We start from the raw sequence: 57671 nt of genomic DNA, 5'->3' as shown, positions 1-57671 counted from the left end.
AACGACTCGCAACGCCGTGGCCGTGTCGCCTTCATAGAGCCGCGTCAGTACGATTGGGAAGACGGCGGATGGCATCGCGGCTTCCAACAGCAAGACTTGCTTCAGATCGGTGCTGCTGATCGTAATCCCCGCGATGCCCAGCATCACAATGGGCATGAAGAGCTGACGAAAACCAACCGCCAAACCAATCACGGGTGCCGAGCCGGACCAATCGGCGGCTCGCAAAAAGTCCACCAAGATCGCTCCACTCAGCAACAACCCCAGCGGGATGGAACTGGCGGCCAGCAAGCCAACCGAACGCATCGCCGATTTCGGAATGTAGGTTTCGATGCCCAGCGAACGAATCGTCAACGCAACGACGACGGCAATCAGAGGCGCACTCGTCGCCACGGGGCGAATTCGTTCCCAGTTCTTTCGCCACAACGAAAGCGGTTGATTTGGCTTGACCTTCCCACTGCCAGTGACGATCGCCACACCGACGCTCCACAGCGACAAGTCGACTCCGACATTGTGCAGGATCATCTCGACTTCCGCGTTGGGATATGTGATTTGTGCCAAAGGCAACGGGATGTATCCATAGTTGCAAATCCCCGCACACAGCGCGAACGCACGTTGCTGCGGGTCCGTCTTTAGCCCCACAAATGGACCGATCGTCTTGGCAACGTACCAGGCGGCAACGAATCCGAAGGTGGTGATCGAAAACCCAAGCGTCGGCGGCAACCAAGCGTCACCGAGCGAGCTGAGCGTGGGGTCGCCCAAGATGCGATCCAAGAACAAACAAGGCAGCAACACCTTGGCTGTTAACTTCGCCAGCGACACGTCGGCTTGATGCGTCAGCCAGTGCTGCACACGACAGAGCGCACCAATGCCCATCACCAGGAACACACCCAGCACACTGCTGACGATGATCGCGAAGGCTTCGGCGGTCATTTTACCTGCTCCCGATCTGAACAAACGTTCGCGTCCCGATCGGCCAGCAACCCGTTTCGGCTTGTCACGGATCGATCGCATTTCGTATCTCTGATGCGATGGAAATCGTGTCGATCCAAGCGAAACATTATTGGACGTGCCTGTGGCCGGGGATGTCGGAATTGTGGTGGCGTGGACGACTCTCAGCCTTGCCATCGGCGATCGCTTTCGCCGTCGTCGTCAATTCATTGCTGATCGCGAAATTCATCTATCCCGGTTGGATTTCCGGAGCGCTGGTGATGCTGGCATGCTGGATCCTATTCGCCGCCTGGGTGGTGCTGACGATCCGCTCGATTCGCGAATTGCCTCTGTTGCTGACGCCACGCCAAGTCAGCGAGCAACCGGATCGTTTCGCGGAAGCTCAAGCCGCCTATTTAACGGGCAATTACGCCCAGGCAGAAGAGGCGTTGACAGCAGGATTGTCGATTGAACCTCGGGACCCGCCCGCTTTGTTGATGCTCGCCGCCGTGTTGCGTCACACCGGACGATTGAACGCCGCTGAAGTTCTGCTCAACGAGATCCCCAAATTGGATTCCGCGAAAGCGTGGATGCTGGAATGGGAAAGCGAACGAGCCCGATTGGAACGTGACCTGGACGAACGCGAAGCCGGCCAGGACGACGAGGCCGAATTAGAAACTGCGGACCAGGCCGAGCAAGCTGCCGAGTCTTTGCCTGTCGAACCCTCCACTGAATCCACGGTCGAACCCGCGAACCAAGAGAGCAGCGAACCAGCGGTGGAACGCTCAGAAATCGAACCAACAGCGAGTGACCAAGCGTTCCAAGAACTTGCCGAGCCCGATCGAAAAAACGATTGGTCCGACCACCGCGACGCCGCCTAGCCATCGCTCCTCCCTGCTCTCCACCACCCCGTGGCGAAGCTCGTCAAGAGCTTCGACTCCCTACCCACCATCACTATCCCCTCCTGCGCTCACTGATAAACTGGCACGAGTACTCTCCCGTCAGCCAGGACGTTGCTCATTCCAAGCTCCATTTCGCCGCTGACGTTTCTCATCACTCGTACATCCCGCTGCCCTCCAATGCTTGGTCACCTCGGTCCTTGCGAACCAACCACCAACGTTCTTCCATCGAGGCCATGCAGCTCAACTCGATCTCGATCCGGCGTGTCATGGATAGAAGTAATCGTGGTCGTGCTGATTGTGTTCGTCTTGCTGGCACTATCGATCCCTTTCGTTCGCAACATGCGAGAGCTCACGCGGCGCAGCAATTGCGAACAAAACCTGGTGCGATTGGCGATGGCGATTCAGGCCTACAGCACGGACAACGATCACCTGCCCAGCGGAACGGCAACGTTCAACGCGACGTTCCTTGAGTGGCCAGAGGCTGGATCAGAGTTAGCCGGCACACCGACCGCCGAAATTGAGATCTCCAGTGAACCAGATGGTTATCACCACAGTTGGTCGATCGCCGTGCTACCGCATCTCGACCAAATTGGACTGTTTCAAAGCGTTGATCAAGACGCCAGCATCTACGCCGAATCCAATCGGCTGATTCGCGAAACCACGGTGCCCGTGTTCCGATGTCCCGCTGACGATTCCACCTTGATGCACAGCAGCTATGCAGGGCTACATGATTCCACGGACACCCCAATCGGATCGCTGGACGACGGTCTGTTGTTCGCCAACAGTTGGGTTTCGAAAGATGGGGTGATCGACGGACTTTCAACGACCATCCTGCTAGGTGAGAAACGCTCGTCGCCCGACGGCTTGGGCTGGACAAGTGGAACCCGAGCCACGCTACGAAATGCCGGCGAAGCAATCAACGCCGACGAGACCATCAGCGGACTGGGTAGCCTGCACTTCGGCGGAGCCAACGTTGCCAAAGGAGACGGCAGCGTCACCTTCCTCTCACAAACCATCGACCAAACGATCTATCGAGCCATGGTCAAGCGAAACGACAAACAAACCATGCCTCCAACCGCCCCAAGCGAATGACAGGCACATCGGTCGCCATCAGTTTTCGCCCTCACAAACGCAACGAAAGCCGTCAAGACTTTCGAAACGACGCCTCACGAGATTCATTGATGAGCCGAACTCATATTCTGACGATTGCCTTGCTGGTGACCGGCGCCACCTTCGGGCATGCAAAGCCAGCAAAAGGCGACGGTCGTGCACTGATGCCAAAAAATTACTGAAGTCAGAACGATCATTCGCAAGTGGGACGAACAGCGGAAGCGGATGGTCGAAACTGTAGCACCCGTTGCAAATTTCGATGCGATTGCGACGTACGAAATGAGGCGACGTCGAGCGTTTCAAATGTTCCGGGTCATTGAGTACCTTGAGGCTTTCGATATTCACGAAGAGCGGGAATTGCTCAAAGTAGAACTAGGACGGGTGGACCTGCCTGATTCGGTGATCGATCAATTACGATCCAGGATGTCGACCCTTACTGAGGAAAGTCAGCGTAGCAGCGAACGGATCAAGCGCCTCAATGCCGACCAGCGGAACGGCGTCCAATTGCGAGTCAATTCGAAAGAACGACGGAGGCAATTCGAAAAGGTCAAAGAGCTGAATTGGAAACTGCCACTTGAACTCGAACCTCAGCTAAACGCTACTTGACCAGGCGAGCCAAGATGAAGACGCCCTTGCTGGCTGCTGACGAAAAATTGCGTGCAATCATGCGAGGTTCGCCACATCATTGAGCCGAGACTTCAGATCGGTCGACGAGGGCATGGGCCCCCAAGGCGTTCCCAACAACCGCAACGCAAGTCTTGGAGATTCTTGATCGCTAAACTAGCATGACGAAATTCTTGACGAATTTTGCTACGTTGATTTTGGACGAATTTCGGTACGTCGAGTTATTATTTGAACGGTCTCTGGTGGTTGGGAGCTTGTTTGAGTGCTCGTAACGCTTTCACTTGATCAGAGATCTCGCTCCCACTGACGGCCTTGTTCGTGTTCTTGGAAGTTGAGGTAGAGGAACTGGTCCTTGAGCTTCACGGCGTTGGCGTCGATCGCGGTTTCCACGGTGAAGATCTGGCGGTTCGCGAGCGACTGAATGATCGAGGCGACCAAGAATTGCTCGTGGGTGGAAAGTTCTCGTTCCGCCATCGATGTGACAAACCCCTTTTTAGGTTGTGGGGCAGGGAAACCGTTGAGCTCCACTGGATGCATCAACCGCAGCGACAAGATGGACCGGGCACCATCCATCACGTGACCTTCTGGGTCGCCGACCCACAAATCGATCGCGGCAAGCTCTCCGTTGCTTTGATGGTCCATCAAAACATTGCGTTCCATGTCGAAATGGCTCATCGCGACCGCGGTGCGGTTGTTCAGCGGAAGCAACGGTAAACGATCGATCCGCGTGGACCGACGCAGTTTCAAAAACTCTCGGTTCATGGGCGGACGATAGGTCGACGTGTTGACGACCATCCGCACCAAACTGCGAGCGACATGAAAACCATGTCGAGAAAGTAGCGACGCAACTCGAGCGTCAGTGACCGGAATTCCCAAACCGTGGCCGATGGGCGGCAAGCCACCGTATCCATTGCGGGCATCTCGAACGGGGCCGACGCACATGCGTTTGACACCCGCATCCGCAGCTTGCTTCATCGTTTCCGTGAGCAACGCGTCGCACATCGCCAGTCCGGCTTCGCCCGCGAAACAAATCGCTGCAACGAGGCTGGTGGGAACCGCGTCGACCTCCGGGACCGACTCCAAATCATGTTTCGAATCAGGCCCCAGCATCTCAGGTGAAGGCGATTGCCAATCGTCAGAAAATTGGTGGCACCATCCAACGACATCGCCACCATGCTCTGCCACCAGCAAACTGTCGGGACGAAAAAACGTTCGGGACAGAACGGCTCGTTCCAAAATCGAAACGCTGACCGGTGGTACTTGGCCGGTGGATTCCCAGTGACGCATCCAAACGTCAAACAATCCGGGGAGATCAGAATTTCGGAAGGGACGGATGGTCGCCATGGGCCGAGAGCAAACTTCATTGAAGGGGATGATGAAAACGTCATCCTAACGCGAAAACGTTTTCATGTGTCCCGTGCATCGGCGATCACGTGGCCGAGGCGAGTGACCCGCTACTGCTGCTGAAGCTGGCTCATCACCCGCCGTGCAATTTCCTGGACAGTATCCTCAGGAATGACTTGGTTTTCAGGAGTGACTTCCGAGCCGGACAATTGTGACTGAGCGGATCGCACCAATGCTTCAATCTCTTGGGCGGTTTCGATCGCAACCGCTCGCTGATTGTCAGAAAGTGGCACGCGTCCTTGCCCAAGATCCCAACCGCGAGCTCGTGCCCCGGCACGGAAACCTTCGGGAAATTCCCCCAGACCAATCATCGCATCAAAGAGTGGCAACAGCAGGTATTGCAGCCGCATCGCCGTCGAATGATCCCCCGCGACACAGGCTCGGTGAATGGCCCGGGTCAATTCCGGCAAAACGCCGCTGGTGGCATTGGTGCCTCCGTCCGCTCCGGCGAGCAACATGGGTGTCAACGCCGCGTCCCATCCGGTCAAGAACGAGAAGTCGTCTCGCATGGGACGGATCGCGGCCATCATTCGCATCAGGTTGGGGAGGTCGCCTGAACTGTCCTTGAGACCAATGATGCGTGGGAACTCTTTCGCCAGCCGGATGACCACGTCCACCTCGATCGGCGAGGCAAACATAGGAATGTTGTAGAGCGTCACGTCAACGCGAGATTCGCGAGCAATTTTCGCGAAGTAAGCGTGCACGCCCTCGCTGCTGATCGGGTAGTAGAACGGTGCGACGATGGCGACCGCTCGTACACCCATTTCACCGTAGGCGTTACAAGCCGTGATGGTCTCCTCCACGTTGGCTTCCGCGGCTCCGGCCAACACCGGAACGCGGCCAGCGGCTTGGTCGACGACGATTCGCACAATCTGGCGACGTTCTTCCGCCGTGAAGCGGACAAATTCGCCGGTGCTGCCGTTGGGATAGAGGCCATCGACGCCGCGTTCGATCAACCAATCGACGTAACCACGAAGAGTGTCTTCGTCGACGCGACCACGAGCATCAACCGGCGTGATATTGGGTGTCAAAATGCCGGTGATGCGTTGGTTCATGATCGTCTTTGTGGTCGGATCAACAGGAGACGGGCTAGTTTGGAGATCGAGGGGCCATCCCGAGCAGTTCGTGGAACCGGTCGGGCGGCTGATAGCCTACTCGGTGAGCGATCACTTTTCCGCGCGGATGAGCTAACAAAGTCGTCGGATAAGTCGTCACCGGGATCCTTGCGAGGACTTTGGCGTTTTTATCGGGTCGGAGGATGATCGGGACGAATCCCTCCGCCAGCCGAGACCGAATGCTGGCGTCGCAAAGCGTGTTTTGCTTCATCGCGTCGCAAAAACGGCAGTGTTCGGAGGTGATGAAGATGATCATCGGTCGCCCGGAGTCTTTGGCGGCCGCCCATCCGGATTCGAAATTGTTGTGCCACACCGGCGTCGACGTGGAGACCAATTCGGTCGCGCTGGGCGTGCTCACGGAAGGCGAACGAGCCAGCGGCATGTCGGCGTGCGAGCTCGACGTGCCGAAAAGGCTCGCCACGAGATTCCCCGCCAAGAACATGCTGAAAAGTGCATGAGCGACGACGGTGTCCCGAGTCCGCACCGAAATGAAAAGAGACCGGCGATCAGTGCCGATACCACCAACAAGACCGCTTCCCGCAGTCACAAACTGAGCCATGAGTTCCCCCTCGTAAGGCAAAGTATCGACCCTCACGGAGAAAAGACGGTTGCCGTGAGGACATTGTGGAAGCGAAAGCTAAGGGGGCCGGAAACGCTTCACAAGTGTTTAATACTACCGATTAGGTAATTTGCGTCGTTTTTTTGACGACACTTCACAAAAGGCTCATCCTTCTCCCCCCGAGCGTCCGAACCGACATCGCCGTGGGGGTGTGATGCGTCAATTCAGACGCAGGTTACGCGATTTGATGAACGGGCAAGCATCCAGATAGCGATGCCCGGACGATCACTTGGATCGCTGGTAAATGGCCGTCAGCAGCGATTCGGTGTCTTTGAATTTCTTGCCTGTTGCAAGCGTTTCGTCGATGAGTTTGCGAGCGTCGGCTTCGGTGTGGCCGAGTGTGACCAAGGCGTCGAAGGTGTCGGAAACGATCGGCGACTCGGCTTCCATCGCGTCGGCGACTTCTTTTCCAGCCACCATCAAAGCGAAGCGAGGCATTTTGCGACGGAGCTTGGCAATGATTTTTTCGCTGGTGGCGGGACCGATCCCGGGCAACGCGGACAACGTTTTCGCATCCTGCTCTTCGATCAATACCGCCAGCTCTTTCACCGGACGTACCATCGCCCGCAAAGCCTTCTTCACACCGACCCCGTCCACGCTGCAGAAAAGGTCAAAGAATTGCCGTTCGGGCAAGGTCGAAAAACCGATCAACCGCGGCGTCAAACGACCTCCCTGCGCGTTTCCCTCGATGTAATCCAACGTGTGCAGCCGGACTTCTTTGCCGATCTGATTTTGCAATTGGCGACGCGTGTAGTCACCCACGTAGACTTCGTAATCAAACGGGGCCGCTTGAATGATGACACTGATCTCGCCGACCTGGACGAGCGTGCCCGCGATCGAAACGATCATGAGGAGATGGATTCGGGGCTGGAGTGATACTTGAACAGCCGGTCCAACACGCCGTTGATGAACCGTGGACTGTTCTCGCCGCCGTAACGTTTGGCGAGTGTCAAAGCTTCTGAAATGGCAACCTGGCCCGGTGTGCCACCGTACAGAATTTCATACGCCCCCAAACGCAGCACGTTTCGATCCGTGACCGGCATCCGGTGCAACGCCCAATTGGTGGAAAGCTTGGTCAGCTTCGCGTCGATCTCGTCACGACGAGCCAGCGTTCCATCGAGAAGCTCCGCCGCGAAATCGGTGAGGATTTTGCGACCTTGCAACCGGGAACGGATGAACTTGCGTGATGTTTGGGCATCACGCCAATCATTCAAATCGGCTTCGTAGAGAAGCTGCAAAACTATTTCGCGTGCGCGTCGACGTGTGGACATGCGACGGATCATCCCGCAGAGACCTCGGAAGTGTCAACTGGGTCTCGCCACGACATTTTGGTTGATGGGAGTGGAGGCATGCTCGAGCCGGTTGCGCTCGGCGTTCGGTGGAACCGAACCTACGGGGATGCTCACCACCGGCGATACGCGAGCGGATTTGCCTTTGCGCAGAACGATCCCAAACGCTGTGAGGTGCAACCGCACGTAGGTCCGGTTCCACCGGACGTCCGCGCGCGTGAAATGGTCGCTCGAGCCGGATCCGTTCCTCGATCACCAGCCCCGGCCCACAGCGCATAACAAAAGCCAGCGGCCTCGGATGAGGCGTGCTGGCCGATGAATCTCTGTTGTTTTCCGGACGGGTTACGCCTGGAAAGAGCTTCCGCAACCGCAGCTTTTGACCGCGTTCGGGTTGTTGAACGTGAAGCCTTGCTTTTCCAAGCTGTCGTACCAATCCACCTCGGTGCCGTCCAGGTACAGCGAGCTCTTCTTGTCGACCACGACGCTGACGCCGTGACAGTCGTACTTCGAATCCGCCTTGGCGTCGAAGCTGTCGTCGAAGTTCAACGTGTAGTTGAAACCGCTGCAGCCACCACCAGCCACACCAATCCGCAACACCATCGAGTCGTCGAAGTTGTGTTCTTTACGGAAACGCATGACTTCTTGTGCCGCGCGTTCAGTCAATTTGATTGCCATCGTACGGATGATCCTCGTGAATGGATGGACAGTTGTTTCAGTTCAGTGTCACGTCCGCTGCCTCGGGCGTCAACGACGAACACAGGTTAGCGACGAAGCGAATCGAGCCGCGTCCTTCGTCAGTGTTCTGCCTGGTGGATGACCATGCGGACCAACGCTCCGCACCGCCACCAACGCTCGGCACAACAAACGGTTGAGCGGTAGCAGATTGGCAGTCGATCTGGGCTGTTTGGACGTTGTTCGAAAACGTTGCAAATTGCTTGCCAAGCCAAAAACCGGCCAAGCTGGCAGCGTTTCGTTCAACGAGAAAGGCTGTTGAGAGCCAATCTCACTAACTTGGGACACTCTCAGTTTAATCCGGTGCCAAGTCAGGCGACAACCTCTGTTCGCCGATTGGTAGTGTCCTGTTCGATTCTCACGCGAATTGTAGCGATTTTGTTGCAAAAAATCGGGGTGGCAGCGTCAAGTCTGCAGGGAATCATTTCGCATCACTAGAAAGATTCAGGCCGAATTGCCAGCAAATCCGCTGGCCGTTTGAAAAGAGCCGATGTCGCGTTGTCGCGACACTCCACTGATACAACGAGTGCGAAGCCGAGAAGCACCTCCGCGAATTGGTCCGCGAACTGCGACAGTTGTAGAATGCACCCCATCAGGCGGAGACTCGCTGAGCCCCATCGCAGCGATGTTAGTCGCTTGGTCTTTTCTCTTCTCCGCACCGTCAGGTGAACAAATGACCGTTCCACAAGCCAGCCAAGTTCGGCGCTGCGCTTCCACCCCGCGTCGTTCTTTTTTGAAACGCTCGACTCTCGCCGCTGCGTCGGTGATGTTGGTCTCGCCCGAGGCGTTGGGCGGTCCGGGCAAAACCGCGCCCAGTGATCAATTTCGGTTCGCTCAGATTGGCGTAGGCGGCCAGGGGGCTCGGGATGTTCGACGCATGATCCATGCGGGCGGTACCCCCGTCGCCTTGTGCGATGTCGACGTCCAACGCGCCGGCAAGACATTCTGCCAGCACCCCGATGTGGAGCGGTTCACTGATTATCGAATCATGCTGGATGAGTTTGGCGATGAATTCGATGCGGTGGTGATCAGCACGCCCGATCATTCCCACGCGGCAATTGGTTTGGAAGCCATTCGTCGCGGCAAGCATGTTTACATGCAATGCCCCATGGCGAGGACCTTTGACGAAGTCCAACGATTGAAGACGGCGGCGAAGAAATCAGGCGTTGTCTTGCAAGTTGGAAACCAAGGCCACAGCAGCCTCCACATGCGAGTATTTCTTGACTTAGTCGAATCAGGCACGCTCGGCAACATACAATCGGTGCATTGCTGGACAGATCGTCCTGAATGGCCGCAGGGAATGCAGTCCTATCCAGTTGGGACCACACCGCCCATTTCCCTCGATTGGGATCTCTGGCTGGGCCCCGTCGCGGACCGTCCTTTCGGCAAAGGTTTTCTGCCCGTGACTTGGCGCGGTTGGTCCGAATTCGGAACCGGGGCACTGGGCGACATGGGATGCCACCTGTTGGACCCCGCGTTCACCGCTCTGAAGCTGGGACTGCCTGAACGAGTGACGGCGGACTGCGAGCAAGCAACATCCATTGCCTATCCCGTGTGGTCGCAAATCGAAATGCAATTCGGTTCGACATCCGTTTGTCCCAACGGAGTGAAGCTGACGTGGTATGACGGCGGCAAACAACCAGAAACACCCACCATCATCGCGGATGAAGAACGTGGCGAGCCTGGTTTCTCGGCTGGCGGCAACGGCTGCATGATTGTCGGCGATCGATGCACCGTGGTTGGTTCAACGCTGGCGGATGAACCGGACCAAGTCCCCGAGATTGTCGCGGTAGCCAGCGATGACGAAGCGGAGCTACAAACGCTGCGTGACAAAACTCGTGAGCGTGCGAAGGCTCTCACGAACGCGGATGGTGACAAAACATTGTCTCATCAAGAGCAATGGATTCACGCCGCCCGAGACGGGAAGGCCAACGAGCTGCTGTCAGACTTGGAGATCGCCAGCACGATGACCCAATCCGCGTTGTTGGGCTGCATCGCAACACGCTACCCAGGCCAAACGCTGAACTGGGACGCCAGCGAAAATCGATTCCAAGGCCCGACGGAAGCCAACTCGTTCCTGAGTTTCGAACCCCGCGAAGGTTATTCGTTCGACGTGTCTTGAAGAAAGGGAGCGATCAAGTTTTTTTCTTCAGTCCCATCAGATACTCCACCATGTCGACCAACCCCTGTTGGTCGGTCGTGTGGTGGAGATTCTCGGGCATGATCGACTTTTCGCTTTTCTTAACGTCCACAATGTCCGCTTGATCAAATTCCAAGTCGATCGCTTCCGCGGTTCGAAGCACCAACTTGTCGTCGGTTTCGGTCACCAACACACCGTTGACCACTCGGCCATCTTCGGTCAGCGCAATCATGTTTTCGTAATTGTGACTGATCCCGGCGCTCGGTGCCAAAATCGCGGTGAACATGGCTTCACGAGACAGCTTGGAACCGATCTCGGACAAGTCCGGGCCGACCTGCTTGCCAAATCCATCGACGATGTGACAGTTCGAACAAGTCGCCACGCCGCGAAAAATTTTCATGCCTCGTTCGACGTCGCCGGACGCTCGGACGAGCTCATCCAACGGCGGCAACGGCTTGCTGTCCGCCGCGGCCGGTTGCGGCAATTGTTGGCGGGCACGCTTGGCGATGTCCTCGTTTGAGTTTCGTGCCAGCAAGCCGCCCGCCAACAAATGTGTGTCGGCTGGCAGGCGTCCTTCCTCGGCCAGTTTCAGCAATTCCTCACTACCACCCTTGGATTTCGCCAAACCCCGGACGGCGGAACCACGAAGTTCGTAATCCATCTCTTCGTCGGATGCCGTCTTACTCAGCAATCCGATCGCTCGGCCATTGGCCAGCGACCCAAGCAACGACATCACGCGTTTGCGTTGTGTGGGAGTGAAGGTGGAGTCCTTCGCCAAAACTTCAACGAACCGATTCCATCCGTCTTTGCGTTTCAGCAACAATCGCAAAGCCGACAACGAACGGTTGTTGTCGTCCTGCTGCAACATGGTTTTGATCAGCTCCGCATCTAGATCGCGAAAGTCAAACTGTTCGACCAGCTTCACGAAGTCGTCTTCGTCGACGCGGCTCTTGACGTAGTCATGAATCGCCGAGTATGTCTCGGGGAATTTTTCTGCATCGAAGCTGGGCATTCGCGAAACGGATCGCACCAAAGTCGTCGGCGAGGCTTTGCTAGATGAATTTCCATCCGGCAACAAACGCTGCAGCTCCGCATCGCGAACAGCATCCGGGTGATATTCCAACGATCGGAAGTAGCGAGCGGTTTCGGAGTCGTTCAGTTCGCCGCTGGCGAGCAAGTCCACCATTTTCGATGCCGCACCGTCGGTCCGCATTCGCCACACGAGATCTCGACCGGCGGGGGTGTTCCAATCGCCGTCCACCGCGGCGAGCCACGCGGCAAAGCATTCGTTGGAACGAACATCGGATCCAATCCCGAGAGCTTCCAGCATCCATCGATCCTCGCCGTCGTATTGCCGTGCGAGTTTCGCCCAAACGGACGGCATCGCGGAGGATTGATCGTATCGCAATGCGAGTGCGAGCTCCCGGCGGACGGCGGGCGACGGATCCGAAGCCACATTGCCACACAGTTCCGCAGGCGAAAAGCCGAGCTGCTTGCACAGGCGAATGGCGGTGCAGCGGATGTCAACATGGTCGTCTTGCAGTGCCAAGTCGACATAGTGCTTGCCGCGTCCATCGATCCTGCCCAGCAACCACAGAGCACGCGCTTTGATACATGGGTTCTCGTTCTCGTACACGTGCAACAAAGCCTGCTCGGCGTCCGCTCCCATCGCGTGCAGCTTTTGCCAAGCCATGTAGCGGACCGATCGGTTCGGGTTGGCCAGTGCCTGGGTTAGCCCGTTGACCGTTTTCAAATTCACATTCGGAATGTGGTACTTCACACCGGGCGGCGCCAGCCGAAACAAACGCCCGCGATCGCTGTCTTTTTGATGGTGTCCACCAACACCGGGGTCGTACCAATCCGTGACGAACAACGAACCGTCGGGAGCGACGCAGACATCCGCTGGCCGGAACCATTGATCGTTGACGCCGGTCAACAAAGGCTCAATCGTGGCGGAGTACCCCGCACCATCAGGTTGTGTCGGATAGGCGCGAACGATGTTCACTCCTGGTTCACAGTGGATCACCGTGTCCCAAAATCTTTCGGGCAACAGCCGGCCTTCGTAGACACAAATTCCGCTGGGTGAACCCGCACCGGTTTGCAGCATGTTTGGAACAACGCCGGGATCATTCAGGTGCCAATGCTGTAGCGGGATTTCGGCTTCTTTGTTGATCCGATCGGCACGCCATGAATCACCGGTTCGCTCGTCGCGGTAACCGTAGTTGCCTTGCTCCATCACAAAGTTGATGCGAGTTCCGCGATTTCCATCGTCGTCATTGTCGCTTTGCCAAAGAGCACCGAACGAGTCGACGGTGGTTTCCCAGTTGTTGCGAAAGTTGTGCGCCAGCACTTCGAAGTTGGAACCATCGAGATCACAACGAAACGGCATGCCTCCGTAGAGAGGTTGTCCATTGTCGATGACGGCTCGCCCGTGGATGTCGACGACGGTTTCGCCGTTGGCATCTTTGACCTGCAGTCCCGTGTTGCCGAAATTCCAGTAGAGCTTTCCGTCGTCACCGAACAAAAACGAGTGGGCCGAGTGATCGTGCTGCGGCTGGCCGACCTCGGTGAACAAGGCGACCTTGGAGTCTGGAATGTCATCGCCGTCGGTGTCGGTGAACTTCCAAATGGTTGGCGATGCGGAAACGATCACTTCATTGCCTAAGACACAAATGCCCATCGCCGAATCGATGTCGCGGCCTTGGTAGTAAGTGTGGACATGGTCCAGTTTGCCGTCGCCCGTGGTGTCTTCCAGGATCAAAATCCGATCGCCTTCAGGACGGGCTCCGTTGTTACGGCGATAGTTCATCACGTCGCAAACCCAGACGCGACCGCGATGGTCGATGTCCAAATTCGTCAGGCTGGAGAGAATCGGTTCGCTGGCCATCAACGTGACCTCCAAACCCTCGGCGGCTTCCAACCCTGCGACGGCTTGTTCCGGCGAACGTTGAAGGTCAGCTTGTTTGCCGTCGATCACATTGGGATTCGACGGAGCGGTTCCAGCGAAAATCGCGAAGCGAACGCTGCTGTTGTTGCCACCGTTTTGGTCGGTGCCGCTGTTGGTCAAAGCCCCCGTCACAGTGATTTTCTGTTTTCCCGGCGGAAGATCAAAAGCAATGACACTGGGGGCATGCGTTCCAATGGATGGTTCGGTTCGTGGCTGTCCATCGACACGAACGGGTCCACCGACGCAATTCGCATTCGCGTGCACCTCGCCCCAACCCGTGGTGGCTCGGGTCCAACCATGATCGACCAAGTCCAGTGTCCCGAAATCACCGTGAGCCATTGGTGACAACCAAGCCACATGGTCACACGAATAGTCGTTGCCGCCTTCACTGGCGACCAAGAAAACTCGCCGTCGAGAAGCAGCATCCAGTTTGCTCAAGTCAGCAGTCAGCTCGACTTGGTGCCCTGGCGTGTTGGTCGTCACCAGCGGACTGACTTGCAACAGCTTTGATTGGCCTGGTCCGTTCGAACTTTGATCACCTTGCGAAGGCGAAGCTGGCTTGGATGAGGCATCTTGTTTGAGCGGAATTTCGAATTTGTCTGCGATCGCCCCCAAATCGAACTTCTTGGGTGGCTCGTAATCTTGATCCGCCATCAACTGCTCGGCCGACAAGGGTGCAGGCGTGTTGGCCTCCGTCGTTGGGTCATCCCCAGCGGTCCAGCGAATGGCGTTGGTCACCAGACGTCTGATGGGCACGTGCGACCAATTCCAATGGTGGTGTCCGCCGGTGAAGCCAAAACTGCGACCGCCGAATTCCGGTTCATAGGCCCAAGCAACCGTTTGCGGCTCCCCCGCCGCGACGGACTTTCGAACATGAGGATTGCCACTGTGCGCCCCGTCGGGACGACGCATCGTTTCCTCCGGTGCGACGGATTGCAAAATCGGCGTCAGCTTGCCTCGTTCCGAGAAACGAAGGTGAAAGTACCACTCGTCGTTCGTGGCGAATGGTTCGACGCCGCTTGTGATCGGGTGATCCGGCAGATCGTCGAACTTGGCGATCCAGTGTGGGTTCACGCTGTAGTGAATTTCGAAGTGGCCGCCGAGCAACTCGACCATGTCATCACCCGATTCGCCAGGCGTCATCTCCGTGGCGTAGTGCAAGCAAACCAGTCCGCCGCCTCGTTTCAGGACACCTCGAATTTCGTCGCGATGATCAAAGGCAACGTGTCGCGTTTGCCCATCGCTGTACAAGACGATCGAGTCTGCGGATTCGACCTTGCTGGCATCGGACGGCCAACCGCGAACGACTTCGGTCTTGAGGTTGGGATTGGCTTCGAGCAGCGATTGCTCCAGCACTTTCAAACCGGCGTAGTGTTCGTGGGCACCGTAACCGTGGCTGGGTTTGCCGGCGATCAACAAAATGGATTTGGATCGCTCGGCGGCACGGCCTACCTTCACCGCATCGTCACCGATGACTCGGCTTGGAACCGTTGCAAACGTGCTGAGCAGCACACCAAACACGAACAACGAAAACGGAGATTGAGCCCGTTTGGCTAGAAAATTCATTGGAACGCCAGAATTGCGTTGGAAGGCGGGAGGGGCGTCCGACCTCGCCTATCAACGATGAACCTAGGTGGAACAAATTCGTCGACGGCACGGGTAAGACACCTTGTCGGGGTCGCAGCGGTGCTGATTGTAACCCAAAGCCCTCGGCAGGTCAGGATTCAACTAACGCGTTCTCCATCCCCATTCCGGCGTCGCCGATCAGCTGTAAAAGCACAGATACGCGGTCGGTTCCAACACGCGGACCTGGAATTTTTGGTTCGCTTCGATTCGGAACTCGGTGCCCGCCGGATAGGCACGGAACCCAGGTTCGCCGGGAAGTTTCGCTTCCAACTTGCCCGAGACGATCTTCATCAGCTCGTTTTCAGTGGTGCCAAATTCGTATTCACCGGTTTGCATCACGCCCGACGTCGCTCGGCCCTCGTGATTTTCAAACGCGATTGAGGTGACGTTTCCGTCGAAGTATTCATTGACTGGCATGGCGAAACCCAATGGTTGAGAGGTGTGAAACGAATGACGATCCGGGCCGGAAATGATTCAAGGGCAACCTGGCGGACAGTTACTTGGTGGATAGTCACCTGGCGGACAGCAACTCGGCCGAGGGCAAACTTTGTCAGCGTTGGCCCCCACCATCAATCGCGAACGCGAAACGTGGCGAGAAGATAGTTCAGTCCGAACGAATCCGCGAGCCACCTGCGATCGTCCGCAAGCAAGCTTTGACGCGGTCGGCGACATCGTCAGCCAACAAAGCTCGGTGATCCACGACCAACAATCGGTCGCTCAGGATTGCCGCGTTATCCAACGGCACCGGTTTGGAACTGCGCCGGTCGCTCGTCCGATGCATCGACCGAAAGCCTTCGCCGCAGGGAAGTTGGATCTGCTTGAATGCTGCCAAGACCCGAGAACGCGTTTCCGCGTCCCGAGCCAACACCGGAAATTTGTAGGGTGCCCGAATTACTGCAGGATTGTCATCCCAAATCGCCATGCATCCCACCGATTCCCAATCCAATTGACTGAGCTTCAACGCGTTTTCGCATCGAATCGCGTTCCAGCGAGAAACCAGGGGCAACTGAGGCAACAACGCGGCACATTGAAGCGGAGACATGGGAAAGGTGTCGCTTGGTCGATCCACGATTCCTCGCAGTTGATGGAATCGCTTCTCCGACTGCGTCACCAACGCTCCTCCGTTGCCGCAGGTCACAGGCTTGCTACCGCCGAAGCTGTAGGTCGTCCAATCCGCTCGCTCACCGACGGGATGAAAGACGTCCTTTCCCGCGGCGTCGGTTTCAATGGTTCCGGCACCGAACGCTTGGCAAGCATCTTCGATCAGCATCCAGTCCCGATCAGAGCACAAATTAGCCAACGCCGTCGAATCAGCCAGTTGTCCATGCAGATGCGAAACCAGCAACACGCTGCCGGGGGGCGACTGAATTGACTCGATCGACGAAAGGCTTGGGGTCACACCCGTGACCGAGCAACTTTGACGGCTGATCGAGACCGATTCAGTGTCACACAGCACCGGACGGCCGCCCAGCAATTCGATCGTCCGAAAGTTTCCCGGGTAGTCGTAAGCCGACAGGATGACATCAGTTGCCTGTCGGGAAGGCTTGTGGGATCCCACTCCCAATGCACGAAGTGCCAATTCAATCGCCGACGTTCCCGAAGAGCACAATCGAGCCCGTCTGCGTGCGTTGGTGGCTTCGGCGACGTTTGAAGTTCCGCCACGACGATCCGTCCCAACCATCTCGCAAGCCGCCTCCATCATTTTGGCTGTGCATTGCTGGTGGACGCCCGTTTCATGCACCCCCGGTTGATTCCGTGCCGCCTCGGCCAACGTTTTGGCGGTCGTTTCAGGGTAGGTGCCCCACTGTCCGTCCTGCAGAATCCGCGCGACGGAATCCGAGATCGCGTGGGTCAGTTCAGGGATTCGCGGCGGCCAAGCCGGCCAGCCATCGGGAGCATCCTCGAATCGTTCGTTGGCGGGGACGGTCAAAGGATTCTCGGTGCTACGCAAATCGGGGTGGCGAGGCAAGATAGGGCTGGGCTTGTGGCGATTTTTTTGCTTCCATATCATGCCGCATTGCGAACGACGCAGACAACCACCAGCCAGGACGCCTGGGGCTGCTTCGTGCGAATGTCATCATCCCCGGAACCCCTGCCTTGTTGCCTTCTTTCGATCTGTTCTTCAACGATCTATCGCGGCAGGCAAACTTGCTCGCACTTCAATTGCTGGCACAAGACGCTGCTCCGCCGGAGGCTGACTCTTTTCTGCGGCGATTCCTGGAAAACCCGTTGCTTTTGCCGATTGGTGTCGTGGCGATTTTCTACGTCACCTACTTCGGTCCCGAACGTCGACGCCGAGCGGAAGAAGCCAAAATGATGGCGTCGCTGGGCAAGAACGACCGGGTGGTCACGGTCGGTGGAATTCACGGAACGATCGTGAACGCGTCGCCGGACAGTGACACCGTGACATTGAAGATCGATGAAAACGGTTCGACACGAATCAAAGTCAATCGGTCAGCCATCGTCAAAATCGTCGGCGAACCGAAGAACAAACCCGACAACGATTCGTCGGCCTGACCTGTTTCCAAACCATCCTCCCACAGCGACTGGTTTTGGTCGCAGCGGACACAACGCACCCGTACTTAGAAACCACGATGGATCTTTCGACTCTCCCGGATTTTTGCCAAGCGATTTCGGCACAGTGGCTAGCACAAACGGACGCCGCCGTCGCCAACGAAGTCTCCCAAGGCATCAGCAGCGGTCAAATCGTGACGCTGTTGAGCGCCGCGGCCGTATTGATTTTGCCGTTTCTTGTCGGAAACTTCTTGGCCAAATCTCTGAAGATGCCAACTTACGGCACTCGCTTCGGCTTCATCTTGCTGGCAATTGTCGCCAGTGCGGTGACGTTGGCTCAGAAGCTGCCCAGCCTCGGTATCGATTTGTCCGGCGGGACGATTTTGGTCTATGAGCTGGATCCGGAAAAGCTGGAACTGATCGACGAAAACGGTGGCACCCGAATCACCAGCGAAGATTTGGTTGCTCCATTGACCCGTCGGATCAACCCCGCCGGCACGCAAGAAATCGTGATTCGTCCCTACGGCGAACAACAAATCGAAATCATCATCCCTGAGAAAGACCCCGATCAGGTCAATCGCATCAAAGGCTTGGTCGAAGAAGCCGGTCAATTGCGTTTCGCAATTCTCGCCAACCAATTCGATCACCAATCGTTGATCAACAAAGCGATCGAGCAATCGGAATCGAATCAGCCTGGCGTGGCAACCAAAGACACTGTCGGGACGGCCGAAGATTCGTTGTACGGCATCTGGGCGAGCATCGGATTTGAAGCGACCGAGACCGACGGCGTGCGTCCTTTGTTGGTCCCCGTCACCGGTTCGCTGGCACGCAATCCTCGCACCGGCCAAATCCTGAACATTCCACCGGAAGCCCGTGGCGGTGACGAAACGGTTGCCATCGCAAAGTGGTTGGAAACTCAACCGTTTGACCACATCGAAGTGCTGATGGTGGTCAATCCAAAGCTGGACATCCTCGGCGAAGACTTAGCTTACGCGGCCAGCACGTTCGACGAGCAGGGTGCTCCCGCGGTTGCGTTCACCCTGACCGACATGGGTTCGGGACGTTTCCGAGCGTTGACGACGAACAACAAGCCCGACGGTTCGCGAACTCGTCAGTTGGGCATTCTTTTGGATGACGAACTATTGTCGGCTCCTTCGATCTTGGAGCCGATGAACAAGAACGGTCGCATCACGGGCAACTTCACTCGTGAACAAGTCGACTCGCTGGTTCAAATTTTGAAAGCGGGTCAATTGCCCGCCACCGTGACCAAACAACCCATCGCGGAAAACGAAGTCGGTGCAACCCTGGGGGCGGACACGCGAACCAAGGGTCTGTACTCGATCGCTGTTTCGCTCGGCTTGGTGCTGGTTTTCATCCTGTTCTATTACCGCTTTGCTGGCGTCGTCGCTTGCATCGCGTTGATCATGAACATGGCGATGATTCTTGCGACCATGGTGTTCATCAACCAACCGATGACACTGCCCGGTTTGGCCGGTTTGGTTCTGACCGTCGGTATGTCGGTGGACGCGAATGTGCTGATCTTCGAACGCATCCGCGAGGAAATCACCAAAGGGGCCAAGGCTCGCATGGCGATTCGCAACGGTTTCGCCCGAGCAACCACAACGATCATCGATGCCAACCTGACCACGCTGATCACAGCCATCGTTTTGTACGCGATCGGTACCGACCAAATTCGCGGTTTCGCGGTCACGTTGATCTTGGGGATCCTGTACTCGATGTTCACCGCGATCTACGTTTCGCGAACGATCTTTGACTTGGCCGAACGCCGTGGCTTCCTCTCGCTGGGCATGTCGGACGGCGTGAACAGCATTCGTTCGGCATTCGCCGGTGGCGGTCAGTTCAACTTCATCAGCAAAGGCAAGCTGACACTCACCATCTCCGCATTCCTGGTTGTCGGTGGTTTGGCCGCGTTGTTCGCTCGCGGACAAGGCATCCTGGACATCGACTTCGCCGGCGGTTCTTCGGTCCAGTTCCGAGTCGACCAACCGACCGAACCGGATGAAGTTCGCCGTATCGTTGGCGATGCTTTGGCGTCGTCCGGTCAAGAGACGGTTCAGTTCACCGTCAACGGCGTTTCGATGGAAGGCACGGAAGAAGGCACCGTCTTCAAAGTCGACTCCTCCGTCGATCGCGTGGATGAACTGAAGCAAGTCATCCAAGACGGGTTCGCAGCCGCCGATTCGGTTGGCCTGGTGACCTACAGTGTCGACATCACTCCAGCGAACCTGGACGGCGCAACTTCGGAAGAGGATGCTCCCGCGGCGGAAGCCACCAGCTCATCGGATCCTGCTCCGTCGGCAACGTCGACCAGCCAACTCCAACGCCTCGACAGCGGCATGCTGTTGGTCGCCGCCCAGGCCGATGGCGAAGAAGAAGCCGAGAGCGACGAAGCACCGGAAGAAGCTTCCGCAGACGAAACGCCCGAAACACGTGCGGTTCAACTTCCCGCCTTTGCGATGAGCACCTCGGACATCTCTTTGGGAATCAAAGGTGGTGACGGAGATGCGGTCAAAAACGAAGAAGGCTTGATTGATTCAATCATGGCGGCCGCGGAAGCCGCAGGCGTTGCAATCAACGAAGACGGAATCGTCGTGAAACCAATCGGTGAAGACGTCGACGCTTGGTCACCCGGTTCCACTTTGGCCTTCCCACAATGGCGAGTTCAACTGCCGCTTGCTGGCGACAACGCCATCAAAGTCATGGCCGAAATGGAAAAGCAACTCGATAGCGATCCGGTTTGGATCAGCAGCAGTGCCGTGGGAGCCCGCGTTGCCGGCGATATGATCAGCCGAGCTTTCGGGGCTCTCTTCGCATCGCTACTTTGCATCATCGGTTACATCTGGTTCCGATTCCAACGTGTGATCTACGGCTTCGCCGCTGTGGTCGCTTTGCTTCACGACGTGGCAATCACGCTGGGAGCCATCGCAATCAGCTACTGGGTGGCCGATGCACTTGGGTTCTTGCTGATCGATCCGTTCAAGATTTCGCTGACCGTTGTCGCGGCCTTGCTGACGATCATTGGTTACTCATTGAACGACACGATTGTGGTGTTCGACCGAATTCGCGAAACCAAGGGCAAAGCCCCTCGTTTGACCGGCGAAATGATCAACACCAGCATAAACCAAACGTTGAGCCGCACGTTGCTGACATCGTTGACGACATTGATCGTGGTGGTGCTGCTTTACGCCTTCGGTGGCGAAGGCATCCACGCGTTCGCCTTTGCTCTGGTGATCGGCGTGATCGTCGGTACCTACAGCAGCGTGTTCGTTGCCAGCCCCGTGTTGTTGTGGCTGGTTGAACGAGCTGAGAAGAACGCAGCGAACGCCTGATACGGATCGCCGGCCGACACCGGCAATCAACCTCCGAATCATCAACCACTGATGAACGCACGCTCACTTGGATTTCCGAGTGAGCGTTTTTTATTGGCGTGCCAGTTTAATGTCAGTCCTGGTGTCCGCGTAAACAACTGCGTTGGTGAAGATCGCCCTTTCGTTCACACCGACACAAATCGATGGATTATGATCCAGACCCCACCCACACGGAGCCCACCCCATGATCCGCCCCACCAGTATCACCGCCCACCGTTTCGCAATCTCGATCGCAGTTGCCTGCACGCTGGCCGCATTGGTCCAGCCTCGCGTCGAGGCGAGACAACCCAATATCTTGCTCATCTTCGTCGATGACTTGGGTTGGAAAGACGTCGGTTGCTACGGCAACGACTTTGTTGAAACACCGCACATTGATCAGCTCGCGGCGGAAGGCCTACGGATCACCAACTTCTACGCGTCGGGTGCCGTGTGCTCGCCCACTCGATGTGCGTTGCAATCGGGACAGAACCAAGCACGCATTGGAATCACGGCGCATATCCCGGGACATTGGCGACCGTTTGAACGAGTCATCACGCCACAGACAACCATGGCTTTGCCATTGGACACCGTTACCATTGCTGAGTCCTTGAAAGCATCTGGGTACGCGACCGGCTACGTGGGCAAGTGGCACCTTGGCAACGGACCTGAGTTTCAACCTAACCGGCAAGGCTATGACTTCAGTGCCGTGATCGGCGGGCCTCATCTGCCGGGTCGTTATCGCGTTCAGGGACAAGTGCCGCGGCAGCCCAAAACGGGGCAGTACCGCACGGACTTTGAAGCGGACCTGTGCGTGGATTTCATGCGAGACCATCAGGATGAGCCATTCTTTTTGATGCTATCGCCGTTTGCCGTGCACATACCTTTGGGAGCCATGCACGAGAAAGTCGAGAAGTATCGCGACAAGGCAATGGCGACCGGCAAAGACCTACCGCATCCGGTCTATGCCGCCATGATCGAACACACGGACGACATGGTGGGACGATTGATGGCAACCTTGGATGAGTTGAAGCTGGCCGAGGACACGCTCGTCGTTTTCACATCGGACAATGGCGGCCTCTACAAACGGTACGACTACCGCGAATCGGCCGATGATTTGGTCAGCTCGCAAAATCCTCTTCGCGGCGAGAAAGGTTCGCTGCACGAAGGCGGCATTCGCGTGCCATTGATTTTGCGTCACCCGGGGAAGATCAACGCTGGCACGGTTTCCGAAGAGCCGACCATCACGCATGACTTCTACCCGACCTTTGTTGAGTTGGCGGAGGGCGAACTTCCGAGGAACCAATCCATTGATGGAGTGAGCCTGGTACCGTTGATGACAAATTCGTCGTCGAAACTGACGCGTGACGCATTGCATTGGCACTACCCACACTACCACCATGACCGTCCCGCCAGCGCCATCCGCGAACGGGAATGGAAGCTGATCGAGTACCTGGATGGCACCGGTGACGTGGAGCTGTATCACCTGCCGTCCGACATCAGCGAGTCGGAGAATCTCGCGGATGAAAAGAAAGGACGCACTGCGGATCTGAAACGAAAGCTGAACAATTGGCGGCAAACCGTGTCGGCTCGCATGCCAATCGCGAATCCGAGCTACGACGCGGATCGTGCACCGGAATGGTGGAGCATGAAGACGGGCAAACCCATCCCAAGCGATCAACGCAAACGTTTTCCGCCGACCGAAAAAGATTGATCACAATCGCGTTCGATCGCCCACTTCTCCTAGCGGATCGTCGCAAGCCAATCGGTGCCGCATGAAGGTCATCTGCGCGACAAACGCCCAAACCCCCTTAGCGGATCGGCGCAAGCCGACCGGTGCCACGCAACGATTCCTCGCGATTTTCCCTGGCATGCGTTTTTCCCTGGCATGCATCCTGAGCCAGGATGAACCAACGCGAGGCCCGGCGAACCTACCGCTGTCCCCATGCCGCCAAGACTTCGTCCGCGATGGACTGCATCGTTCGATCGGTCGTGTCGATCCGCAGATCCGATGCGTCGCGATACAACGACTCTCGCTGCGCCATCACTTGGCTGACTTCGTCCAACACAGATTGATCCGTCAAAGCCGGTCGACGATCGGAGGTGGTGCTATCACCCGCCAATCTTCGCACCAACGTTTCCGGCTTCGCATCAAGCCAAACGCACCAGCCCGTCGCCGCGATCTTCTCTCGATTCGATGGACGAAGGATGGACCCCCCACCCAGTGCAACCACATGCGGAGTTCGCTGAGACACCTCAACCAAGGCAAGTTCCTCACGGTCGCGAAACCCGACTTCGGTTTCCTCCGCGAAAATCTGTTTGATGCTCTTTCCCGCGGTCGATTCGATGACGTCATCCAGATCCACCGATGGGATCCCAATCGACTGCGCTAAAAGTTTCGCAAGCGTACTTTTGCCGCACCCTCGGTAGCCGGTCAAATAGAGGTGCTGAGATGTCATTGCGTTGCTGCTCATGGGGCTGAACGCTACCAGCCGACGGTTGCATTGAAAAGTGCCATCGGCCCCCAGGCGTGCTGCCCGCATAAACGATTGATCCAGAAGACTGCGAGACAAACATGAACCGAACTCCACGAGCCGCCTTGTCCATCGCATTGGTATTCGCGTTCATGCTGCCCGCAATCGGCCAATCCGACGGTGAACCAAACACTTCGCAATCCCGACCACCATCCGCGGTTCAACCCGAAGACATCCCCAAAGCTCTCGAAGGTGAGTTTGACACGCGGAATATCGCGGCGGCGACCGCTTGGGCAGACCAACTGAATCTGGCGGACTGGTTAGGGCCCTTGGCTCCCTTGGCACTGTCGCCGTTTTTCGGCGTGGCTTGTTTGTCAGGATTGTCGCTCTGGGGACCGGACTGGATCACCGACAATGCATTGCTGGGTGCTGCCGGGCCGCTTCGCAGCGTGCCGATGTTTGTCGTCTTCACCGCGCTGGCGATTTTGACCAGTGTCCCACGACTGTCAAAAGTCAGCAAACCGTTCGCCCAAGCGATGGATCAACTGGAGGCCTACTCGGTCATCGTCATCCTGCTGGTCATCAAAATCACAGCGTCCATGACGGCGGAATCCGTTGGCACGGCCGAGACTCAAATCGCCCAAGACGCCATGCCGGTGATGACCGCGGGTGTGTTCAGCTTCACCGCCAACACACTGCTGTTGATCGCGATGGTGGTGAACATGGTGGTGATCAACAGCGTCAAATTCTTCTTCGAGTTCCTGGTGTGGCTGACACCATTTCCAACCGTCGACGCCATCTTCGAGGTCTGCAACAAATCATTGTGCGCGGCGTTAATGGCGGTGTATGCATTCAGCCCAACTTTGGCGACCGTGCTGAACTTGATGATCCTGTTCGTTGCAGCATTGATCTTCCGCTGGGTCGCTCGGCGAATCAAGTTTTACCGGACGATGTTGCTCGATCCAGTGTTGGCTCGAGTCTGGCCGGGCTACGGAACGCCCGACCCGCGTGGTTTGCTGGTCTTTGCACAGGACGAAGTCGGACCATTCCCCGCCAAGAGCTGTCTGCGTTTGCGCCGGCACGACGACGGATGGCTGCTCACGCCGGCCGTGTCCTGGTCACCGTTGGCGTGGGGGTCCGGACGAGACGGACACATGCTGCGATGCGGTTCGTCGCCACGCTTGGTGCGGGGCTGGCTAACGCATTCCATTCACGCGGAAGACGCCGCCGAGTCGGACACGTCGACGGTCACCGTCTTCAAGATCAGCCGTCGTCATGACATGCACTTGGCGATCATCCTGGAGCAATGCGACTTGCTGGAACACCAGTCAACCGATGAGGCCGAATCAAAGACGCGACAGCAACAATCCGCCGTCGAGTTTGCTTGAACGCGACCGGCGGCGAACCGGGTTTCTTCCGTAAAAAACGGTCTGAATCGTGACGAAACGGCTGCGGTCCTCTTTGGATTGCGGCAAGGTTGGACTACAGTGGAAATCCAATAACTTCTCTTGATCGACCGCATGGATTTTGGAGCTGCTTGATTCTCGATGGCCACTCAACGATTGACCAAACAGAACGCAGCGATGATCTCAGCGGCGGTCGCGATCCGTGAAGACCGCAACGCAGACGCCCTGTTGTTGTTGCTCGATGGCAGCACCGATTGGAAACGGATCTCCGAGCTAACCGACGCCAACGAGAACGTGGTCATCGTCGCCGTCGACACGATCGAGGACTTGGATGGTGCCGCGGAAGCCGGCTTGAAACCGCTGGCTTTGAATAAAGAAAAGGCGCCCCTGCTGGAGCGTTTGCAAGAAGCTCTGCTGGAAGCCGCCGCAGATGAATTGATTCGCACCAACGGCGAGGTCGTCGCGGTCTACAGTGGTTTCCAACAAGGCCGACTGGATTCGATCAGCCACTTGCAATTGGACGAGCGGATGCGGCGGTTCACCGTTCGCGATCTGCAAACGTTGGAAAGCAGCGTCCCACTGAAGACGATCAAAGCCGTGGTGGATTTGGCTTCTCAGATCGGTCGCGAAGGCCGCGAGGGAAAAGCGGTCGGCACCATGTTCGTTGTCGGCGACCACCGAAAAGTGTTGGAGCATGCCAACGACAGCGGTGCGGATCCCTTCCGAGGTTACAACAAAAAGCACCGCAACATTCTCGACCCCAAAGTCCAAGAAGACGCGAAAGAGATCGCTCAACTGGATGGTGCCTTTGTCGTCACCGCTGAGGGAATCATCGAACGCAGCCGGCAAATGCTGGAGGTCTCGCACGAAGACCTGAAGATGACCAAGGGCCTCGGTTCGCGTCACTGGGCCGCCGCCGCGATCACGCGAAAAACCAAAGCGGTCTCGGTCGTGGTCAGCCAATCAACTGGAACCGTTCGGCTGTATCAAAACGGCTTTTTGATTTTGCAGATCGTCCCGATGGACAAAGCGGTCAAGTGGCAGGAATTCGCCTTCGAGCCTCCACCGCAATCGGCCGACGAAAACTAAGCCACGCTTATCGAGTTCGCGTATCGATCATTCGCGTACCGATCGACTGACCGAGTCGCCGCTCAGGCGATCAGAGAGCCAGACCCTGGAACCCGCCGGTGGTGGCCACAAACGAAGCCAGCATGCACAGCCAAACCAGGTCGAGAAAGTGCCAATACTGGGCAGCGAAATCGACCGGCCAATGACGCTCGTGGTCATAACGCCCCAGCATCGAACGCACGGAAACAATCGCCAATGCGATGACTCCGCCAGCGACATGCAGTGCATGCAAAAAGGCAAGCACCACGACCATTCCCGCCACGCCCTTTCCGGTGCCGGCCTGCATAGCAGGACCGCCCAGCATTCCCAGCATCGCCGTGTACTGGATGGCCATAAACGCCACCGCGGCGATTGCACTGATTCCCAAAAGCGATGCCGTCCAAACACGCTTGGAACGCCGCACCGTCCGCGTCGCCCAGTGCACCAACCCGCTGATCACCAGCAAACAAATCGTGCTGGTCAAAAAGCTATTCGGAAGCGGTACCGTCGATTGTACATCGCCGCGACGGCCGCTGGCGTAGATGAAGTACAGCAGCAAACTGCTGAGAAAAAACACCAGCAACGTGCCAAGGAACAACCAACCGCCCTGTTGGAATCGACGGTCGTTTGGCAATACGTTCGCAGGCATCGGTGCTTTGGTCGACGATGAAAGGGCTTGGTAACGGGAGCAAAACCGAAATCAAGCGACCAGCTTAACCGGTCGCTGCCTTTTCCCAAATGACCGCGTCTGCCTTGATGGCAATGTTGAGCCTTCAACGCCAGCCCGTTGATCACCGCCGCGAGACCGGCACCGCGTTACGCGGCGCGGCGCTGCACGATGTCATCTTGCAGTGCGACAATGGCCGCGTCGAGCGATCCCATCGAGGCAACCAATTGCTGAATCCCGCGTGCGAATTCAGGTCGAGGGTCAAAGCCCATGTCGTCCAATAGCTCCTGGACCTCTTCCACGCTCATGCGCAGAATCAATTCTTCGGCTGTCAATTCGTTGGCGGGTGGACGCTTGGGTTGCGGCGACATGCGTGGACCTGGTGTTAAAACAAGACTCGGGAGACCGTCGAATCTTGCATCGTCAAACGATCCGTCTCGCCTTGACGGAAAAACCTGCGTAACCGGCACAAATCTCCATCGTGCGATCCTCCGACCTCAGAACCGCCAACCTCGAAATCACCCACCTCGATATCAATAGTGCGGTGGTTTCTCGTCTTCCAAGCTTGGCCCCTGCTCATCCACTTTGCTCTTCAGGTCCTTCAATTGACCAACCATCCGACTCATTTCTCGATCGCGACGTTGGGCATCGATTGACATTTGCGTGACGATCTCATTCAGTTGATCGCATGTTCGTTGCGTATGAGCGAGTTGAATTTCCAACTCGGTGATTCGATCTTCAACACTCATCGTCACGCCCCAACTTCTTTGGCTTGCGAACCATATGGTCGCGTGCTGATCACACCTTCGCTGGGGCTACTCGCCGTGCCATAGAGACGACGCGGGATCCGTCCGGCCAAATACGCGTGACGTCCCGCCTCCACCGCCAACCGCATCGCGTGGGCCATCCGAACGGGTTCGCGAGCGTGAGCGATCGCGGTGTTCAGCAGCACGCCATCCGCCCCCAATTCCATCGCCACCGAAACATCGCTGGCCGTGCCCACGCCCGCATCGATGATCACGGGATAGTCCTCGTCGCCTTCCTTCAGGTATTCCAAAATGATCTGCAGATTGGACGGGTTCAAGATTCCCGCGCCACTGCCGATGGGACTGCCCGCGGGCATCACCGCCGCGGCGCCGACTTTCTTCAAACGTTGAGCCGTGACGGGACAATCGCTGGTGTAGCAAAGCACCGAAAAACCATCCGCCGCCAACGTCTCGCACGCCGCCACGGTTTCGGCCGGATCGGGCAACAGAGTCTTGCTGTCGCCAAGGACCTCCAACTTCACCCAATCCGCACCCGGATTGCCCAGCGTCCGCAAAATTTCGCGTCCCAGTTTGGCGGCTCGGACCGCATCGGCGGCGGTGTAGCAGCCCGCCGTGTTGGGCAGCAGGATGTAGCGATCGGAATCGATGAAATCCAGAATGTTCTGACCGGTGCGGTCATACAAACGCTCGCGACGAACCGCGACCGTAACGCACTCCGCCCCGGAGATCTCCAGCGACGCACGCATCTGTTCCATCGTGTCGTATCGCCCGGTCCCCACCAACAATCGGCTGGAAAGGGTGTGCGATCCGATTTTCAACGGAGAATCCGAAAGTGCGTCGGTGCTCATGGAAGTCGTTCGAGAGATGAATGGACATGAATCATGTCCACCCAACGTACCTTGCCAACTTCGATCGCTGTAGGTCCGAAAAGAAAAGAGATCCGCGGGCAACAGCGGACACGATCGCGTTGGATCAGCCGCCGCCGACCAGCGTCACCACCTCCACTCGATCGCCATCACCTACGACAACCGAGGGATACTCCTCCCGCGGCACGACGTCTTCGTTGACCTCGACCGCGAGGTAGTTTTTGGGGACTTCGACGGTTTGCAACAACTCATCGATCGGCATGGGGCGATCGATCTGAGTCGGCCGCCCGTTGACAGTGATGTCAATCATCAAGCTCAATCGTTTTCGTCGTCGAAGGCGGCGTCAAAGGCACGATTGCTCGGCGAGAAGTCCAACTTCTTGGTGAATTCGCAAGCTTCTCGAGCCCCGAACGTACGCTCCATGCCGCTGTCTTCCCATTCGATCGACAGTGGACCTTGGTATTCAATTTCGTTCAACGCACGAATGATTTCTTCGAAATTGACACCACCGCGACCTGGGCTGCGGAAATCCCAACCACGACGCGAATCGCCAAAGTTCAAGTGGCTGGCGTTGATGCCCGTCCGACCATCCAAGGTCACAATCGCGTCTTTGATGTGCACGTGATAGATGCGGTCGGGGAACATCCGAATGAACTGGACCGGATCGATGCCCTGCCAAATCAGGTGGCTGGGGTCGAAGTTGAATCCGAACTCAGGACGGTTGTCCAAGGCTTCCAACGCTCGCTGCGCGGTGTAGATATCGAACGCGATTTCCGTTGGGTGCACTTCCAACGCGAAACGCACACCGCATTCGCCGAAGACATCCAAGATTGGATTGAAACGTTCAGCCAACAGATCAAAACCAGCGTCGATCATCGACGGCGGAACCGGTGGGAACGAATACAGCAAATGCCAAATGCTGCTGCCGGTGAATCCGTTGACCACTTCCACGCCAAACTTCTGTGCGGCTCGAGCGGTGTTCTTCAGCTCTTCGATGGCCCGTTCGTTGACGCCCTCGGGTTTGCCGTCGCCCCAAACGTACTCCGGTAAAATCGCTTTATGTCGTTCGTCAATGTTGTCCAAGACGGCTTGGCCGACCAAGTGAGCACTGATCGCGTGGCACTGCAAATTGTGCTTCGCGAGCAACGCATGTTTTTTCTCGCAGTAGTCGTCTTCGGCCAAGGCTTTGTCGACTTCGAAGTGATCGCCCCAGCAGGCCAGTTCGATCCCGTCATATCCGAAGTCGGCGGTCATGGCAGCCATCTCTTCGATTGGCAAATCCGCCCATTGACCAGTGAAAATCGTGACGGGACGTGGCATGGAGAGCTCCAGCTTGGCGAGAATCGGAAATCAAGAAAAAGTCGCGCAAGATGAGAGAAAACGCCCTCATCGCGGCCGAGCGGCATTATCACCGAACACTCTTTCCTGAGCAATTCCCCAAAGCAAGCGAGCTAAAACGCAAACTCAACCCGTGCGGGTCCGACTTTTCGCGGGAGATCAGAGACTGAATGGGTGTGGAGCTGAATGATTGCGGGCATTTGACGCGGACGTGATTGGGGTGACACCGGTCGGCTCGCGCCGATCCGCTCAACGGTGATAGGCAATTCGCTTGCCGTCACGCCCATACCTGCCCGTAACGCCAGCCGGGGACTCAAACGCCATCTCACATTCAACTTCTAAACGCGGCGTTCTTCGGACGACAGAATCGCACTCAGAAACAAACCTTTCGATGATTGCGAACGAACCGGCCGATCCAGATGGCTGCGGACCGCACGCATCACGTCCCGCCGGGAAATTTGTCCGCGAAGCCGACCTTCGGCGTCCAGCACAGGCAATCGACGACACGCCGCATCCAGAAACGTTTGCGCGATGGTCAACAAATCAGTCTCCTCCGAGATCGTTGGCGGATTGCGATCCACCAAATCACCCACGGGGATGCTGGGCAGGTTCTCGTACGCCATTCCCACCACAAACTTCATGCATGACTTCTCCGAGAACACACCAATGAAGTGCCCATCTTCGTCCACCACCGGGGCACCAGAAATCCTTTGCCGAAGCAGCACGTCGAGCGCTTCCAACGCATCCATGTCAGGCGGCAACGTGATCAAGTTCCGAACCATCATTTCGCGAGCGGTCACATGGGGCATCGCGTCGGGGTGAGTGGTCGGTAGCGTCGCAGTTCCAATGGTCTTGGTCATGACGAGTCCTCTCGAAGATGAGTTGATGGGCACAGAGTAGGTCTTCACCTGAAATCACTTTGAGGCGGCCGCTAAGACTCCGTCAAGAAAATTCCACCGTGCAAATCACTACCACTGGCTCCATCTCCGTCAATTGACACGCGTCCCTCCGCGAACAAGTTCCCGTTGGGGTCGCAATTCACGGTAAAATCAGTCACAAAGACGTTTCACAAGCATGAACCGCATGCCGACCGATTTCGCTTGTGAAAGTTGTCACGCAGTGCACCCGGAGAGTGGAATGTTAGGACGTTGGGTCGAGTTTGAGTTTGATTGTTTGCCATTGCGCACCGTGACTCGGTTGGACGTTCCCATCGATGCGTCACCCAAATACGAAGCCTTTGTGTTGCGGGTCAAAGCCGCGCTGGCCAAGCACGGAACGCACAACACCTACTACCTTCACCGCGCCCGTTGCATCTTTCATCTGACCAACAACCCGGATCGCGGCCGCGTCGAGTTTCACATCGAAGGCGTCGTGATGACGGGCGAAAAAGACCTGAAGACCAAAGCCGTGGACCTCGAAATCACGCTCGGCGAAGAAACCTGCGACTGGCTGAATGAGCCTTCCGTTGAGTTTCTGGCTGAAACCGTCAAGCACGCGGTGGCGGTCGAATTTGACCGCTACATCCAAGCCGGCGACCTCTCCCAAACGGAGAAGCGGCTGGAAAAAATTCAGAAACAAATCGAGGAAGGCGACGGCTTTCAAGCCATGTATTTGTGACTTTCCCGGTTGTCGCAACCTCTTGGCGGTCAACGGATTCTCTTGACACCACCCCCGCGAAATTCCTAGTTACAGGCTCGCCCTTCGTTTCGCCCACGAGGGACACCTGTATCAATTGGATTGGAATTGCCGATTTGGCTTCACTGACCGTTTGAATCAGTCGATCCAACGAACTGGAACCATTTCGACAACACCATTCCGCCACCGACGGAAGGACGCGACGATGACCAAACGATCAGCACGAACCCGAAACGCCGCGCGAACCCTGGTCGCCCACGCCGCGATCGGATTCTGTGTGACCGCCAGCATCGCTTCGACCGGTTGCCGCAGCGGACGCCCCAGCCTGAACCTGTTCAGCATGCGAGGCGAACCCTCGGCCGAAATGCTGGCTGGCACCGGCCCCACCGCAACCTACCCCAAACCACCTTCGGCCAACGCGACGCCAAATGCGATCGCTTCCGTTGCCGGCGGCACCGCCCCAGCCAAGCCATCGACGCCCGGCACCTCGCCAGCCAACATGTACGCGGGAACCAGCAACCCTGGACTGCCGACCGTCAACAGCACGCCCGGCGTCCCCAGCACTCCGACCGCTCCGGCGTCCAACCCCTACGCGTCTTTGGCAGCCCAAAACAACACGACGGCCAGCAGCAACTCTTCGCTGCCACCGGCTTCGTACGCATTGCCTGGCAGCGGCACTCCATCCACGCCAGTGAGCTACGCCGCTGCGTCGGCTAATGGCTACGGAGTCCCCGCTCAACCAGCCGCGAACACTCAACCAACGCCTCGCCCAACCGCGATGCCACCGATCAGCGTGCCATCGACTTCAGCCCCTGCTGGACCAGAAGCCTTGGCTGGAAAGAGCAGCAGCCAACCCAGCACCAACGGCTTCACCTTGCCCGATTCCGACATCGGCTCGGTCGCCAGTGCTCCTGCCAACAAGAGCACCGGCTCGGCATTCACTTTGCCCGGCGACTTCGCGGCACCCAGCGGCAACACGACCGCCAGCAACAGCGTGACGGACAAACCGAGCGACAACACGGCCAGCTCAGCGATTGGTCTTCCCGAAGGCATCGCCGGCTCCATCAGCTCCGCAAAAGACGCGGTGGCATCGGCCGCCTCCAAAGCGACACAAACCACTGCCGACGCGGCCGCAAAGGCAGCCAGCACCATCGGCGGTGCCGCGAGCTATCAAACCGCCAGCGGAGCCACCAACACCGGAACGGTCAAACCAACCGGTTACTCTCCTGGAAGCACGGGCTCCAGCTCCGGCTACCCCAGCAGCTCCATGATGCGTTGATCAAACGCCAGCGTCACGAGCAGACGCTGGCGAAGCCATCAACCGACCACAACACACGCCCGCCAGTTAACGCGGGCGTTTTTTGTGTTCACCCAAACTTCTTCGCACGATCAATCAATCCACTTCCTCAACAAACGATGGCACTGGATTTATCACAGCGGCAATCGCCGCCTCCGTGATCTCCGTGCCCTCGCACTCAATCACCTGCAAGTACGGCAGCCCGCTCAAGTTCTCGATCCCCGAATCCGTCACGGCCGTGCGACTCAACCCGACGCCGGTCAACAACCTCAGCTCAGCAAGCCTGACCAGATCCTCGTCGCGAACGGCAGTCCCCGCGAGCTGCACCTGCATCACATTCGGCAGCCTCACCAAGTGCTCCAGCAAGCCCGGCTCGAAGTTGTCCGGTGAAAACTCCACGGCAAAAATGGGCTGCACTTCCGCGGCTCGTAGAAGCTTGACGCCTTTTGTGTTCGCTCGAATCTTTTCCGCTCGATCAATCAATCCATTTCCTCAGCAAACGATGGCACTGGATTAATCACAGCGGCAATCGCCGCCTCCGTGATCTCCGTGCCCTCGCACTCAATCACCTGCAAGTACGGCAGCCCGCTCAAGTTCTCGATCCCCGAATCCGTCACCGCCGTGTGACTCAACCCGACGCCGGTCAACAACCTCAGCTCTGCAAGCCTGACCAGATCCTCGTCGCGAACGGCGGTCCCCGCGAGCTGCACCTGCATCACATTCGGCAGCCTCACCAAGTGCTCCAGCAAGCCCGGCTCGAAGTTGTCCGGTGAAAACTCCACGGCAAAAATGGGCTGCACTTCCGCGGCTCGTAGAAGCTTGACGCCGGCCCGGCGCAGCTCAAACAAAGCCCGCCGACTATCCACCGCGACTCCCGCCATTTCGGCGGCCCCATCAAAGCCAGCCAGCCCATCGTTGACCACGGGCACCCCGGCGAAAAACTCATCTCGCGAGATGGGACGAGCCTTCCCGTTGCCACCCAAAACGTAAAACGCATCGTCCAACAACGGGCGAGGATCCGACAAATGCAGCTTGTCGCCGGGCTGGCCGACTTGCTCGAAGTAGATCCGAATGGTTCGTCGCTCTTTGGGAAACGGCACGCGCAAATCTCCCCACCCATCGACCTGCAACACGCCACTTCGTGTCGTGACCAAGCCCTGCGGAATCGAGCCGGAATAGAGCACGCCCGAAAACCCATGATCTAGCCAACCGACAAAGAACCCGGCCGGAGCAAAACACGCGAATGAAAAAACGAGCCACTCCCAACCAAACTCCGGCCGCCATGACTTCGTCGTCCACATGACCCAAGTCCCAATCACGGCGACGCTCAGATTCCATGGGAGCACACTTTCGTTCCAGTCCACCAACAAGGGAGAAATGGTGAACGCGATGCCCAGGTGCATGAAGCAACATGCCGGTGCAACCAAACGCGGCCAACCAATCGCAATCACACCCACGGTCAACTCAACGATGGCCACGACCAACGCGACCCACCAGTAGTTTTCATCCGCATCAAAACCGCTGCGGGCGACCAACCAATGCGACGCATACCCGAACCAATCCGGTGACAGCAATTTGTGCAGCCCAGCCCAAACCCAAGTTGACACCAGCGACCAGCGCGCGATCCGGTGCCCAGCATCCCACACGCAAGCAGCCATCAACACCGCGATCGAAAAGAACTGCGGCTGCAACCGAAACTGGTCGATCACAGCCGCCACCACCAAGACGCCAAAGTGAACGGCAACGCCAACGCGAGGCCGCCAAACCGTCAGCACCAACGTCGCGATCAACGCCCAACCAAACGGCAACTGAGGGACATCCAACGTCGGCAGATGCGGCGGCATGTCACGAACCTGCCACAAAGGCCACGTGATCGAGATCGTGACACACTGGCAGAGGACGCCAAACAGCAACAACGCGTACCGCAGCCAGCCTAATTGCATTGGCCCGCGGAACCCCACGCCTTTCCGAACCCAACCGACCATGCCCAGAAAGACAGCATCCCGCCGAACGCCGCTTGACCTTGAAACGACGACACCCTGTGCCACCAACGGACGGCTTGCTGATCCAGCCAAAAGAAAACCACTCACCAGTCGAGGGAAAACGTTGCTCCAGGAGTCAACTCTAGCTTGTCGCCGGTCAACTCTAGCTTCTCGCTGGCTAACTCTAGCATTTCCCTGGCAAGCCCTCGCATCTCCCGAACATCAGCCCGATCGCCAGACGCTGCCGATCGAATTGATTCTGGTTTCGAGCGTCCCGGGCTCAGGCCAACGCCTGGTCAATCGGATTGTCGCTCAGATAGTGGCCGCACAAAGAAATGGCCATCGCATCGGCGACGTCGGCGGGCTCGGGAACCGACTGAAGATTCAACTGCATCTTCACCGCGAGCTGAATCTGGCTCTTTGGTGCCCGGCCGTTTCCGGTCATCACCTTCTTCACCCGAGTCGGTTCGTAGTGCTCGACGCGAACGCCGGCGGTGGCGGCGGCCAAACAAATCACACCGCGAGCATGCCCCATCAGAATCGCCGTCCGTGGCCGTTCGTAGTGCGAGAACAATTGCTCGAGCGCCATCAGCTCAATCGGATGACTGCTGAAAACCTCCGACAGCCCATCATGGATTTCCCGCAAACGCACGGGCAGTTCATCGCGACCGCGCGAACGGATCACCCCCGCCTCACGCAACAGCAACCGCGGGCCTTCTCTCGAGATGACCGCGTAACCCGTGGTGTTGATCCCCGGGTCGATCCCGAGAATACATTTCGCCGCAGCAGGACGCTGCGTTACGACTTGCGTTCCCAAGAGGTACCCTCTTTCTTGTCGAGCAACGCGACGCCCAAATCAGCCAAACGATCCCGGATGGCATCGCCAGTCGCGTAATCCTTCCGCTCGCGGGCCTCCTTTCGCAGATCAATCAACAAATGCACGACTGAATCGAGCAATTCAGCATCCGCTTCATCGCCGCCGGACGTGGCGGGCGGCTTCGCAAACAAACCCAACACGCGAGACAACTCAGCGATCACGGTAGCGGCTTGGACCAAAGACTTCACTTCGGCGGAAGCAGCGTCCGCACCCGGCCCCAATTTGCTGGCGTCCATGTGACGGTTCAACGCTCGCAACGCATCAAACAGCACGCTGATCGCCGAACCACTGTTGAAATCGTCATCCATCGCCGCCAAGAACTTTTCGCGGATGGCGTGAATCTCGTTCAGCAACGCATCGCTGCCTGGATCAAAGTCGCCGTCACTGCGTTTGGTCGGCGCGTCCAAGTCATAAAACGATCCGCCGGTAATCTCTTCGAATCGAGCAAAGAAACGGTAGAAAGCTTCGAGCGACGTCCCGGCCTCGGCCAGGGTTTCTTCGTTGTAGATGATCGTGCTGCGGTAATGCGTTCGCAACAGGAAGAATCGAATTCGTTCGCCAGTCTGCGAACGAATCAAATCCGCCAATCCACCGGCACCCTTGCTGCGGCTGATCTTGCCGGACGCCTGCTCTTCAACGCTGGCTTCCTTCGCCGACTCTTCGCGGTCGCTCTTGCCTCCGACCTTGCCCTTTTCACCGGCACGCATCAAACCGTTGTGCATCCAGTACTTCACCATCGGAGCCCCGTGGCAGCACGTACTTTGTGCGCGTTCGTTTTCGTGGTGTGGGAACATCAAGTCCAATCCACCACCGTGGATGTCAAAGGTCTCACCCAGAATTTCATGACTCATCGCGGAACATTCGATGTGCCAACCGGGACGACCATCTCCCCAAGGACTTTGCCATGACGGTTCGCCCGGACGCGCCGACTTCCACAACGCGAAGTCGCCAGGGTTTCGCTTCTTGGCCGCCGCACCGCCGCCTTCGCCCTGCTGGTCTTCCACCGAACGATTCGACAACTGCCCGTATCCCGGATCCTTGGTCACGTCGAAGAAAACGTCGCCATCGATCGCATAAGCGAAGCCTTTGGACTCCAACGAACCAATGAAGGCGATGATCTGCGGCATGTGGTCGGTCGCACGCGGCAGGTGATCGATTTGGTTCACGCCGAGCTCACGCAGGTTGGCCAAATAATCGGCGGTCATCTCCACCGCGATTTGGCTCATCGGAATCCCGCGTTCGACAGATTTGTTGATCAGCTTGTCATCGACGTCGGTGATGTTGACCACCCAAGTCACCTCAAAACCGCTGTAGGTCAGGTAACGTTTGATGGTGTCGAAAATGACCGGCCCGACCATGTGACCGATGTGCGATTCGGCATAAACCGTTGGCCCGCACAAATACATCCCCACGCGAGGTGCACGCAAAGGCAAAAACGGCTCTTTGGTCTTGCTCAACGTGTTGTAAACACGGATGGCGGGCGAGTTCGATGAATTGGGAGCGACCGAAGAGGTCGGATCAGCGGCGGTCATGCTCATCTGCGTGCGTGCAATTTGAATGAAGCGAAGGCGAGGCGTCCTCGCGAACTGGAATAGCCGGGAAGTATAGGGAATCAGAGTGACCTGGATCGAGCCCGCTTTGCGTAAGACAGAAAAGTCGAGCGACTGTGAACGCGGGACGGCGGACTTGCGTCGCGGATAGGTCGATGACTCGGGGATGTGGCAGACTTCGCTGGCTTAGGGGGATGGCGAGCACGGGCCAGAAACCGCCTGAGCGAGAACAGGAAGGCAGGGCAGAATAGAGAAGACAGGTCCTGAGAAGCTTTCGAAATCGATTCGCTTTCATCAGAGCGTGAGGTAAGGCACCTGGAGCAGCGTCAGGCATGGCCTGACCTACGGGGAATTTGATTTCCGCTGACACCCTTCCTGCAATCGTTTTGCATTGGCAAAATATTCATCAGCTAGGATTCGCGACGAACTGCACGCTAAAATAGTGCGTAGCAAACACACTTCACGCGGAATCGTGGATGCCGAAACGAAAGTCGCAATCACTTGATTGCCCCTCGACTTCCAAGCATCACTCCCGCGAACACCGCCCCTCTGCCCCGATGGAAAGTTGCCAAGATGACCCAATCGTTCCTGCACTTCACCCTGGCCTTGTCACTTTTCGCTTTCGCGGGGTGCCAGCCTTCCGCTCCGCCGGAAACGACCGCCGATTCACACGGCGAGCATGACCACGATCATGATGGCCATGACCACGACGGTCATAATCATGACGGCCACGATCATTCGCACGACGGACACGATCATGATGGGCACGATCACCACGGGCATGACCACGAAACGATCGATGCCGCCGCTGCTGGATTGGACGCTGACGCGCTCGTGCATTTGGATTCGGAACCGGCTCCCGAAACGTTTGCCGAAGCGGTCGATCGCCTGACGCAGATGAAAACCTCCATCGCGAAGGGGTTTGGCGACGACGACGTCGACTCGATTCACGGCGAGCTTCACGACATCGGCAATCTCTTGGAGCAAACCGAATCGTGCGTGAAGAAGAGCGACATGGCCGAAGAACAGAAAAAACAAGCTCTCGCCGCCATCGACACACTGTTCGAAGCCTTCGGAACGGTCGATGCAAAACTGCACGGAGATGAAGGTGCGGACTACAGCGACGTCAGCGGCGACATCGATGACGCCATTCAAATCCTCGGAGACATCCAATGAAATTCCGCTTCCCAGCCTTCTTGATGCTGTTCAGCGTCGCGATCACGAACGGATGCAACACGGACACGGAAACCGCCGACGTCAACGCGGCCTCGGACCCGACGGTTTTGCTTGAATCCGCTCCGGAGACAGCTCTTTCGTTAACAGAGGTCAAAGAACTCTACGACGCCGAGGAATCCACCCCACCCGAAGAATTGACGCTGGTGGGCAAAGTTGACGCGGGCGAATTCGAAGCGTTCGAACCTGGCTCCGCTACGTTCATGCTCAGTGAATTGCCCGACGAAGCCCACACGGGCGGTGATCCGGAGCACGCGGACAACTGCCCCTTCTGCAAACGTCGCGCGGCCAACGCACCAAAAGCGGTGGTTCAAATCATCGACAATGCCGGCTCCGTTCGCGAAACGCGAGCGGACCAATTGGCGGGACTTGCCAAAGGAGACGTGGTCACGGTCTCCGGAAAAGCAACCTACGACGCGGACGTGAACACGATCACGATCCAGTCACAAAAAATTCACGTCCGATAGGCATCGATTCCCACCTGAATTCGCTTGGTTTTGCAATCAAACTTTGCGATTTCCGGGAATCCGCGAATTTTGAACAGGGTATCTTCCCATGGACCCACCTGATTCTGTTATAGTCCCCCTCGTGGTGGGATAGCTCACGCACTCGGCGTGAGAAACACCACGAAGTTACACGAACGGAAGAAGAAGAATGGCAGAAGGTACAATCAAGCGGCTCACCGACAAAGGTTTCGGTTTTATCGACACTGGGGGGCCAAAAGACTTGTTCTTCCACTGCTCGAACGTTGAAGGCGTCAGCTACGACGAGTTGCAAGAAGGTCAAAAAGTCACTTACACCGAAGGCCGCGGCCCCAAAGGCCCTTGTGCTGAAAACGTGACCCCCGCCTGAATTGACGCATCGTCGATTTGAAGATCATTGGCACCGCCATCTATCCCAGATGGCGGTTTTTTTATGCGCGGCGAGAACTTTCGCTGCCGCGATCCTCACTGCGACAAATCCAACGTGCTTCCGCCAGCGGACGGCGTCCTTCCTACTTGCCCGTATCCCTGTGCAGCTCGTCGCGAGCCGTCACTTTGCTGCAATTGCTCGGCGACCTCTTCCCGCGTTTCGGTGAGCATCTTTTCGCTGGCCTGTTCCAGCTCCATCAATTCGCGATGCATTTCATCGCATTGCTCGCTGCGTTGGCGATACTCATCGCTGACGGTGTAACCTTCGCCAGCTTCCGCACGCTGACGCTTCAGTTCGTTTGCCGACTGAACCAACTGCTCCACCGCGACTTGCTTCTGCCCCAGCACACTCATCAGTTCGTTCATGTGCCCTTGCGAGATGGCAGCCTCCTGTCGCTGGGTCAACTCCAACAACAACTGCAACAACTCAAACCGTCGATCGATCGCCGCTTCCATGATTCGCTCCAACTCCTACAGGATGTTCGTGGGCTCGGATGAACGCACCCGATGACGCCACGCAATGACCGCGTGATCACCGCCCGATCACGGCTTAATCACGGCGTAGCCTGGCTGGTCAGTTTAGCCCCTTGGTCCAAACGCTCCACCATCCAAGCCAAGTATCGCTCCCAACCGGCTCGATCGTAACGTGTCACCTTGTCGAATTCATCGTCCCACTGGGCACCAATTCGGCTGAGCACCAGGTTGGCTTGCCGAATCAACAAATCCGCTTCGCGTTCGCGTCCAATCTTTCGCATCATTTGCGATTGCCCCAGAAACGCTTCCAACGATGCGGGTTCATTCATGTAACGCAGCGACATGTCGCGATACGCCTCGGCCGCTTCGGCATAACGATCCATGTCCCGCAGCGTGTCGGCCTGACCGATCAATGAATTCCGAAGCAGAGCACGCTGCTTGTCGCTCAAGTCGTTGTCGCGTTGTTCGTTTTGCAAAAAATTCGCCAGCATCGCGAATTGATCCAACGCCGCCTTCCGTTCCAAGTTCGCTTTTTGCCCCAGACCTCGACGAGCCGTGTCCTGCAACCCGTCCGATTCCAGCTCCACCTCCGGCAACTCAGCCGATAACAAATGACCGCGGGCCAGCGAGTACGCTGCCATCTGGGTGCGAGGCAGAGGCCAGTAACGCTTGACGGCTTCATCCAATCGACGCATGGCAGCCTGCAAGGTTGGGCGTGTCGCACGAAGCGCCTCCACACGTTCGCTCCACTCCAGTTCACGCGCCTTCAATGTGTCCGACAAACTCTCGGCGAACAACATCTCACCGAGCGTCAGCAACGAATCTCGCCACGCCGGACTTTGCGGCGTCAACTGACCGTCCGTCAAATTCGCTTCCAACCACTCCCGAGCACTTTCGCGATCGCCCAAATCAGCCGCCGCCTGAGCCGCCAACAATCGCGCGTCATATCGCATCGGGTCACGGTCGTATTCGATGATGCAAGTTTGCAACGAATCGATCGCGGCTTTTGCATTCCCGTCGGCCAACAACGCTCGTCCGTGAGCCACCAACGCTCGCGGAATTCGGCCGCGGTCTTCGTAACGCAAATAATCTTCGAGCAACGCCGCACTTCGCGAAAAATGTCGGCCCTTTTGATAGGACTCAATCGCCAACCACAAAGTTGGCACGTATTCGTCCGTGTCAAATTGTTCTTTGGCCGCGTCCGAAAAAGCGTCCCCGGCCCCGCGGAATCGCTCCCGAGCCGCCACCGATGCCTCTCGCGAAAGCTCGCCGCCCGGTCCCTTACCAGCTTCCAGCGTCGCCTCGCCCCAATCGCGGTAAGCAATCCCAGCCTGACTGTGCGAACTCGCCACGCCGAGCACCGGAGATGTCACGGTCGCGGTCTTCACCGCCGGCTCAAACTCACCCGCACCACGCAGCTCGGCAATGGCGTCGATGATTCGCTGCTTGACCTCCAACCGAGTCGTCTCGGGGAAATCCAAGTATTGGCTTTGCCCAATTTCTCGCACCAGATAGCTGGCCGTCTGAACGACATCGTCTCCCATCGCACGGCTGGCCAGCAGTTCAATTTCCGACACACCGCCTTCCAATCCGCGGGAATCAAACGGCCGTTGTTGACGAGCCTGCGTCAGACGAGCCAACGCCAAATCGGGATCATCCAGCAGCAGATACGACTGAGCGACCAACAAACGTGCGCTGCCGGCGACTTTCGGTTCGGCCTCTCGTTGCAATTGGTCCAACACGCGAATCGTTTCAAGCAGCTCGTTTTGTTGATCCTGCGGTAGCTTGCGCCCACTGACCACGGGAATGCCCGCGATGACCTGCGCCGTAATTTCCCGAGGCAAACTTTCGATGATCCGTCCGACATGTGCCACGCCGCGTTGCAAACTGAGCTGGTCTTGCAACTGCATCGCCCATGGCATTTGCAACTGAAGCTCGTCGCTGATTTCATCTTCCACGCGAGCAATCACCGGCAACGCATCGTCGTATCGCTTCAATTGATTCAACAATTCAATTCGCAAGATCTCCGCTTCACTGCGACCGCGATTGTCCAAGCTCGCTTCGTTCAAATGTTCGACGATCGTTCGCAACGCCTCATCGGGCTTGGCCGAAATGGAAGACGCCAACGATCGAGCCAACAAGGGCAGCAGCTTGGACCGAAGCGTCAAATCGATCTCGACCGCGCGTCTCAAATGCTTCACGGCTCGTTCGTGCCGACCGATGCTATGCAAGGCCTCGCCCAACATCCGGTGGCCCTCCGCATCGCGACCGTCGGGAAAACCTAAGTCGTTGGAACGCTCCAGGTACGGCAATGCCGTTTCCATCTGCTCATGGCGGTCGCGTGGTGAGATGGCCTGGTGAGCCCTCGCGAATGATCCCGCTCCGATGAGGAATTGCTGCATCGGGTACAGCTCCATTTCCTCTTCGTTTTCTTCGTCCAACGTCGCTTTCGCGGCCAAATCACCAGCCACCACGATGTTGCCCGCCACATATTGAGCCGAGGCCAAATTCATCGTCTGGCGAGCGTCGATCTCACGCCCACCCGCGACGATGGAAAACATGTAGGCAAATCCCACCATCGTGAACATCGTCACGAACCCCAGGGAAGCCACGGTCGCCTTGGACCGTCCGCCCGGTTTCGCGTCGTTCTTGGGTTCGTCTGGTTCAGCCACTATGCACCTCGGTCGAGAGCCATCGCCGATACCAAATTTCACCGCCGCGGAACAACCGCAAACCAGTCACGCCCAAACGCAATTGACGCCGATTCAGCGAATTTCGAGCCTTCGCCCACGGAGACGCTGCGAACGGGGATCGAGCTCAATCCGTTTCGCGACCGAGTTGTTCTTGCGTTTCTGTGAGGCTCAACCGCGCGGGATCGCAGGGTGAGTTTTCCTCGCACTTCACGCATTCCAGCGGGTGCCCCAGCATCGATCGCCTCCCCGAGTCCGTGGTGACCCACGATCGATTCATCCACGGCGGGTCATGCCGAACATGCTGATGATGCCCGCAGGCTAGCTGCGCGACAAAGTGCCCTTCCTCATCCAAATGGAAACCCGTGATCGCTTGACGCATTCCCGCACTTCACTTTCCCAGCACCGCATCTCGCAAGTCCGCCCGCCACTCGTTTTGGACTGGATCGTACATCCCAAACCCAGAGTAAAACTCCCAATAAGCAATGCCCATTCGGCGCTGAATCGCTTCCTCAGCCACAAAACGTGTCCACGTCGCTCGCGACTCTGAATCGGCCGTTTGATAGGCACCAAACTCGCCCAGGTAAATCGGGATTTCATTTTCAACGCTCCATCGAAGCGCCCGATCCAAATCGTTCCGCACCGCTTTCTTCTGTTCTTCGGTTCCGCTCCACGTGGTCCCCAGCCAAGCCTTTGACTCAGCCCCCAACCAATTGGCACCTTGGTGAGTGAACTGGAAGGGCGAGTAGTAGTGAAACGTAGCCACCAGTTTCTTGCGATCTTCCGCCGTCAAATCACTCGGCAATTTCAAGAACTGCAGCGCGGCGATGTTGTTGAAGTTCGCCGGCCCGACCACGATCGTCCGATCAGGATGCTTTTCGCGAATCACCGGCAGCGTTTTCGCCAGCAGATCATTCCACTTACCAGCGTCCAAGTTGTCGTGTGGCTCGTTCAGCACCTCGAAAACCAATTCATCAGGCATGCCGGCGAACTCGTCCGCAATCTGCTTCCACAACGCGAGAAAGCGTTCCTCCTGCTGCTCGGGTGACTGATACAACGCCTCGTAGTGATGAATGTTGATCATCACTTTCAACTCGCGTTTGAGTCCTTCGTCCACCACCCAACGCACGCGCCGCATGAACTCCGGATCGATGGTGTAAGGTCGTCGGGTCTTCGCGTGAGTCGACCAACGGACGGGCACACGAATCGAATCAAATCCCGCTTTTTGAATCAGATCCAAATGCTTGGCTTCCAACCTTGGCCCCCATTCGCCTTCGTTGGGAGCCTCCAACGTGTTGCCGATGTTGACGCCGCGACCAAAGAACGGCTCTTGCTGCTGAAAGAAATCGGACTTGTTCAACTGCTCCAACAACGCCGATTCATTGACCGCGCGGATCCGGCTCAACACAATGCTGGTCGCCTGCTTCGGCTTCTCGATCACCACCGACAGCGACTCGATTCGAGATTGATCAAACGGGATGTCGGTTTGACCGTGCCAAGAACCAAACGCCGTGCGAACAACGCCGGACGACTTCGCCGGAACCGTTGCCGCCGCGGCACTGCTTCCGTCTCGGCCGCGCGAGTTTGGATTGCGGACCGTCAACACGACTTTGACGGGGTGATCACCTGGATTGAACACCTCAGCTTCCATCGCGTCGAAACCGTCCAACGAGATGGGTCCCTGGCTCAGCCGAAACTGCGCGTTGGGATAACCGCCGCTGGCAGCAACGCTCAGCGTCCAAGCTCCCTGATCCAAGGATTCCAAATTCGCACTGTCCGTCGTGACTTGCACCTCGGACGCTGCCCCTTTGCCCACCAAGACACGCTGGCCATCAACGGCGTGCAAAACGCTCGGCGACCAAAACAAACCCAACACCAACGCGGCCAGTGCTGACGAAAACGACGACCGCACAAACGACAAACGGCCAGTTACCGACGGAGAAGGACAAAACATGCTGCGTTCACATTGTGGGGAGTGAAGAGACGTCCAAACCAAGCCGTCTCTCACCAAATGATATTCGATGCCACGCCGAAAATCACATCGCCCAGTCGCTGGGTTCTCACCTGCATTCTCACATCACGTCAGCCACTGCCAAGATATTGGCCGGCACAATTCGAATTGAAAAAGCGGTTCGCCAAACGCGACGAGAAAACCCAAACCGCGAGACCACTCGTCTTCACTCGCCGCCCATCGCTCGCGACAAAGCGATTTCAGCATCAATCCTCTCGACGACCGCATTCATGTTCTCTTTGAAAGTGACGTTGCCATGTGCGTACAACTCGGCAACTTGCGACTCCTTCGTTTTCTGGAGTTCAAATTGCCGACGCAAAATTTTGACGCGGTCTTCGGATGCACCTGCGAGTTCCAATTCGGCATCCAACAAGGCTAGCTTTGCATCGAGCACATCCACCGACGAAAGCTCCCCCGTCGCAAACTGCGATTCGGTGTGGTCAACATACTTTGCAAGCACGTCCCGCTTCTCAACCAAGAGTTCTCGAACGCGAGCCCCCGAATCCTCGGCGGAATTCTGCGCCGAAGTCCTCGTTGAAACGAGCAGCACTGCGACGGCCAACAAGGCAATTGCCAAACACGACTTTGGTGAAACCATCACAATCATCTTCCGTCTACGAGGATCGTCCACGAGTACATGGTTCGTCGTTCCCGGTCACCATACGAACACGAGCAGCGAACCACCGATTGTAACGCCATTCGGTTTGGCTATTCGATCAACTTCTCCCAGTCGGACTCGGAATAGGGTCCGGCGATCTGGAACTCATCACTGATCTGAGAATGAATCACCGGCGCGGAAACAATCTCCCCATCCACCACCAGAGCGACTTGGCTACCCGGATTGGTTGTGGCGGCCCGAAGCATCGCTGCCCCCGCAGCATCCACGCTCACGTTGAGCGCGACGGTGCCATTCCGGTCAGTACTGACGGTCACCTCACGCACATTGGACGCCGTGATGATCGGCGGAACAATCAACTGAAGCGGCGTGCCACTCGAATCCGCAATTGCCTTGGTGTTGTCCCCCGGTTCTTCCGCAACCGCGTGAAGATCAAAAGCAACCCCCGGCTTCAGCGTCAACGGATTGCGAATCTCAGCACAGCCCGCCGTGACGAGAAGCAACAAACCGAACAAGAAGACAGAACATCGCATTTTAGGGACCTCACCAAAGACACGAAGGCGGCAGCGCAATTGAACAAATTGCAGTTCGCCTGAGCAGAACACTCCAACAAGCTGACCGCAAGTCTTTCTCAGAACATCGCAGATCAATTTCAAATGGTTCAAAAAGACCGGCATTTCCATGTCGGTCAAACCGCGAACCGATACGTGATCGATTGGCAAAACCGGAAGGTCAACCACAACTGCAATTGACACGAAAACGGACTACGGGCACCAATCCGGGATTGCCGCTCGACACCGCGGTGGTTGTGGTGCTGAGATCTTTGGGAATAAGTGAGGGTGTTATCAAACAGGTAATCCAAGCGATCCGCCATCGCGGACTGACGCCGGAGAAGTCGACGAATAATCGCGGTGTACCACCGCGAACGGAGCACTGATTCCAATGTGGGCATCGGCTACCTGTGCAACTGGATCACCGGCAAGCGATCACCCCCGGGCACCAATTAGGACCAGCCGATCAAAGTCGCCCGCCCCACCGTCTTCACACCCAAACGTCGCAAGCATGCCGCCAACCGAGTCCTGCACCGCTAGCGTCGTTCAAATACTCAGCGAAGGCGAAAAGCAACGATGAGTCGATGTGGACCTACGCCGTTTCGATCGTGAGAACGGCCTGGACGCGGAGGCGTCGAAAACAGCGAAATCGATGTGGAAGTTCAAGCTCTAGGCGAACTGTTTCAAGAACGGTACCTGGAGACCTACCGATGATCGAGTTGGGTCCATTCGGGCAAAGAAAGGTCACAGGAGAGCGGATGGAAACAACGACAACCTCCGTTCCCCTTCTCTTTCACTGATTATCCGGTGGCCTGGCTACCAGCCGCCCGAACGTTGATGTTGTGCTTGTAATTGCGATGAGCACGAAGGATGCAGGCGAGCGCAATACCGATGAGCAACCCGCCAGCCAGCAACGACGACCAAATGAACGATCGGTTCGATACTGGGGTGCCATTGACTTCAATGTCAAACATCCCGTAGGGAACCGGAAAAAGTCCGAACTCTTGTCCAAGCAGATGAACACCCGACCACAACGGTGTGAACGCGGACACGGCAGCGAAAACAGAACCAACAATCCACACTGGCACAGATCGTAGTCGCTGCACGTTCGTCTGCTGAGTACCGGACGAATGGTAGGGATTCGGATTCATTCGGTTTAAATGACGGAACGGTTCACGAAGAAATGGGGATGGGGGTCATAGACGGACAGATGAGAGTAACTATTGACAGCGTTCCGGTTGACCTCACTCGGCGGCCCAATTTTGGCTCGGGTCAGGGCCTGCAACTGAAGCGGACGACTCGGTCGAGTGGGAACACCTGAGCGCGACCACCGGGCTCGATGATGGTGAGAAAGTCAGAACTGAGCTTCGCTGAATCGACTTTCAAGCTCTCGACGCGCGTTATCCCACCCAGCCCATCTTCGACTGAATAGCTGACCGTGGTATTCCCAAAAGACAGGCTGTCACCCGACGCGAAGAACGCTCCCAATAAAAGCATCACCAGGACGCCGCCGAGAAAGCTCACGGCCAGTCGAACGCCACGGTTTTGGAGACTGTTCATTTCCATTGTCGCCATTCTTTGTTACCGATTGCTGAATCACGGATCGGTCAGTAGTCAAATCCGTGCCATTGATCCCACTCGGCAATCACCTCGTCGACGGTTCCGACCCATTTGCCTGATGGAAGAACGTAAAAGCGAGCTGAATCAGGTGTCTCGAAGAATGGATCAAAGATTAAACCGTTGTCCTTTAACACCACGAAGGTGTTGGAAACGATAAACGGACGTTCTAGGCCTTGGCCAACAGGGCTTTCTGTTTCGTATGCTCTGGAAAGCATTTGATTGAAACGAACCTTCGGTCTGGATAAATCGGTTTCGTCAGCCCACTGGATGAAACCATCGCGGAGATTCCTCAATCGTTGTCTTTCTAGCCACCTCAGATATTCAACTCGGCAAAAGAAAGCAGTTGAAAATACGAGCGTCAGCACAAGGAGCGTCTTCAGCCCAAATCGAGGGCGAGTGAATGCTTTGCACATACTTTCCAGACTCCACGCCCTCAATTTTCAACTCACAAGGCTAGGCATGTGTCGCCCTACCAATCGAGACGTTCGCGTACACTCGGTCCAGCCGTATGTCTACGAGCTGGTGAGTGGCACCGGTCGCCTTCGTCTTCTCGATGCCTCACTGAATTAAAGTGTCAGGCTCCTTGCTGGGGATCGATGCGACAAGCTCGCTTACCTGAATCGGTTTCGGCTCATCCTCACTCATCGGGTGAATTTCGAAAACCGAATCAGGGTGGGCTTGTTGATACTGTTGGGCTTGGACAAACAGCGTCTTGCCTCGCGATGGCAGATCGCGGAACTCACCCGAGTTTGGAATGCTTCCCATCATTGAATGGATCGCCATCGACTCAAGGTAATTTCTTGCTTCCAAGGCATCGTCACCTCGGAGCATTTCAGCGGCGTCGATACAAACTCTCGCCCTGTCGATGTAGTGTTGCTGGCGAGCAGACACCGTCTCTCGCTCTGACAGCTCAAGTGACACAAGCGATCCAGCCGTCGCAAAGACAGCCGCGACCAATAGATGCGACGCAATGAAAGTCCGACGTTTCATGGTTCAACTTCCTTCAACACGGAAAAGGAGCCGGTGGGATCACCGACCTCGAGAGTCCGGCGGCAAGCACCGCTTTTGAACGGTCCGGTTGATGGTATGCCATCCCCTCTGCCGAGGTCAACTTTTTTGCCGTTCGCAGGCACGCCATGTCAAGTGACATCGCCCTTTTGAAACGATCCAATGATTCCTGCTTTGATCGCGAAGGCAAAGGGCTCACTACGGATCATTCATCAGCCAGATCCCACAAAACGAAATCCGCGGAACTGGACTTGCTTGATCCTGAACTCACGTAATTTGGCCTCGTAAGTAGGAGCTTGGTCACGACCCGTCGTCCATCATTTGAAGCGGCCAAAACTTCACCGGCTATGCCGTTGCCCAGTGGCAGATCGCAGACACGGTCACCGTTGTTGTCATGAACGCTGATCCGTACAGAACGAATTCTTGTTGACCAATTGGCGTCGTTGACGAAGAACCGTGACCCATCTCTGCACCAAAAACCCGGCACGCCGACTGGCTGAGCCCACTCTCCGACGATGCGTCTTACCGGTCGCCGAAGTCGAACTTGTTTGGTTGCCGAGATCCCCAACGTTTGCTCGTAGAACGATTTGTTCAACGGTCGACCAGCCACGACTATCAATTGTTCAAGGTTTGGTGAGACTGCCACGGGAGATGTCGGCAATCGGAACGATTCGAGTACTTCGATTGAACCGTAGTTGCTCTCGTTCCAGGTGATCTTTAGCTTCTCCGCAGTGCAACTCATTTGAGCCGGAGGAAATGACTGATGTTTTGCGTCAGGCACCACTCGCAGGGCAGTCAGTCCGCTTTCGTCGGGTGTCGGTCCCGCTAAATATGCTCTTCGATTTCCCGAGCCAGAATCATACAGGCTTCCAGGCAACGACGAGCAGTCCGTTCGCAACGAAACCCTGCTCTCGAAAATGATTCGATCGCCGCCGACCCGGCAGAGAGCGAGACACTCATCACCGTTTTCCCCCGTCAACCTGAAGACAACTCGCTCATCACCGATGAGTGCAAACAAAGCTGATGGAACGATGGGTACCGAAGTCGGCGCTTCGAAGCAATTTTTCAGGCGTTCCACACCCTGCTATTGCGTCGTGCAAATTCACAATGTTCACACCACGATCCGTCACGACGATCAAACTCTTGCCTTCGAATGCGAGACAAATCTGGCTCATCGCACGCCGTGAAAATGATGCCTCCCCAATCGCGTTCGATCCGTCGGATATTGGTTGAGACCACGCTCGAATCAAAGAGCCATCATCACACGTGTAGACACGCACTGTTTGTTTCGAGAGTTCAAACAGGTATTCACCAGTGTCATCAAAAGCTAGCGTTCTGGCGGAAGGGGAAAGTCCAGTTTCGACCAGATCCACGCCGACGTGCGATTGCCCGAAACTGATCGCAGGAAAAGCCAATTGAACAGCAATGACAGCCAGGATTCTCAGAGAGCACAATCGCCCAAGAAATCTTGATCGATCGAGGAAAACGCCCTCGCCTCTCCCAGCATTTGCTTGCCTAGTATTCGATTTGCTTTGCACCACTTTCGGAGACCTCCCATATTCGTTTGGGGACTGGCAAAGCTGTCGGACACCGAATTGGCTGTTTGGGATATACTTGGCTTCATCGTTTCAGTTTCTTCGGGCGTCCGCGCGGTCGCATCGTTGACTCCAGGCCGAAACGACGTGCGATCGATTCCACCCAGTTTTCGTCGCCAAAGGGCACACCACGCCGCACGCTCCAATCCAGTTGTTCACGCTCGGATGGACTAAACTCCGCCCGCACCCGATCGATCCAATTCGATGAACGCCTGACTGGCCATGCCGAGAGTAACTGTTTCCCAAGAACTGTTTTGGTGGACCAATGGTACAAGCTACCCCATCGCCAGTCTTCCGGCGACTTGCACAACTTCGCGGCAAAGGCATTGCGTTCAACATACCGACCGACGGTTAGGAAATGCTCGTCGCTTTGAACCGGAAATGATTTGAAGCGACCTTGATACAGGTGCCCCTCCCCGGCCGTATGGTAATGAGCGTGATATCGCTGGGTGTGCGTCAAAATAACCCACTGAGCGAAACGCCCCATCTCTCCATCAATGTTTGGGCTGACACAAAGATGCCAATGGTTGGGCATCAGACAGAACGAAAACAGCCGAATATCGAACTTCTCCACCGCTTCACGCAGAATCGCGATGAAAGCATCGTAGTCCTCCTGCTTGTGAAAGATCGTCGCACGGAGGTTTGCTCGATTGAGCATATGATAACAGTGGCCGGCCGCGTCGGCTCGCTTTGGTCTTCCCATGCCGAGAAGAATACCGACTCCCCCTTGCCCAATCAACCAATTAGGTGTCCGACACCTTTTACTCTTCCCGCATCGGTCCCCAGCTCACCAAGAATCCTAGCGATCGCGGGCAAAATCTCCTTCACTGCCGTCGCACCTGACCGCGTGCGTTGTGCTGTCCAATCCAGCAGCCTCTTGTACTGACTCAGGTTCAAATTCAAGAAACCCTTGTCGCTTCTCCGCAATCCAGCTGTGTGCACCGCGGGCTGAGCCGAGAGCACGTCGAGTCAAGCTGGATTTTGGTTGGCACCATGACGTTGAGAGGCTCCTCGCACTGACGCAAGAAGCCGCCTCCCGACATTGGTCACTCCTCGAGCCCGAGCAGAAAACCTGCTACTCTTGGTCCCCATAGTGTGGCATGGGCTTCCAACTTGTGATTTCTACCCCAACGCCACCAACCGTCTGGTGCATTGCGAACCACAACGTCGCTACCAACGGTAAATCATGCTACCACTGGCAACGTGCAAATCCTGGCGATCGTTCAGTTGCAAATCGTAGCCCGCGTACACGGACCATTGCCGGCCTCGGTTACCCCTGACTCCAACATTGACCAATGCCCAGTCGCGGCCGAAATCGGAAGCCTGTGACGCAAACGCGGTTCCGTCGCTAACCCCTGACACGACCGCATTGGTATCCAAGTACTCGTGCATCCAGTCCACTCGAACCGTTGGCGCAATCGTCCAATGTTCGCGCCACGTCCAACATCGATCGGGAGTGAGGCCGAAGCCGGCACGGCTGCGCAAGGAGTGGACTGAGAAATCGTCCACATATGCACCTGCCACGCCCTCTTCTTGGTATCCCTCTTGCCCGATGAACAGATACTGAAGCGACGCAGCAGGCTGCACGACCAAATGCTTCCAACGTCGATTCCATCCACGCTCCAGGAACAAACCGGCTTGCCCTCCCTCGAAGTCGCCCTCAGCGTCTTGCCGTTTGGTGTCGTGGTCGTTGTAGCCCACTGAACCAGCGAGCAAATAGTAGTTACCCACCGAGTCATGTCGATGGAGAAAGCCACCCCACTGCGTGCTGTCGACATTCGCAGAAACTCCGTTGTCGAAGCTCAGATCTTGCCCCGCAAAAACAAAGTAGGTCCCCATGATGGTTTCGGAATTGAGCCAACGGAACACACCGAGCTGGGCACCGCCTCCCGCGTAGTCGAACGCAGTGGTTGTATCTCGATTCTCCGCTCGACCGCCAATCCCAAACCCACGCAGCCAGGCGCCGCGATCCGCCCGACTTCGACACTCGCCCTGATCCGACAAAAGATTGTTGCGAGCATAATCAGTGGCAATGGTTGACTGGTAGCTGACAAGCTGAACAGACGACGGACGCGCCATGGAAGCCGTTGCAACAGAAGCACTCTGTCGATCCAATCCGGTTGATTGAGAGCCGGCAATCTCATTGACTTGGTCGCGAAGGAATTGGAACTGAAAGCCTCCCAGAGAAAGCAACGATTGGGAAATCCCACTGTGCAGGCCCGCCAACTCCTCCCCGGTTCCCGCCGCAGCACCAGCACTTCCGCCGCCGACATTCACGAGCAAATGCAGGGTGCTCTCCTTTTGGATGCTGTAGTCCGTCAAAGTTCTTCCATCCTCCAATGTTTTGCCAGCAAAAGTCAGTTGCTGCTGAGCGGGAGGAATGCCCTCCTTGTCTTGAATCTTTGACTTCACATTCTCGATTGTATCACTGGGTTCTACGTCCAGCGTGATCGTCTTTCCGGCCAGCGTTTTGACGAAGATTTGCATCGCCGCAGCGGGCGATACGATTCCGAGTGACAGGATCGCCATACAGGTGACTCTGCAAAACCAATGCGGCATGATGTCGGCAGCGCTCGTCGGTGGAAGGTGTTCAGATACATTGGTGCCCCAGCAGGCCTGTGCGATTGGCTGGACCGGACGTTTTCATGGAACTCATCGTCGCCATGATTCTGGCATATTGAGCACAGCCCTTGTGAGCAGACGAACAAATACAATCGTCACGGTTTACCAGCCGTCTTGAACCGGTGGTGCCTCGACAGCCTGAAGGCACAATCCGGCGATGGACTGGAAAAGGTGTCGATGGACTGGAAAAGGTGTCGGACACCGAATTGGCTGTTTGGGATATACTTGGCTTCATCGTTTCAGTTTCTTCGGGCGTCCGCGCGGTCGCATCGTTGACTCCAGGCCGAAACGACGTGCGATCGATTCCACCCAAGTCTCGTCGCCAAAGGGAACGCCACGCCGCACGCTCCAATCCAGTTGTTCACGCTCGGATGGACTAAACTCCGCCCGCACCCGATCGATCCAATTCGATGAACGCCTGACTGGCCATGCCGAGAGCAACTGTTTCCCAAGAACTGTTTTGGTGGACCAATGGTACAAGCTACCCCATAGCCAGTCTTCCGGCGACTTGCACAACTTCGCGGCAAAGGCATTGCGTTCAACATAGCGACCGACGGTTAGGAAATGCTCGTCGCTTTGAACCGGAAACGATTTGAAGCGACCTTGATACAGGTGCCCCTCCCCGGCCGTGTGGTAATGAGCGTGATATCGCTGGGTGTGCATCAAAATAACCCACTGAGCGAAACGCCCCATCTCTCCATCGATGTTTGGGCTGACACAAAGATGCCAATGGTTGGGCATCAGGCAGAACGAAAACAGCCGAATATCGAACTTCTCCACCGCTTCACGCAGAATCGCGATGAAAGCATCGTAGTCCTCCTGCTTGTGAAAGATCGTCGCACGGAGGTTTGCGCGATTGAGCATATGATAACAGTGGCCGGCCGCGTCGGCACGCTTTGGTCTTCCCATGCCGAGAAGAATACCGACTCCCCCTTGCCCAATCAACCAATTCGGTGTCCGACACCTTTTTCTCTTCTACTCTCGATGCGGTGTCGACGCGACTAAATTTCGTTCAGCTCCGCTCTTTGTCTCTTGGTGTGCCGAAAACAGTCGACCTCAGCTAGGATTCGCAGCGTTTTGGCTCGCGTCACATCCTCCGACGCGCAACGTCGCTGCGAATAGCGTGCGGCCCACAACGCTTCTTCCCTTCGTCGGTCAGCGAGTGTTGCTTTCAAACGTTGGGTTAATTCGCTGTTTACACGAAGCGATGGACTGATGTCTTCGCCGACAGACAAGGTTCCAGATGAGTAGCAGCAAATTCGGTTGAAAGACCAAACTAGCCCGTGGATGCCACGATCAATGCAAATCAGCACAACGCACCCAAATACGCACAAGGCAATTGATTGCCCGATTGCTCCCAAGACGCCGGACGCTGCCGAGAGAAACAGAAGCAGCGTCAGTACACCAACTGTGAAACGTATGAACCAAATCGCAATCAATTTAGATCCCCTCATGCTCTTTCAAGTGCAAGGAAGCAACCCATCATCTGCTGGCAAACACTGGAGTGCGGCGTACTGAATTGACATTCCGCTTTCGCCGCAAGTCTGCCCGCAGCATTCGCCGCCAGCTAAACCGGTTTCAGTATGAATCACGCAGTGATGTGACGCCACAAGTCTCTCTCAACCAAGCATTGGCCGTTTGATCAAACCGCACTCGATCTCGGAAAACTGCGAAGAAACGCTCGTCCAATTTGTCAAATAACTCCACCCCGAATTGCTCATTGATGCCAAAGGCCTCCAGCACGCTGTTTCGAACGGCCAGGTCACGTGGATATTCAACACCGAAGACGGACATCGCTTCGCTGAACAATCTCGCCACTTCCGACAAACCTGTACGCGAAAACCACTCCACCATTTCAGGTGCGAGCATTCCTGCTTCGTTGCTAAAGAACTGGTGAAAGCCGCCGTTACCGATCTCCGCCTTGCCAAGTTCTGCCGCACACATCAATTGGATGTCTCGCGGCAACGACGACGCACTGGAGTCGTATCCTTTTTTCGGCCAACAGTCGAGGAACGAGTCGTCCCAATGGATGAACATCCAGCGGGCATAGAATTCCCGAGAATGCACCGGCGTGCGTTCGAGTTCCGCGATGAGACCAGCTCGAACCTCCGGCGACGAAGTGTTCTGAATCAGCTGTAGCAACTCGCCTTCACGGTGCATCGCTGTCATAGTTGCCTATCGCGAATTAGGATTTGCTGGAATCACGAACAAAAGAGCCCCGATGGCAGGAAGACGTGTCGTTGATCAAAAAGTTGTTTGCTTCGCTTTTCTAATTCTATCCGTTAGTCACTCGCCGTTTGGACGTAGGATCAGCCGTTGAGGCGTTGGCCTGCGATTTACGCGACTGACGACAATCGTGTCGGGACTCAAAGCCGCCGCCAACTGAGCGAAAGACGATCTGATTCACGCCGAAGCGAATGAACTTCGATTGAAGCAGAGCAATCTCCTGCGTGCGATTTGCCAAATCAGGGCGATCACGTTGGGACTCATCGTGATAGCTTGCTTGGGTCGTCTCATGGAAAAGCTTGGCTCCGGTCATCACCATGCCACGACCATTTCCAGCAGGATCGATGGTGACGTCGACGATCGTTTGCGGTGCTGTGAAGAAATCCTCCGCAGTTACCAGAACGGCGAGACACCAAAGCAAGGCAATAAAAAAACATCTGAAACATTTCATGCGTCGGGCTCCTGATGTATGTCGGTAATGGTCCAAGCAAAGCCGAACAAAGTTCGGCATTTGAATTCAGAATCACGTGCCAGTGCGGTCCCTCACAAACCATTCACCTACGACACCTCGAGACGAAACATGGTCACGAGAAGAAGGAAGCCTCCCGCGGACGCACAGATGACACAGCAAAGGTAAGCAGGAAGTCCGAAGAGGAAAACGACTTCGCGATACGGGCAGCGGAGCGACAAGCTGAAGCCGAAAATGCAAACTGCAAGCCCGTAGAAACCAATCGCAAGTCCGAGCAGACGAAGGGAAAGCGGGATCGGGCCGACCGTTGCAGCAGAGAATCCAATGGCGATAGCGCATGTCGCCATCAGCAGTGTGCGAATACTCAGCGGGTTTGGTGCCACAGGATCGGACGTCATTTTGTTGCACCTCATGGTTCGTCGCTTAAGGACGAGATCGTAGTACCGCAGGGAGTTGCTCTCAATTCACTCTGGGTCAGCATCTGAGTTAGGTGACGATTCTCTCACGGGAGTTGCTTTCGGCAGCAAACGAAGCAGTGACTCGACCTGCTTCAGTGCTTTCTGAGTTTCCGGGTCCGAAAGCATTTTGAGAGTCTCGTTTGCCGAACGGATGGTAGCGGGAAGTGATGCAATTCCATCGATTACATCGCCCATGACGAGGTTTGATTCCTGAATGGATCTCTTACCATCGCCCGATATCCGATCCATCCAAGATTCCTTCAGCTCAATGGTGGTCGATCCTTCTCCCCAAGCCACCGCTTTACCGTCGATGACAACATTGTAAGAGCCCGAGAATTCGAAACGGATCGTCCCCCGTTCTTGATCCGTCTCGACCTCGGCTGCGGATTCATCAGCAACTGCGGTTGGCATCCAGCAAATGAATGTGATGAGAAAGAATCCCCACGCCGGGAAGAAAGCAAACTTCGTCATTGGTGCAAACCTGTGCGGAGAGAGAAGAGTCTTGATGTGTTGTTCGATGCGAGGCTTCCCGCGAACTTCAGACACCAACGGACCGAGAAAGGGATTGCCCATCCGACTGAACGTGCAAACCCTGGCTCCGATGCGGCGGATGGTTCTCCGTGCACTTCCGACCCGGGTGGCGTCGCAATTGGTAATCAGCGTCCGCGGCAATTCACAAATTGTACCGTTGACAGGTCTGTGTCACCAAATTCCGTTTGCCCACCGATCGCGTCAGTCCCAACATCACAGTTCAGAAAACGACAGCCACGCATGGTGGCAGCTTTGAAGTCGGCACCACGAAGATCGCAATCATTGAATGTCACATCAATGAGATACGTCATGAAGAACGATGCCCAGTACATGTCACATCGCGTGAACGTGACCCGAGTCAGAATTGCTCCTTCGAAATGCGATCCTTCGGCGATGCACTCTGTGAACGTTTGGTCCGTAGCGATGACGTCCGTGTTGTCCGCGCTATTCTGCATTTTCAAGATGCTACCAGCCTATTCAATTCGGTGAATCACCCTCAACGGTATTACCTTCTGCTCCGCATAAGTGGCGTTTGCAGACGCTGCTTTCGCGGAATGAAGAGCGGCAATCGAAAGTCGATTGGCTGTTAGTGAAGAGACTCTCGTTCTTCGATCAACTGCAGCGCGTAATCATCTCCCCATTGCTTGAGCGATTTCAGAATCGCTTCCAGTGACTTGCCAACATCGGTGAGCTCGTATTCAACTCGCGGAGGAACTTCTGCGTGAACAATGCGTTTGACCAAGCCGTTGGCTTCGAGCTCACGAAGTGCTTTGATGAGCATCCGCTGCGTCACGCAGCCAACGACTCGCTGGAGTTCACTGAAGCGGAGCCTGCCATCAAGAAGATGATAGAGAATGATTCCTTTCCACTTTCCCCCGATCAACTCCAATGTCGCTTCGACTGGGCAAGCCGGCTTCTCATAGTCTTTATGTCGTTGTTTTGAAGAGGTGACCATTTTGATACTAGCTGCCCAGAATGTGCGTTCTTGAAGTTTGCCGTAGTACCGATAGTATCGGCTGCTCGATTCAAAAAGGCAATTTCTCTTCAAAAACGGACCGCAAAAAGCAATGAGTCGTCGCCTTCCAAAACCCGGAATCCAAACTTACCAGCGGGCCTTTCAGAATTGCATCTTCGCCGCGCTGCTTTGCTGCGGCTTCGCAACTCCGGTAGTGTCACAGGAGTCCTCGACCGCAAAGGCCGAACTCGAACTTTACGCGTCTCTTGATCAAGCGGTTGGCAACATTGCTTTCAAGCCGGACGGTCAGCTGGTGTTTAGAGCCTATCCGGAAACCGATTCAGGTTGTAAGTCGATATTTGAACGGAGGTTGGTCGCCAGCGGGTGCAAGTCTTCGGAGCATCCGTCCGATTGATGCGAT

The 57671-nt window shown here is 56.5% G+C and carries 54 protein-coding genes (1 of these 54 running past the window's edge); 14 read left to right on the top strand and 40 right to left on the bottom strand.

The window, feature by feature from the left end:
• A protein-coding gene (locus tag LOC70_RS22375; RefSeq protein ID WP_230256280.1) for an AEC family transporter crosses the window boundary here: on the bottom strand, positions 1–930 show its 5' portion. 75 nt of this gene lie to the left of the window's left edge; only the first 930 of its 1005 coding nucleotides appear in the window; it begins with the start codon at positions 928–930; the stop codon falls past the left edge of the window.
• Positions 931–1028: 98 nt separating this feature from the next.
• Here LOC70_RS22375 and LOC70_RS22370 point away from each other — a divergent pair, with 98 nt between their 5' ends.
• On the top strand, positions 1029–1808 hold the full coding sequence (locus LOC70_RS22370; protein ID WP_230256279.1) for a tetratricopeptide repeat protein: 780 nt from the start codon (positions 1029–1031) through the stop codon (positions 1806–1808).
• A 282-nt stretch (positions 1809–2090) separates the two neighbouring features.
• Positions 2091–2921, top strand: a complete 831-nt coding sequence (locus tag LOC70_RS22365) for a DUF1559 family PulG-like putative transporter (RefSeq protein WP_230256278.1) — start codon at positions 2091–2093, stop codon at positions 2919–2921.
• A gap of 927 nt (positions 2922–3848) precedes the next feature.
• Here the strand turns inward: LOC70_RS22365 and LOC70_RS22360 are convergent.
• The 3 genes from LOC70_RS22360 to LOC70_RS22350 form a co-directional block, all read right to left on the bottom strand.
• On the bottom strand, positions 3849–4907 hold the full coding sequence (locus LOC70_RS22360; protein WP_230256277.1) for a GNAT family N-acetyltransferase: 1059 nt from the start codon (positions 4905–4907) through the stop codon (positions 3849–3851).
• 110 nt (positions 4908–5017) lie between these two features.
• Positions 5018–6022, bottom strand: a complete 1005-nt coding sequence (locus tag LOC70_RS22355) for a dihydrodipicolinate synthase family protein (RefSeq protein ID WP_230256276.1) — start codon at positions 6020–6022, stop codon at positions 5018–5020.
• 34 nt (positions 6023–6056) lie between these two features.
• On the bottom strand, positions 6057–6338 hold the full coding sequence (locus LOC70_RS22350) for a thioredoxin fold domain-containing protein (protein ID WP_315857328.1): 282 nt from the start codon (positions 6336–6338) through the stop codon (positions 6057–6059).
• Between LOC70_RS22350 and LOC70_RS22345 the strand changes: the two genes are divergently transcribed.
• The gene (locus tag LOC70_RS22345) at positions 6325–6540 is read left to right on the top strand and encodes a hypothetical protein (protein WP_230256493.1); all 216 of its coding nucleotides are present in this window, start codon (positions 6325–6327) and stop codon (positions 6538–6540) included. The genes LOC70_RS22350 and LOC70_RS22345 overlap by 14 nt on opposite strands.
• A gap of 386 nt (positions 6541–6926) precedes the next feature.
• On the opposite strand, the gene ruvA is transcribed toward LOC70_RS22345, so the two are convergent.
• From ruvA to LOC70_RS22330, 3 genes are all read right to left on the bottom strand, one after another.
• On the bottom strand, positions 6927–7550 hold the full coding sequence (gene ruvA / locus LOC70_RS22340) for a Holliday junction branch migration protein RuvA (RefSeq protein ID WP_230256275.1): 624 nt from the start codon (positions 7548–7550) through the stop codon (positions 6927–6929).
• On the bottom strand, positions 7547–7984 hold the full coding sequence (gene nusB, locus LOC70_RS22335; protein WP_230256274.1) for a transcription antitermination factor NusB: 438 nt from the start codon (positions 7982–7984) through the stop codon (positions 7547–7549). Before nusB ends, ruvA begins: the two co-directional genes overlap by 4 nt.
• Before the next feature lie 348 nt (positions 7985–8332).
• On the bottom strand, positions 8333–8665 hold the full coding sequence (locus LOC70_RS22330) for a HesB/IscA family protein (RefSeq protein WP_230256273.1): 333 nt from the start codon (positions 8663–8665) through the stop codon (positions 8333–8335).
• A gap of 730 nt (positions 8666–9395) precedes the next feature.
• Here LOC70_RS22330 and LOC70_RS22325 point away from each other — a divergent pair.
• The gene (locus LOC70_RS22325) at positions 9396–10844 is read left to right on the top strand and encodes a Gfo/Idh/MocA family oxidoreductase (protein ID WP_230256272.1); all 1449 of its coding nucleotides are present in this window, start codon (positions 9396–9398) and stop codon (positions 10842–10844) included.
• A gap of 13 nt (positions 10845–10857) precedes the next feature.
• On the opposite strand, the gene LOC70_RS22320 is transcribed toward LOC70_RS22325, so the two are convergent.
• From LOC70_RS22320 to LOC70_RS22310, 3 genes are all read right to left on the bottom strand, one after another.
• Positions 10858–15375 (bottom strand): PVC-type heme-binding CxxCH protein, encoded by a 4518-nt coding sequence (locus LOC70_RS22320; protein ID WP_230256271.1) that lies wholly within the window; start codon positions 15373–15375, stop codon positions 10858–10860.
• Positions 15376–15573: 198 nt separating this feature from the next.
• A complete protein-coding gene (ppnP, locus tag LOC70_RS22315) occupies positions 15574–15852 on the bottom strand; it encodes a pyrimidine/purine nucleoside phosphorylase (protein ID WP_230256270.1) in 279 nt (92 codons plus the stop codon).
• A gap of 187 nt (positions 15853–16039) precedes the next feature.
• Positions 16040–17446, bottom strand: a complete 1407-nt coding sequence (locus LOC70_RS22310; RefSeq protein WP_315857327.1) for a DegT/DnrJ/EryC1/StrS family aminotransferase — start codon at positions 17444–17446, stop codon at positions 16040–16042.
• Between the two features lie 86 nt (positions 17447–17532).
• Between LOC70_RS22310 and yajC the strand changes: the two genes are divergently transcribed.
• The 3 genes from yajC (at position 17533) to LOC70_RS22295 (ending at position 23028) form a co-directional block, all read left to right on the top strand.
• Positions 17533–17952, top strand: a complete 420-nt coding sequence (yajC, locus tag LOC70_RS22305; protein ID WP_230256269.1) for a preprotein translocase subunit YajC — start codon at positions 17533–17535, stop codon at positions 17950–17952.
• Positions 17953–18029: 77 nt separating this feature from the next.
• The gene (secD, locus tag LOC70_RS22300; protein WP_230256268.1) at positions 18030–21299 is read left to right on the top strand and encodes a protein translocase subunit SecD; all 3270 of its coding nucleotides are present in this window, start codon (positions 18030–18032) and stop codon (positions 21297–21299) included.
• A 223-nt stretch (positions 21300–21522) separates the two neighbouring features.
• Positions 21523–23028 (top strand): sulfatase, encoded by a 1506-nt coding sequence (locus tag LOC70_RS22295; RefSeq protein WP_230256267.1) that lies wholly within the window; start codon positions 21523–21525, stop codon positions 23026–23028.
• A gap of 217 nt (positions 23029–23245) precedes the next feature.
• Here LOC70_RS22295 and LOC70_RS22290 read toward each other — a convergent pair whose 3' ends face one another.
• Positions 23246–23788 (bottom strand): shikimate kinase, encoded by a 543-nt coding sequence (locus tag LOC70_RS22290; RefSeq protein WP_230256266.1) that lies wholly within the window; start codon positions 23786–23788, stop codon positions 23246–23248.
• 101 nt (positions 23789–23889) lie between these two features.
• Here LOC70_RS22290 and LOC70_RS22285 point away from each other — a divergent pair, with 101 nt between their 5' ends.
• Complete coding sequence (locus LOC70_RS22285; RefSeq protein WP_230256265.1) at positions 23890–25176, top strand: hypothetical protein; 1287 nt, start codon at positions 23890–23892, stop codon at positions 25174–25176.
• Between the two features lie 159 nt (positions 25177–25335).
• Positions 25336–26283, top strand: a complete 948-nt coding sequence (locus tag LOC70_RS22280) for a DNA integrity scanning protein DisA nucleotide-binding domain protein (RefSeq protein ID WP_230256264.1) — start codon at positions 25336–25338, stop codon at positions 26281–26283.
• A 70-nt stretch (positions 26284–26353) separates the two neighbouring features.
• Here LOC70_RS22280 and LOC70_RS22275 read toward each other — a convergent pair whose 3' ends face one another.
• From LOC70_RS22275 to LOC70_RS22245, 7 genes are all read right to left on the bottom strand, one after another.
• Positions 26354–26950, bottom strand: coding sequence for a cytochrome c oxidase subunit 3 (locus LOC70_RS22275; protein WP_230256263.1), 597 nt, complete (start codon positions 26948–26950; stop codon positions 26354–26356).
• Positions 26951–27117: 167 nt separating this feature from the next.
• Complete coding sequence (locus tag LOC70_RS22270) at positions 27118–27339, bottom strand: hypothetical protein (protein WP_230256262.1); 222 nt, start codon at positions 27337–27339, stop codon at positions 27118–27120.
• Between the two features lie 162 nt (positions 27340–27501).
• Positions 27502–27717, bottom strand: coding sequence for a SlyX family protein (locus tag LOC70_RS22265; protein WP_230256261.1), 216 nt, complete (start codon positions 27715–27717; stop codon positions 27502–27504).
• A 2-nt stretch (positions 27718–27719) separates the two neighbouring features.
• Positions 27720–28583: a thiazole synthase gene (locus LOC70_RS22260; RefSeq protein ID WP_230256260.1), complete on the bottom strand. Its 864-nt coding sequence runs from the start codon at positions 28581–28583 to the stop codon at positions 27720–27722.
• Between the two features lie 124 nt (positions 28584–28707).
• Positions 28708–28911: a sulfur carrier protein ThiS gene (gene thiS / locus LOC70_RS22255; RefSeq protein ID WP_230256259.1), complete on the bottom strand. Its 204-nt coding sequence runs from the start codon at positions 28909–28911 to the stop codon at positions 28708–28710.
• 5 nt (positions 28912–28916) lie between these two features.
• On the bottom strand, positions 28917–29921 hold the full coding sequence (locus LOC70_RS22250) for a sugar phosphate isomerase/epimerase family protein (protein WP_230256258.1): 1005 nt from the start codon (positions 29919–29921) through the stop codon (positions 28917–28919).
• Between the two features lie 356 nt (positions 29922–30277).
• Positions 30278–30799 (bottom strand): CBS domain-containing protein, encoded by a 522-nt coding sequence (locus tag LOC70_RS22245; protein ID WP_230256257.1) that lies wholly within the window; start codon positions 30797–30799, stop codon positions 30278–30280.
• A 277-nt stretch (positions 30800–31076) separates the two neighbouring features.
• Here LOC70_RS22245 and LOC70_RS22240 point away from each other — a divergent pair, with 277 nt between their 5' ends.
• Both LOC70_RS22240 and LOC70_RS22235 read left to right on the top strand, forming a co-directional pair.
• Positions 31077–31556 (top strand): hypothetical protein, encoded by a 480-nt coding sequence (locus LOC70_RS22240; protein ID WP_230256256.1) that lies wholly within the window; start codon positions 31077–31079, stop codon positions 31554–31556.
• Positions 31557–31779: 223 nt separating this feature from the next.
• The gene (locus tag LOC70_RS22235) at positions 31780–32853 is read left to right on the top strand and encodes a hypothetical protein (protein WP_230256255.1); all 1074 of its coding nucleotides are present in this window, start codon (positions 31780–31782) and stop codon (positions 32851–32853) included.
• Between the two features lie 114 nt (positions 32854–32967).
• Here LOC70_RS22235 and LOC70_RS22230 read toward each other — a convergent pair whose 3' ends face one another.
• The 4 genes from LOC70_RS22230 to cysS all read right to left on the bottom strand — a co-directional run bounded on the left by LOC70_RS22230 (position 32968) and on the right by cysS (position 37268).
• On the bottom strand, positions 32968–33354 hold the full coding sequence (locus LOC70_RS22230; protein WP_230256254.1) for a hypothetical protein: 387 nt from the start codon (positions 33352–33354) through the stop codon (positions 32968–32970).
• The gene (locus LOC70_RS22225) at positions 33351–34814 is read right to left on the bottom strand and encodes a hypothetical protein (RefSeq protein ID WP_230256253.1); all 1464 of its coding nucleotides are present in this window, start codon (positions 34812–34814) and stop codon (positions 33351–33353) included. The genes LOC70_RS22230 and LOC70_RS22225 overlap by 4 nt, the downstream gene beginning before the upstream one ends.
• Before the next feature lie 319 nt (positions 34815–35133).
• Complete coding sequence (gene ruvC, locus LOC70_RS22220; RefSeq protein ID WP_230256252.1) at positions 35134–35670, bottom strand: crossover junction endodeoxyribonuclease RuvC; 537 nt, start codon at positions 35668–35670, stop codon at positions 35134–35136.
• Positions 35652–37268: a cysteine--tRNA ligase gene (cysS, locus tag LOC70_RS22215; protein WP_230256251.1), complete on the bottom strand. Its 1617-nt coding sequence runs from the start codon at positions 37266–37268 to the stop codon at positions 35652–35654. The genes ruvC and cysS overlap by 19 nt, the downstream gene beginning before the upstream one ends.
• 585 nt (positions 37269–37853) lie before the next feature.
• Between cysS and LOC70_RS22210 the strand changes: the two genes are divergently transcribed.
• The 3 genes from LOC70_RS22210 to LOC70_RS22200 all read left to right on the top strand — a co-directional run bounded on the left by LOC70_RS22210 (position 37854) and on the right by LOC70_RS22200 (position 39365).
• Entirely contained in the window at positions 37854–38456 is a 603-nt protein-coding gene (locus LOC70_RS22210; protein WP_230256250.1) for a hypothetical protein, read from the top strand.
• The gene (locus tag LOC70_RS22205) at positions 38453–38980 is read left to right on the top strand and encodes a hypothetical protein (RefSeq protein ID WP_230256249.1); all 528 of its coding nucleotides are present in this window, start codon (positions 38453–38455) and stop codon (positions 38978–38980) included. The genes LOC70_RS22210 and LOC70_RS22205 overlap by 4 nt, the downstream gene beginning before the upstream one ends.
• Before the next feature lie 187 nt (positions 38981–39167).
• Entirely contained in the window at positions 39168–39365 is a 198-nt protein-coding gene (locus LOC70_RS22200; protein ID WP_230256248.1) for a cold-shock protein, read from the top strand.
• 95 nt (positions 39366–39460) lie between these two features.
• Here LOC70_RS22200 and LOC70_RS22195 read toward each other — a convergent pair whose 3' ends face one another.
• From LOC70_RS22195 to LOC70_RS22110, 18 genes are all read right to left on the bottom strand, one after another.
• A complete protein-coding gene (locus LOC70_RS22195) occupies positions 39461–39880 on the bottom strand; it encodes a flagellar export chaperone FlgN (protein ID WP_230256247.1) in 420 nt (139 codons plus the stop codon).
• Between the two features lie 98 nt (positions 39881–39978).
• Complete coding sequence (locus tag LOC70_RS22190) at positions 39979–42570, bottom strand: tetratricopeptide repeat protein (protein ID WP_230256246.1); 2592 nt, start codon at positions 42568–42570, stop codon at positions 39979–39981.
• Between the two features lie 145 nt (positions 42571–42715).
• Positions 42716–42970: a DUF3565 domain-containing protein gene (locus LOC70_RS22185; RefSeq protein WP_230256245.1), complete on the bottom strand. Its 255-nt coding sequence runs from the start codon at positions 42968–42970 to the stop codon at positions 42716–42718.
• A gap of 9 nt (positions 42971–42979) precedes the next feature.
• Entirely contained in the window at positions 42980–44542 is a 1563-nt protein-coding gene (locus LOC70_RS22180) for a glycoside hydrolase family 5 protein (protein ID WP_230256244.1), read from the bottom strand.
• Positions 44543–44765: 223 nt separating this feature from the next.
• The gene (locus LOC70_RS22175) at positions 44766–45197 is read right to left on the bottom strand and encodes a hypothetical protein (protein ID WP_230256243.1); all 432 of its coding nucleotides are present in this window, start codon (positions 45195–45197) and stop codon (positions 44766–44768) included.
• Between the two features lie 110 nt (positions 45198–45307).
• Positions 45308–45748: a SecDF P1 head subdomain-containing protein gene (locus tag LOC70_RS22170; RefSeq protein WP_230256242.1), complete on the bottom strand. Its 441-nt coding sequence runs from the start codon at positions 45746–45748 to the stop codon at positions 45308–45310.
• An 818-nt stretch (positions 45749–46566) separates the two neighbouring features.
• The gene (locus LOC70_RS22165) at positions 46567–46917 is read right to left on the bottom strand and encodes a hypothetical protein (RefSeq protein WP_230256241.1); all 351 of its coding nucleotides are present in this window, start codon (positions 46915–46917) and stop codon (positions 46567–46569) included.
• 121 nt (positions 46918–47038) lie between these two features.
• Positions 47039–47326: a hypothetical protein gene (locus LOC70_RS22160; RefSeq protein ID WP_230256240.1), complete on the bottom strand. Its 288-nt coding sequence runs from the start codon at positions 47324–47326 to the stop codon at positions 47039–47041.
• A gap of 47 nt (positions 47327–47373) precedes the next feature.
• Complete coding sequence (locus tag LOC70_RS22155) at positions 47374–47799, bottom strand: hypothetical protein (RefSeq protein WP_230256239.1); 426 nt, start codon at positions 47797–47799, stop codon at positions 47374–47376.
• A gap of 145 nt (positions 47800–47944) precedes the next feature.
• Positions 47945–48376: a hypothetical protein gene (locus LOC70_RS22150; RefSeq protein ID WP_230256238.1), complete on the bottom strand. Its 432-nt coding sequence runs from the start codon at positions 48374–48376 to the stop codon at positions 47945–47947.
• 1638 nt (positions 48377–50014) lie between these two features.
• Positions 50015–50647 carry a transposase gene (locus tag LOC70_RS22145; RefSeq protein WP_449314302.1) on the bottom strand — a complete coding sequence of 211 codons (633 nt, stop codon included), beginning with the start codon at positions 50645–50647 and terminating at the stop codon, positions 50015–50017.
• A gap of 512 nt (positions 50648–51159) precedes the next feature.
• Positions 51160–52518, bottom strand: a complete 1359-nt coding sequence (locus tag LOC70_RS22140) for an autotransporter domain-containing protein (RefSeq protein WP_230256236.1) — start codon at positions 52516–52518, stop codon at positions 51160–51162.
• A 324-nt stretch (positions 52519–52842) separates the two neighbouring features.
• Positions 52843–53475, bottom strand: coding sequence for a transposase (locus tag LOC70_RS22135; protein WP_230256235.1), 633 nt, complete (start codon positions 53473–53475; stop codon positions 52843–52845).
• A gap of 714 nt (positions 53476–54189) precedes the next feature.
• On the bottom strand, positions 54190–54780 hold the full coding sequence (locus LOC70_RS22130) for a DMP19 family protein (protein ID WP_230256234.1): 591 nt from the start codon (positions 54778–54780) through the stop codon (positions 54190–54192).
• 106 nt (positions 54781–54886) lie between these two features.
• A complete protein-coding gene (locus LOC70_RS22125) occupies positions 54887–55288 on the bottom strand; it encodes a hypothetical protein (RefSeq protein ID WP_230256233.1) in 402 nt (133 codons plus the stop codon).
• Positions 55289–55770: 482 nt separating this feature from the next.
• Positions 55771–56235 carry a hypothetical protein gene (locus LOC70_RS22120; protein WP_230256232.1) on the bottom strand — a complete coding sequence of 155 codons (465 nt, stop codon included), beginning with the start codon at positions 56233–56235 and terminating at the stop codon, positions 55771–55773.
• A gap of 185 nt (positions 56236–56420) precedes the next feature.
• Positions 56421–56750 carry a pentapeptide repeat-containing protein gene (locus LOC70_RS22115; protein ID WP_230256231.1) on the bottom strand — a complete coding sequence of 110 codons (330 nt, stop codon included), beginning with the start codon at positions 56748–56750 and terminating at the stop codon, positions 56421–56423.
• Positions 56751–56881: 131 nt separating this feature from the next.
• Entirely contained in the window at positions 56882–57250 is a 369-nt protein-coding gene (locus LOC70_RS22110) for a winged helix-turn-helix transcriptional regulator (protein ID WP_230256230.1), read from the bottom strand.
• Between the last annotated feature and the right edge of the window lie 421 nt (positions 57251–57671).

It is taken from the genome of Rhodopirellula halodulae, assembly GCF_020966775.1.
Taxonomy (GTDB): domain Bacteria; phylum Planctomycetota; class Planctomycetia; order Pirellulales; family Pirellulaceae; genus Rhodopirellula; species Rhodopirellula halodulae.
The sequence above is the reverse complement of the archived record's forward strand: the minus strand, read 5'-3'. Positions and strand labels throughout refer to the sequence as shown.

What these genes read in the sequence shown, in the direction of transcription:
- LOC70_RS22170 (WP_230256242.1), bottom strand. Translation starts at nt 45,748, where the DNA reads ATGCGATGTTCTGTCTTCTTGTTCGGTTTGTTGCTTCTCGTCACGGCG.
- LOC70_RS22225 (WP_230256253.1), bottom strand. Translation starts at nt 34,814, where the DNA reads ATGCAATTAGGCTGGCTGCGGTACGCGTTGTTGCTGTTTGGCGTCCTC.
- LOC70_RS22235 (WP_230256255.1), top strand. Translation starts at nt 31,780, where the DNA reads ATGACCAAACGATCAGCACGAACCCGAAACGCCGCGCGAACCCTGGTC.
- LOC70_RS22250 (WP_230256258.1), bottom strand. Translation starts at nt 29,921, where the DNA reads ATGCCACGTCCCGTCACGATTTTCACTGGTCAATGGGCGGATTTGCCA.
- LOC70_RS22345 (WP_230256493.1), top strand. Translation starts at nt 6,325, where the DNA reads ATGAAGATGATCATCGGTCGCCCGGAGTCTTTGGCGGCCGCCCATCCG.
- nusB (WP_230256274.1), bottom strand. Translation starts at nt 7,984, where the DNA reads ATGATCCGTCGCATGTCCACACGTCGACGCGCACGCGAAATAGTTTTG.
- LOC70_RS22210 (WP_230256250.1), top strand. Translation starts at nt 37,854, where the DNA reads ATGACCCAATCGTTCCTGCACTTCACCCTGGCCTTGTCACTTTTCGCT.
- LOC70_RS22155 (WP_230256239.1), bottom strand. Translation starts at nt 47,799, where the DNA reads ATGTGCAAAGCATTCACTCGCCCTCGATTTGGGCTGAAGACGCTCCTT.
- LOC70_RS22325 (WP_230256272.1), top strand. Translation starts at nt 9,396, where the DNA reads ATGACCGTTCCACAAGCCAGCCAAGTTCGGCGCTGCGCTTCCACCCCG.
- LOC70_RS22140 (WP_230256236.1), bottom strand. Translation starts at nt 52,518, where the DNA reads ATGGCGATCCTGTCACTCGGAATCGTATCGCCCGCTGCGGCGATGCAA.
- ruvA (WP_230256275.1), bottom strand. Translation starts at nt 7,550, where the DNA reads ATGATCGTTTCGATCGCGGGCACGCTCGTCCAGGTCGGCGAGATCAGT.
- LOC70_RS22330 (WP_230256273.1), bottom strand. Translation starts at nt 8,665, where the DNA reads ATGGCAATCAAATTGACTGAACGCGCGGCACAAGAAGTCATGCGTTTC.
- LOC70_RS22370 (WP_230256279.1), top strand. Translation starts at nt 1,029, where the DNA reads ATGGAAATCGTGTCGATCCAAGCGAAACATTATTGGACGTGCCTGTGG.
- LOC70_RS22310 (WP_315857327.1), bottom strand. Translation starts at nt 17,446, where the DNA reads ATGATATGGAAGCAAAAAAATCGCCACAAGCCCAGCCCTATCTTGCCT.
- LOC70_RS22285 (WP_230256265.1), top strand. Translation starts at nt 23,890, where the DNA reads ATGAACCGAACTCCACGAGCCGCCTTGTCCATCGCATTGGTATTCGCG.
- LOC70_RS22265 (WP_230256261.1), bottom strand. Translation starts at nt 27,717, where the DNA reads ATGAGTGTTGAAGATCGAATCACCGAGTTGGAAATTCAACTCGCTCAT.
- LOC70_RS22295 (WP_230256267.1), top strand. Translation starts at nt 21,523, where the DNA reads ATGATCCGCCCCACCAGTATCACCGCCCACCGTTTCGCAATCTCGATC.
- LOC70_RS22150 (WP_230256238.1), bottom strand. Translation starts at nt 48,376, where the DNA reads ATGAAACGTCGGACTTTCATTGCGTCGCATCTATTGGTCGCGGCTGTC.
- LOC70_RS22175 (WP_230256243.1), bottom strand. Translation starts at nt 45,197, where the DNA reads ATGGTTTCACCAAAGTCGTGTTTGGCAATTGCCTTGTTGGCCGTCGCA.
- LOC70_RS22165 (WP_230256241.1), bottom strand. Translation starts at nt 46,917, where the DNA reads ATGAATCCGAATCCCTACCATTCGTCCGGTACTCAGCAGACGAACGTG.
- LOC70_RS22185 (WP_230256245.1), bottom strand. Translation starts at nt 42,970, where the DNA reads ATGCGTCAAGCGATCACGGGTTTCCATTTGGATGAGGAAGGGCACTTT.
- LOC70_RS22205 (WP_230256249.1), top strand. Translation starts at nt 38,453, where the DNA reads ATGAAATTCCGCTTCCCAGCCTTCTTGATGCTGTTCAGCGTCGCGATC.
- LOC70_RS22180 (WP_230256244.1), bottom strand. Translation starts at nt 44,542, where the DNA reads ATGTTTTGTCCTTCTCCGTCGGTAACTGGCCGTTTGTCGTTTGTGCGG.
- LOC70_RS22280 (WP_230256264.1), top strand. Translation starts at nt 25,336, where the DNA reads ATGGCCACTCAACGATTGACCAAACAGAACGCAGCGATGATCTCAGCG.
- LOC70_RS22260 (WP_230256260.1), bottom strand. Translation starts at nt 28,583, where the DNA reads ATGAGCACCGACGCACTTTCGGATTCTCCGTTGAAAATCGGATCGCAC.
- LOC70_RS22350 (WP_315857328.1), bottom strand. Translation starts at nt 6,338, where the DNA reads ATGATCATCTTCATCACCTCCGAACACTGCCGTTTTTGCGACGCGATG.
- LOC70_RS22195 (WP_230256247.1), bottom strand. Translation starts at nt 39,880, where the DNA reads ATGGAAGCGGCGATCGATCGACGGTTTGAGTTGTTGCAGTTGTTGTTG.
- LOC70_RS22135 (WP_230256235.1), bottom strand. Translation starts at nt 53,475, where the DNA reads ATGCTCAATCGCGCAAACCTCCGTGCGACGATCTTTCACAAGCAGGAG.
- cysS (WP_230256251.1), bottom strand. Translation starts at nt 37,268, where the DNA reads ATGAGCATGACCGCCGCTGATCCGACCTCTTCGGTCGCTCCCAATTCA.
- LOC70_RS22270 (WP_230256262.1), bottom strand. Translation starts at nt 27,339, where the DNA reads ATGTCGCCGCAACCCAAGCGTCCACCCGCCAACGAATTGACAGCCGAA.
- LOC70_RS22360 (WP_230256277.1), bottom strand. Translation starts at nt 4,907, where the DNA reads ATGGCGACCATCCGTCCCTTCCGAAATTCTGATCTCCCCGGATTGTTT.
- ppnP (WP_230256270.1), bottom strand. Translation starts at nt 15,852, where the DNA reads ATGCCAGTCAATGAATACTTCGACGGAAACGTCACCTCAATCGCGTTT.
- LOC70_RS22110 (WP_230256230.1), bottom strand. Translation starts at nt 57,250, where the DNA reads ATGGTCACCTCTTCAAAACAACGACATAAAGACTATGAGAAGCCGGCT.
- LOC70_RS22200 (WP_230256248.1), top strand. Translation starts at nt 39,168, where the DNA reads ATGGCAGAAGGTACAATCAAGCGGCTCACCGACAAAGGTTTCGGTTTT.
- thiS (WP_230256259.1), bottom strand. Translation starts at nt 28,911, where the DNA reads ATGATTGACATCACTGTCAACGGGCGGCCGACTCAGATCGATCGCCCC.
- LOC70_RS22290 (WP_230256266.1), bottom strand. Translation starts at nt 23,788, where the DNA reads ATGAGCAGCAACGCAATGACATCTCAGCACCTCTATTTGACCGGCTAC.
- LOC70_RS22245 (WP_230256257.1), bottom strand. Translation starts at nt 30,799, where the DNA reads ATGACCAAGACCATTGGAACTGCGACGCTACCGACCACTCACCCCGAC.
- LOC70_RS22275 (WP_230256263.1), bottom strand. Translation starts at nt 26,950, where the DNA reads ATGCCTGCGAACGTATTGCCAAACGACCGTCGATTCCAACAGGGCGGT.
- LOC70_RS22320 (WP_230256271.1), bottom strand. Translation starts at nt 15,375, where the DNA reads ATGAATTTTCTAGCCAAACGGGCTCAATCTCCGTTTTCGTTGTTCGTG.
- LOC70_RS22240 (WP_230256256.1), top strand. Translation starts at nt 31,077, where the DNA reads ATGTTAGGACGTTGGGTCGAGTTTGAGTTTGATTGTTTGCCATTGCGC.
- LOC70_RS22120 (WP_230256232.1), bottom strand. Translation starts at nt 56,235, where the DNA reads ATGACGAAGTTTGCTTTCTTCCCGGCGTGGGGATTCTTTCTCATCACA.
- secD (WP_230256268.1), top strand. Translation starts at nt 18,030, where the DNA reads ATGGATCTTTCGACTCTCCCGGATTTTTGCCAAGCGATTTCGGCACAG.
- LOC70_RS22145 (WP_449314302.1), bottom strand. Translation starts at nt 50,647, where the DNA reads ATGCTCAATCGAGCAAACCTCCGTGCGACGATCTTTCACAAGCAGGAG.
- LOC70_RS22355 (WP_230256276.1), bottom strand. Translation starts at nt 6,022, where the DNA reads ATGAACCAACGCATCACCGGCATTTTGACACCCAATATCACGCCGGTT.
- LOC70_RS22115 (WP_230256231.1), bottom strand. Translation starts at nt 56,750, where the DNA reads ATGCAGAATAGCGCGGACAACACGGACGTCATCGCTACGGACCAAACG.
- LOC70_RS22130 (WP_230256234.1), bottom strand. Translation starts at nt 54,780, where the DNA reads ATGACAGCGATGCACCGTGAAGGCGAGTTGCTACAGCTGATTCAGAAC.
- LOC70_RS22125 (WP_230256233.1), bottom strand. Translation starts at nt 55,288, where the DNA reads ATGAAATGTTTCAGATGTTTTTTTATTGCCTTGCTTTGGTGTCTCGCC.
- LOC70_RS22160 (WP_230256240.1), bottom strand. Translation starts at nt 47,326, where the DNA reads ATGAACAGTCTCCAAAACCGTGGCGTTCGACTGGCCGTGAGCTTTCTC.